This window comes from Methylobacterium sp. E-066 (assembly GCF_022829635.1).
GTDB lineage: Bacteria > Pseudomonadota > Alphaproteobacteria > Rhizobiales > Beijerinckiaceae > Methylobacterium.
In genome coordinates, this window is sequence record NZ_JAKSYO010000206.1 from 56905 (window position 1) to 113620 (window position 56716).

Annotated in this window: 54 protein-coding genes and 1 pseudogene (2 of these 55 running past the window's edge); 26 read left to right on the forward strand and 29 right to left on the reverse strand. The window is 66.4% G+C overall.

Annotation, left to right across the window (positions count from 1 at the left end):
- The 3 genes from MKL20_RS30455 to MKL20_RS30465 all read left to right on the forward strand — a co-directional run.
- Positions 1-714, forward strand: partial view of an amidase gene (locus MKL20_RS30455; RefSeq protein WP_244039827.1) — the 3' portion only. 471 nt of this gene lie to the left of the window's left edge; 714 of the gene's 1185 nt are visible here — the last part of the coding sequence; its start codon lies beyond the left edge, outside the window; its stop codon occupies positions 712-714.
- Positions 715-1113, forward strand: a complete 399-nt coding sequence (gene hpxZ, locus MKL20_RS30460; RefSeq protein WP_244039828.1) for an oxalurate catabolism protein HpxZ — start codon at positions 715-717, stop codon at positions 1111-1113. It begins immediately after the preceding gene.
- A gap of 83 nt (positions 1114-1196) precedes the next feature.
- Positions 1197-2489, forward strand: a complete 1293-nt coding sequence (locus tag MKL20_RS30465; protein WP_244039829.1) for a hydantoinase/carbamoylase family amidase — start codon at positions 1197-1199, stop codon at positions 2487-2489.
- Between the two features lie 15 nt (positions 2490-2504).
- Here MKL20_RS30465 and MKL20_RS30470 read toward each other — a convergent pair whose 3' ends face one another.
- Positions 2505-3824 carry a dihydroorotase gene (locus MKL20_RS30470; RefSeq protein WP_244039830.1) on the reverse strand — a complete coding sequence of 440 codons (1320 nt, stop codon included), beginning with the start codon at positions 3822-3824 and terminating at the stop codon, positions 2505-2507.
- On the reverse strand, positions 3806-4519 hold the full coding sequence (locus tag MKL20_RS30475; protein WP_244039831.1) for an aspartate/glutamate racemase family protein: 714 nt from the start codon (positions 4517-4519) through the stop codon (positions 3806-3808). Before MKL20_RS30475 ends, MKL20_RS30470 begins: the two co-directional genes overlap by 19 nt.
- Before the next feature lie 361 nt (positions 4520-4880).
- On the opposite strand from MKL20_RS30475, the gene MKL20_RS30480 reads away from it, so the two are divergent.
- Positions 4881-6347 carry an amidohydrolase family protein gene (locus MKL20_RS30480; RefSeq protein WP_244039832.1) on the forward strand — a complete coding sequence of 489 codons (1467 nt, stop codon included), beginning with the start codon at positions 4881-4883 and terminating at the stop codon, positions 6345-6347.
- An 18-nt stretch (positions 6348-6365) separates the two neighbouring features.
- Here MKL20_RS30480 and MKL20_RS30485 read toward each other — a convergent pair whose 3' ends face one another.
- Entirely contained in the window at positions 6366-7958 is a 1593-nt protein-coding gene (locus tag MKL20_RS30485; RefSeq protein WP_244039833.1) for an ABC transporter substrate-binding protein, read from the reverse strand.
- Positions 7959-8261: 303 nt separating this feature from the next.
- Positions 8262-9248, reverse strand: a complete 987-nt coding sequence (locus MKL20_RS30490; RefSeq protein WP_244039834.1) for a LysR substrate-binding domain-containing protein — start codon at positions 9246-9248, stop codon at positions 8262-8264.
- Between the two features lie 107 nt (positions 9249-9355).
- Here MKL20_RS30490 and MKL20_RS30495 point away from each other — a divergent pair, with 107 nt between their 5' ends.
- A complete protein-coding gene (locus tag MKL20_RS30495) occupies positions 9356-10690 on the forward strand; it encodes an aspartate aminotransferase family protein (protein ID WP_244039835.1) in 1335 nt (444 codons plus the stop codon).
- 47 nt (positions 10691-10737) lie between these two features.
- Positions 10738-11646, forward strand: a complete 909-nt coding sequence (locus tag MKL20_RS30500; RefSeq protein ID WP_244039836.1) for an amino acid ABC transporter substrate-binding protein — start codon at positions 10738-10740, stop codon at positions 11644-11646.
- Between the two features lie 516 nt (positions 11647-12162).
- Here the strand turns inward: MKL20_RS30500 and MKL20_RS30505 are convergent.
- A complete protein-coding gene (locus tag MKL20_RS30505; protein WP_244039837.1) occupies positions 12163-12759 on the reverse strand; it encodes a recombinase family protein in 597 nt (198 codons plus the stop codon).
- 216 nt (positions 12760-12975) lie between these two features.
- Between MKL20_RS30505 and MKL20_RS30510 the strand changes: the two genes are divergently transcribed.
- From MKL20_RS30510 to MKL20_RS30520, 3 genes are all read left to right on the forward strand, one after another.
- A complete protein-coding gene (locus MKL20_RS30510) occupies positions 12976-13296 on the forward strand; it encodes a TM2 domain-containing protein (RefSeq protein ID WP_244039838.1) in 321 nt (106 codons plus the stop codon).
- Positions 13297-13365: 69 nt separating this feature from the next.
- Positions 13366-14046, forward strand: a complete 681-nt coding sequence (locus MKL20_RS30515; protein ID WP_244039839.1) for an SH3 domain-containing protein — start codon at positions 13366-13368, stop codon at positions 14044-14046.
- 181 nt (positions 14047-14227) lie between these two features.
- Entirely contained in the window at positions 14228-14839 is a 612-nt protein-coding gene (locus tag MKL20_RS30520) for a MerR family transcriptional regulator (RefSeq protein ID WP_244039840.1), read from the forward strand.
- A 123-nt stretch (positions 14840-14962) separates the two neighbouring features.
- Here MKL20_RS30520 and MKL20_RS30525 read toward each other — a convergent pair whose 3' ends face one another.
- The gene (locus MKL20_RS30525) at positions 14963-16135 is read right to left on the reverse strand and encodes an IS701 family transposase (protein WP_244039841.1); all 1173 of its coding nucleotides are present in this window, start codon (positions 16133-16135) and stop codon (positions 14963-14965) included.
- Positions 16136-16654: 519 nt separating this feature from the next.
- Between MKL20_RS30525 and MKL20_RS30530 the strand changes: the two genes are divergently transcribed.
- The 5 genes from MKL20_RS30530 (at position 16655) to MKL20_RS30550 (ending at position 22992) form a co-directional block, all read left to right on the forward strand.
- Entirely contained in the window at positions 16655-17140 is a 486-nt protein-coding gene (locus tag MKL20_RS30530) for a hypothetical protein (RefSeq protein ID WP_244039842.1), read from the forward strand.
- Positions 17141-17277: 137 nt separating this feature from the next.
- On the forward strand, positions 17278-17769 hold the full coding sequence (locus MKL20_RS30535; protein WP_244039843.1) for a hypothetical protein: 492 nt from the start codon (positions 17278-17280) through the stop codon (positions 17767-17769).
- Positions 17770-18602: 833 nt separating this feature from the next.
- Positions 18603-21137 carry a hypothetical protein gene (locus MKL20_RS30540; protein WP_244039844.1) on the forward strand — a complete coding sequence of 845 codons (2535 nt, stop codon included), beginning with the start codon at positions 18603-18605 and terminating at the stop codon, positions 21135-21137.
- Positions 21138-21416: 279 nt separating this feature from the next.
- The gene (locus tag MKL20_RS30545) at positions 21417-21770 is read left to right on the forward strand and encodes a hypothetical protein (RefSeq protein ID WP_244039845.1); all 354 of its coding nucleotides are present in this window, start codon (positions 21417-21419) and stop codon (positions 21768-21770) included.
- Between the two features lie 43 nt (positions 21771-21813).
- Positions 21814-22992: a tyrosine-type recombinase/integrase gene (locus MKL20_RS30550; protein WP_244039846.1), complete on the forward strand. Its 1179-nt coding sequence runs from the start codon at positions 21814-21816 to the stop codon at positions 22990-22992.
- A 174-nt stretch (positions 22993-23166) separates the two neighbouring features.
- Here the strand turns inward: MKL20_RS30550 and MKL20_RS30555 are convergent, their stop codons facing one another.
- The 7 genes from MKL20_RS30555 to MKL20_RS30585 form a co-directional block, all read right to left on the reverse strand.
- Complete coding sequence (locus MKL20_RS30555; protein WP_244039847.1) at positions 23167-23559, reverse strand: hypothetical protein; 393 nt, start codon at positions 23557-23559, stop codon at positions 23167-23169.
- Between the two features lie 695 nt (positions 23560-24254).
- Entirely contained in the window at positions 24255-25283 is a 1029-nt protein-coding gene (locus tag MKL20_RS30560) for an alpha/beta fold hydrolase (RefSeq protein ID WP_244039848.1), read from the reverse strand.
- Positions 25280-26179 carry a fatty acid desaturase gene (locus MKL20_RS30565; RefSeq protein ID WP_244039849.1) on the reverse strand — a complete coding sequence of 300 codons (900 nt, stop codon included), beginning with the start codon at positions 26177-26179 and terminating at the stop codon, positions 25280-25282. The genes MKL20_RS30560 and MKL20_RS30565 overlap by 4 nt, the downstream gene beginning before the upstream one ends.
- Positions 26180-26277: 98 nt before the next feature.
- A complete protein-coding gene (locus MKL20_RS30570) occupies positions 26278-27927 on the reverse strand; it encodes an ABC transporter ATP-binding protein (protein ID WP_244039850.1) in 1650 nt (549 codons plus the stop codon).
- Positions 27924-28760 (reverse strand): ABC transporter permease, encoded by an 837-nt coding sequence (locus tag MKL20_RS30575; protein WP_244039869.1) that lies wholly within the window; start codon positions 28758-28760, stop codon positions 27924-27926. The genes MKL20_RS30570 and MKL20_RS30575 overlap by 4 nt, the downstream gene beginning before the upstream one ends.
- The gene (locus MKL20_RS30580; protein ID WP_244039851.1) at positions 28760-29746 is read right to left on the reverse strand and encodes an ABC transporter permease; all 987 of its coding nucleotides are present in this window, start codon (positions 29744-29746) and stop codon (positions 28760-28762) included. Before MKL20_RS30580 ends, MKL20_RS30575 begins: the two co-directional genes overlap by 1 nt.
- Positions 29743-31326 (reverse strand): ABC transporter substrate-binding protein, encoded by a 1584-nt coding sequence (locus MKL20_RS30585; RefSeq protein ID WP_244039852.1) that lies wholly within the window; start codon positions 31324-31326, stop codon positions 29743-29745. The genes MKL20_RS30580 and MKL20_RS30585 overlap by 4 nt, the downstream gene beginning before the upstream one ends.
- A gap of 348 nt (positions 31327-31674) precedes the next feature.
- On the opposite strand from MKL20_RS30585, the gene MKL20_RS30590 reads away from it, so the two are divergent.
- The 3 genes from MKL20_RS30590 to MKL20_RS30600 all read left to right on the forward strand — a co-directional run bounded on the left by MKL20_RS30590 (position 31675) and on the right by MKL20_RS30600 (position 36522).
- Positions 31675-33237 carry an ABC transporter substrate-binding protein gene (locus tag MKL20_RS30590; protein ID WP_244039853.1) on the forward strand — a complete coding sequence of 521 codons (1563 nt, stop codon included), beginning with the start codon at positions 31675-31677 and terminating at the stop codon, positions 33235-33237.
- A gap of 8 nt (positions 33238-33245) precedes the next feature.
- On the forward strand, positions 33246-34811 hold the full coding sequence (locus MKL20_RS30595) for a GMC family oxidoreductase (protein ID WP_244039870.1): 1566 nt from the start codon (positions 33246-33248) through the stop codon (positions 34809-34811).
- Positions 34812-35304: 493 nt separating this feature from the next.
- Positions 35305-36522: a M23 family metallopeptidase gene (locus tag MKL20_RS30600; protein ID WP_244039854.1), complete on the forward strand. Its 1218-nt coding sequence runs from the start codon at positions 35305-35307 to the stop codon at positions 36520-36522.
- 223 nt (positions 36523-36745) lie between these two features.
- On the opposite strand, the gene MKL20_RS30605 is transcribed toward MKL20_RS30600, so the two are convergent.
- From MKL20_RS30605 to ugpB, 4 genes are read right to left on the reverse strand one after another with little or no spacing between them, the layout of a single operon-like run.
- Positions 36746-37807, reverse strand: a complete 1062-nt coding sequence (locus MKL20_RS30605; RefSeq protein ID WP_244039855.1) for an ABC transporter ATP-binding protein — start codon at positions 37805-37807, stop codon at positions 36746-36748.
- Positions 37807-38643, reverse strand: coding sequence for a sn-glycerol-3-phosphate ABC transporter permease UgpE (gene ugpE / locus MKL20_RS30610; protein WP_244039871.1), 837 nt, complete (start codon positions 38641-38643; stop codon positions 37807-37809). The genes MKL20_RS30605 and ugpE overlap by 1 nt, the downstream gene beginning before the upstream one ends.
- On the reverse strand, positions 38640-39521 hold the full coding sequence (locus MKL20_RS30615) for an ABC transporter permease subunit (protein ID WP_243963640.1): 882 nt from the start codon (positions 39519-39521) through the stop codon (positions 38640-38642). The genes ugpE and MKL20_RS30615 overlap by 4 nt, the downstream gene beginning before the upstream one ends.
- 31 nt (positions 39522-39552) lie before the next feature.
- On the reverse strand, positions 39553-40896 hold the full coding sequence (gene ugpB, locus MKL20_RS30620) for a sn-glycerol-3-phosphate ABC transporter substrate-binding protein UgpB (RefSeq protein ID WP_244039856.1): 1344 nt from the start codon (positions 40894-40896) through the stop codon (positions 39553-39555).
- A gap of 564 nt (positions 40897-41460) precedes the next feature.
- On the opposite strand from ugpB, the pseudogene MKL20_RS30625 reads away from it, so the two are divergent.
- A pseudogene (locus MKL20_RS30625) lies at positions 41461-42218 on the forward strand (IS5 family transposase).
- Positions 42219-42306: 88 nt separating this feature from the next.
- Here the strand turns inward: MKL20_RS30625 and MKL20_RS30630 are convergent.
- Positions 42307-42753: a DMT family transporter gene (locus tag MKL20_RS30630; RefSeq protein WP_244039857.1), complete on the reverse strand. Its 447-nt coding sequence runs from the start codon at positions 42751-42753 to the stop codon at positions 42307-42309.
- A 111-nt stretch (positions 42754-42864) separates the two neighbouring features.
- Positions 42865-43704, reverse strand: coding sequence for an aldo/keto reductase (locus MKL20_RS30635; protein ID WP_243965841.1), 840 nt, complete (start codon positions 43702-43704; stop codon positions 42865-42867).
- 270 nt (positions 43705-43974) lie between these two features.
- On the opposite strand from MKL20_RS30635, the gene MKL20_RS30640 reads away from it, so the two are divergent.
- From MKL20_RS30640 to MKL20_RS30650, 3 genes are read left to right on the forward strand one after another with little or no spacing between them, the layout of a single operon-like run.
- Positions 43975-45048, forward strand: coding sequence for an adenylate/guanylate cyclase domain-containing protein (locus MKL20_RS30640; protein ID WP_243965868.1), 1074 nt, complete (start codon positions 43975-43977; stop codon positions 45046-45048).
- Complete coding sequence (locus tag MKL20_RS30645) at positions 45048-45251, forward strand: hypothetical protein (RefSeq protein WP_243965842.1); 204 nt, start codon at positions 45048-45050, stop codon at positions 45249-45251. Before MKL20_RS30640 ends, MKL20_RS30645 begins: the two co-directional genes overlap by 1 nt.
- Entirely contained in the window at positions 45248-45730 is a 483-nt protein-coding gene (locus tag MKL20_RS30650) for a YaiI/YqxD family protein (protein ID WP_244039858.1), read from the forward strand. The genes MKL20_RS30645 and MKL20_RS30650 overlap by 4 nt, the downstream gene beginning before the upstream one ends.
- Before the next feature lie 93 nt (positions 45731-45823).
- Here the strand turns inward: MKL20_RS30650 and MKL20_RS30655 are convergent, their stop codons facing one another.
- The 8 genes from MKL20_RS30655 to MKL20_RS30690 form a co-directional block, all read right to left on the reverse strand.
- Positions 45824-46372, reverse strand: a complete 549-nt coding sequence (locus MKL20_RS30655) for a formaldehyde-activating enzyme (protein ID WP_243965845.1) — start codon at positions 46370-46372, stop codon at positions 45824-45826.
- Positions 46373-46541: 169 nt separating this feature from the next.
- Positions 46542-46808, reverse strand: coding sequence for a BrnA antitoxin family protein (locus MKL20_RS30660; RefSeq protein WP_243965846.1), 267 nt, complete (start codon positions 46806-46808; stop codon positions 46542-46544).
- Positions 46809-46814: 6 nt separating this feature from the next.
- Positions 46815-47198: a hypothetical protein gene (locus MKL20_RS30665; RefSeq protein WP_243965847.1), complete on the reverse strand. Its 384-nt coding sequence runs from the start codon at positions 47196-47198 to the stop codon at positions 46815-46817.
- A gap of 302 nt (positions 47199-47500) precedes the next feature.
- On the reverse strand, positions 47501-48487 hold the full coding sequence (locus MKL20_RS30670) for an energy transducer TonB (RefSeq protein WP_243965848.1): 987 nt from the start codon (positions 48485-48487) through the stop codon (positions 47501-47503).
- Between the two features lie 4 nt (positions 48488-48491).
- Positions 48492-48965 carry an ExbD/TolR family protein gene (locus tag MKL20_RS30675; protein WP_244039859.1) on the reverse strand — a complete coding sequence of 158 codons (474 nt, stop codon included), beginning with the start codon at positions 48963-48965 and terminating at the stop codon, positions 48492-48494.
- A 147-nt stretch (positions 48966-49112) separates the two neighbouring features.
- On the reverse strand, positions 49113-49808 hold the full coding sequence (locus MKL20_RS30680; RefSeq protein ID WP_243965850.1) for a MotA/TolQ/ExbB proton channel family protein: 696 nt from the start codon (positions 49806-49808) through the stop codon (positions 49113-49115).
- A 124-nt stretch (positions 49809-49932) separates the two neighbouring features.
- Positions 49933-50409 carry a Tat pathway signal protein gene (locus MKL20_RS30685; RefSeq protein ID WP_244039860.1) on the reverse strand — a complete coding sequence of 159 codons (477 nt, stop codon included), beginning with the start codon at positions 50407-50409 and terminating at the stop codon, positions 49933-49935.
- A 68-nt stretch (positions 50410-50477) separates the two neighbouring features.
- Positions 50478-50969 (reverse strand): hypothetical protein, encoded by a 492-nt coding sequence (locus MKL20_RS30690; RefSeq protein WP_244039861.1) that lies wholly within the window; start codon positions 50967-50969, stop codon positions 50478-50480.
- Between the two features lie 427 nt (positions 50970-51396).
- On the opposite strand from MKL20_RS30690, the gene MKL20_RS30695 reads away from it, so the two are divergent.
- Together MKL20_RS30695 and MKL20_RS30700 are read left to right on the forward strand one after the other, a co-directional pair.
- Positions 51397-51825, forward strand: a complete 429-nt coding sequence (locus MKL20_RS30695; protein ID WP_243965853.1) for an Hsp20 family protein — start codon at positions 51397-51399, stop codon at positions 51823-51825.
- 148 nt (positions 51826-51973) lie between these two features.
- Complete coding sequence (locus MKL20_RS30700) at positions 51974-52258, forward strand: DUF1150 family protein (protein ID WP_243965854.1); 285 nt, start codon at positions 51974-51976, stop codon at positions 52256-52258.
- 9 nt (positions 52259-52267) lie between these two features.
- Here MKL20_RS30700 and MKL20_RS30705 read toward each other — a convergent pair whose 3' ends face one another.
- Complete coding sequence (locus MKL20_RS30705) at positions 52268-53035, reverse strand: alpha/beta fold hydrolase (RefSeq protein ID WP_244039862.1); 768 nt, start codon at positions 53033-53035, stop codon at positions 52268-52270.
- A gap of 170 nt (positions 53036-53205) precedes the next feature.
- Between MKL20_RS30705 and MKL20_RS30710 the strand changes: the two genes are divergently transcribed.
- The 3 genes from MKL20_RS30710 (at position 53206) to MKL20_RS30720 (ending at position 56073) form a co-directional block, all read left to right on the forward strand.
- Entirely contained in the window at positions 53206-54429 is a 1224-nt protein-coding gene (locus tag MKL20_RS30710; RefSeq protein ID WP_244039863.1) for a glycosyltransferase family 4 protein, read from the forward strand.
- Positions 54430-54668: 239 nt separating this feature from the next.
- Positions 54669-55190 carry a translation initiation factor IF-3 gene (infC, locus tag MKL20_RS30715; protein WP_243944922.1) on the forward strand — a complete coding sequence of 174 codons (522 nt, stop codon included), beginning with the start codon at positions 54669-54671 and terminating at the stop codon, positions 55188-55190.
- A gap of 97 nt (positions 55191-55287) precedes the next feature.
- Positions 55288-56073, forward strand: a complete 786-nt coding sequence (locus MKL20_RS30720) for a HesA/MoeB/ThiF family protein (protein WP_244039872.1) — start codon at positions 55288-55290, stop codon at positions 56071-56073.
- Here the strand turns inward: MKL20_RS30720 and MKL20_RS30725 are convergent.
- On the reverse strand, positions 56062-56716 hold the 3' portion of the coding sequence (locus MKL20_RS30725; protein WP_244039864.1) for a DUF1186 domain-containing protein. It continues 227 nt past the right edge of the window; 655 of the gene's 882 nt are visible here — the last part of the coding sequence; the start codon falls outside the window, past its right edge; it ends in the stop codon at positions 56062-56064. The two genes, MKL20_RS30720 and MKL20_RS30725, sit on opposite strands and share 12 nt — an antisense overlap.

A 56716-nucleotide genomic window follows, 5' to 3' on the forward strand; every position in this document is an offset into this window, starting at 1 on the left:
ATCGATTTCTCCGGGATCTGCGTCCAGGCGCCGAGCGCCGACACCTGCGGCTGGTTCGCCCGCGATGCGGCCACCTTTGCCCGGGTCGGGGAGGTCCTGTTCGGCGCGTCGATGCCGGATCGGCTACCCGATACGCTGCTGGTGGCCGCGGACGCGCTCGGCTTCGCCGACGAGGCCGTGCAGCAAGCGCTTATGCCGCTCATCGATCGTCTAGCCGCGCTGATCGGCAACCGGCGTGACGTGACGATGGCGCCGCAGGGCCTGTCGGTGTGGCAGCGGGCCCAGCGCGTCCTGCAGAGCAGCGAAGCGTGGCAGACCTTCGAGCCCTGGCTCGACACCTGCAATCCGCGCCTCGCCTTCTCGGTCGCCCGAGCGCTCGTCCAGGGCTCGATGATGACAGAGGGCGAACGCAACGCCGCGATCCTGATGCGCATTGAGGCACGAGCCCGCCTCGCGCGGCTTCTGCCCCCCGGGACCATCCTGTGCCTTCCGACCACGCCGTTCCCGGCTCCCCTGCGCGGGCTGCCGCTCAGCACGCTCAACCCGCTGCGTGAGCGCATAGGCTGCTTGACGAGCCACGGAGGCCTCACCGGCGTCCCGCAGGTGAGTATCCCGGGCGGGCGGGTCGATGGCGCTCCGGTGGGCCTGTCTCTCATCGGCACGCGTGGATCCGACCTCGACCTGATCCGCACCGTTCTCGACTTGGAGGCCTGAATGGACACAACCCTGAACCGCCCCGAGGTCGTGGCTGAAGTCACCGCCCTGTTCGAACGCTACGAGCAGGCGCTGATCGACAAGGATGTCGGAGTGTTGGACGCAACATTCTGGGACAGCCCTCACACGATCCGTTACGCCGTGGGTGAGAATGGCTACGGCTTTGCGGCGATTCATGCCGCGCGCATCGCGGCCGATCCACCGCCTGGAGGCACGAAGGAAGCACGCATCCGGTTGGAGATCCTGACCGTCGGCTCGGACGTGGCCACCGTGAATCTTGAGTTCAAGCCGCGCGGCAAGACCGGTATCGGGCGCCAGAGCCAGACATGGATGCGCCTCCCCGATCTTGGTTGGAAGGTGATCTCTGCACACGTATCGATCATGGCCGCGCAGGCCTGATGACCCGACCACTGGGTCATGATGGCGAGCCCAACGAGACCGCGTGAAGGCCAGGGGCCATTGCGCGGTCAGGGAGAAACCCATTGGAACACGCAACCGTCACCGCCATTAGGGAGGCGGTCAGCGCACAGCGAGGCCGGATCGAGCACCTGCTGGCACAACTCGCCCGGTGCGGCCACGACGATCCCGGGTTTACCCGGCCTTCCTACAGCCCGGAGGAAACAGAAGCCCACGCGCGCGCGACGCACTGTGCGGCCGAGCTGGGTCTCCGGGTCCGGCGGGACGCGGCCGCCAACACCTACATGACGCTGCCCGGCCGGGATCGGACCCGGCCGCCGATTTTGATCGGCTCCCATCTCGACACCGTGTCGCACGGTGGCAACTTCGACGGCGCCGCCGGGGTCGTCGCCGGGCTCGCAGCTGTCGCGGCGATCCAAAGCCTTGGACTGATCCCGGAGCGCGATATCACCGTCATGGCGGTGCGTGCCGAGGAGAGCGTCTGGTTCCAGGTGTCCTATCTCGGAAGCCGAGCGGCGCTCGGCACCCTGCCGGAGGGTGCGCTCGCCATGCCCCGGGCCGATACGGGGCGCGACCTCGCCGATCACATCGCGGCCTCCGGCGGCGATCCCGAGGCTTTACGCGGCGATGCGCCGCCACTCGAACCGTCCGCGATCCACGCCTTCCTTGAGGTGCATATCGAGCAGGCGCCGAGCCTCGTCGAGGCCGGAATTCCGGTCGGTCTCTGCACCGGGATCCCGGGCAACTTCCGTTATCCGGATGCTCGAATCCTCGGCCGCTACGACCATGTCGGCACGCCCCGCCGGTTCCGGCGCGATGCGGCCATGGCGGGCGCGGAGATCGCCCTGGCGCTCGACCAGATCTGGCAGGCCAACGAGGAGGCCGGCCGCCCGATGGCCGTCACGTTCGGCCGGTTCTACACCGACAGTGCAGCCCACGGGCTGACTACAGTCCCGGGCGAGTTCCGGTTCAGCCTGGACGTGCGTGCCTACGCGGCAAACATGCTGGCGGAGATCGAGACGCAGTTCCTGAGGCACGTCGCCACAATCGTGGCACGCCGCAACGTCGAGATCGTGCTCGGCCCGCGCGCCGAGGTGGCGGTCGGAGACGTCTCGCCACGGATCCGCAGCGATCTGGAGGCTGCGGCCACAGCCCTCGGCATCGCCACCATGCCCCTTGGCAGCCCGGCCTCGCACGATGCCGCGGCCTTCGCCAAAGCCGGTGTTCCAATGGCGATGCTGTTCGTGCGCAACGCTAATGGCAGCCATAACCCCGATGAGGCCATGGAGATCGACGACCTCATGGACGCCGTCGCGATCCTCACCGCCTGGCTGGTGGCCGAAACCGGATGCGCTTGATCCGGGCGCCTCGGCTCAGCCGGAGAAGCGCGCCAGGCGCCCGACCGGATCGCCCAAGACCTCGTCATCGCGCATGACGGATCTGCCCCGGACAACGGTGGCGACCGGCCATCCGGTCACGGGTAGTCCCGCAAACGGAGTCCAACCGCAGGGCGACGCGATCCAAGAGTCCTCGATTGTGCGACGCGCCTTCAGATCCACCAGGGTAAAATCCGCGTCGTATCCGACTGAGATTCTCCCCTTGCCGAGCAGGCCGTAGACACGAGCCGGACCGGCCGCCATCAGGTCCACGAGGCGCGCCAGCGACAGGCGCCCGGCTGCGACATGATCGAGCATGACCGGAACCAGGGTCTGAACCCCCGTGAGGCCGGCCGGACAATCGGGCCAGGGCTGCTCCTTGGCTGCCCGGGCATGAGGCGCGTGGTCGCTGCCGATCGTATCGACAGTCCCGTTGCGCACGGCGGCCCAGGCGGCTGCTCGATGCCGCTCGCCGCGGATCGGTGGGTTCATCACCCCAAGCCCGCCGAGCGTATCGTAGCAGTCGGGCGCCACCTGGGTCAGGTGGTTGACCAGAACCTCGACGGTCGCGACGTCGCGGAAATCGCGCAGGTATTCGAGTTCCTCGGCGGTCGAGACGTGGAGGATGTGCGTCGCCCGGCCGGTCCTGCGGGCCAGGGCCATCAGGCGCCGGGTCCCCAGGAAGGCGCATTCCTCGTCGCGCCATTCCATGTGGGTCCGGTACGGCTGCCCCCGGGCGAATAACGGCTTGCGCGCCTGCAACCGGAACTCGTCCTCGCTGTGGAAGGCCATGCGCCGGTGGCCGGCTCGCATGGCCCGCTCGAGATGGGCGTCGTCCTCAATCATCAGCGCCGCCGTGGAGCTGCCCGCAAACACTTTCACGGCGCAGACCCCTGGCTCGCGTTCCAGCGCCGCCAACCTGTCGATGTTGGTCTTGGCGCCCGCCACGTACAGGCCGATATCGCACCAGCTACGACCCGCCACGTAGCCGCGCTTCCACGTCAAGCGCTCGGTATCGGCGATGGGCGGAACCGTGTTGGGCATGTCGAACAGGGTGGCGATCCCGCCGAGGATCGCGGCCCGCGTGCCGGTCTCGATCGTTTCCACGGCTGGGTCGCCGGGATCACGCAGGTGGACGTGGCTGTCGATCAGGCCGGGCAGGACGTGCAGGCCTACCGAGTCGATCACCGTATCCGCGGTCGCGCCGATCGGCGCACCGAGATCCGCGATCCGCCCGGCGCGGACGCCGAGATCGATCCCCTCGGTCCCCCAGGGCGTGACGCAGGTGCCGCCGCGGATCAGGAGGTCGTAGTGCATCGCCGGGTCCTTCCTAAAGAGGCGGTCTCGAGCAGAACGGCCCCGAGGGCTGCCGCCACCGCCTGCTGACAGGGCTCGACGACCGCGCACCCGACCGCGTCCTCGATCGCTCTCCGGTGCGGCGCCATTCCGGCGCAGCCGAGGACGATCACGTCGGCGCCGTCGCGCGCGATCAGCATGCGGGCCGCCGCGATCAGGCGGTCGCGGATCGCCTCGCCGGCCGTCTCGTCCGCCCGCGCCTCCACCGGCCGACTGCCGGCATAGCGTTCGCCGAGGCCCATCTGGCGGACCATCCGGCGCTGGCGCCGCACGCTGCCCTCCGATAGGGCGACGATGCCGAAGCGCTCGCCGAGGGTGAGCGACCGGAGGATGCCCCATTCGGCGATGCCCATCACGGGCCGGCCCCTGGCGACCTCGCGGGCCGTGTGCAGGCCCGGGTCGCTGAAGCAGGCGATCACGAAGGCGTCCGCCCCGTCCGCCGCGATGCGCCGGGCGAGCGGCATCACGACGGAATCGGCGTCCTGCTGGGACGCGATGCTCGCCGGCCCATCGGGCAGGTCCGTCACCGCGATGGCGGGGCCGCCGGCCAAGCGCAGCGGGTCGAGCGCCGCGTCGATGGCGGCGGTCACGGCCTGGGACGAGTTCGGGTTGATGACCAGGATCCGTGCGGGCTCGGTGGTATCGCGCTGGTGCATGCTGCCGTCCTTCCGAACACCGATCGTCACAGCGCATTCAGGCCTCGCCCCGTCGGCAACGGCGTTGCGCGGGCCAATCCCACTTCCAACCTCACCTTGAGGTGCCGGAGCGCAGCGTAGGCCTCGAAGGAGAGCTTCAAGGGTCGCGCGGCCGGCTGGCATCGACCTTCGAGGCTGCAGCCCAGCCTCTCAGGATGCGGGTGTGGTTCGGATTGACCGACCGAGGCCATTCTCGTGCCGCGACGCGGACCGACACGCCGTTGTTCAAAACGGCCTAGCGAAACCCGGGCCGCAAACCCCTCGGTGCAACCGAATAGGCACCGATCTTGCCCGCCCCCTCGACCTGAGGAAGAGGTGATCGATGCACGACGATGCTGCGGACGGGGCTGTGGGCGTCACCCTGGTGACGGGGGCCCGGTGGGTCGTCGCCTGGGACCCGGACAGCGGCGGTCACGTCTACCAGACCGGCGCTGATGTTGTCTTCGCGGACGGCGTCCTCACGCATGTCGGCCCGGGCTATACGGGGCCGCCGCCGGACCGAACCATCGACGCCTCCGGCTGCCTGGTCATGCCAGGGCTCGTCGACATCCACACGCACCTGTTCTCGGAGCCGATGAACAAGGGCATGTGGGACGAGGTCGGCAGCCAGCGCCTCTACAACACCTCGCTCTACGAGTATCTGCCGATCCTGCGGCCCGACGCGGAGGGGACGCGGGCCGCCTACGGGGTGGCGCTCGCCGAACTTGCCCTCTCCGGCGTCACCACCGTCTGCGATCTCGCCCTGCCGAGCGACGGCTGGCTCGACCTTCTCGGTGCCTCAGGCCTTCGGGTCTGCATCGCCCCGATGTTCCGGTCCGGCCGCTGGCTGACCCGGAACGGCCACAGCGTGGAGTACGAATGGGATGAGGCGGCGGGCTATCGCGGCCTGGAGCAGGCGCTCGCCGAGATCACCGCGGCGCAACGGCACGCGAGCGGGCGCCTGTTCGGCATGCTCTGTCCGGCTCAGGTCGACACCTGCACGGCGGCGCTGCTTCGAGATGCCCATGACGAGGCGGTCCGGCGCGACCTGCGTTTCCACACCCACGCGGCGCAGTCCCTGTCAGAGTTCCACGAGATCACCCGCCGCACCGGGATGACGCCAATCGAATGGCTCGACGATCTCGGCGTGCTGACTGAGCGCACCATCGTGGGCCACGGGATCTTTCTGGACGACCATCCCTGGACCCACTGGCACAGCCCCGGCACGGACCTGCGACGCATGGCCCAGCGCGGTGCCACGGTCGCCCATTGTCCGACCGTCTTCGCCCGCCGCGGCATCGCGCTACACGATTTCGGCCGCTATCTGCAGGCCGGCGTCAACATGGGCATCGGCACCGACGTCTACCCGCACAACATGCTCGACGAGATGCGCCTCGTCTCGTACCTCGCCCGGGTCGTGGCCGAGAATCCGCGCGACACCCGGGCGGCGGACGTGTTCCACGCCGCCACCGTGGGAGGCGCCAAGGCGCTCGGGCGCGGCGATATCGGCCGGCTCGCGCCGGGCTGCAAGGCCGATTTCGTGCTCGTCGATTGCGCGCATCCCGCCATGCGACCGTGCCGGGACCCGGTGCAGTCCCTGATGTACTCGGCCGGCGATCGCGCGGTCCGGCAGGTCTTCGTCGGCGGCCGCGAGATCGTCCGCGACGGTCGCGCCCTGTTGGTCGATTACGCCGCCTCCGCCGCCGCCCTGGAGGAGGCGCAGGTCCGGGCACTGGCGCAGATCCGGCAGCTCGACTGGGCGGGCCGCGGCGCCGATGCCATCGCGCCACCGACCTTCCCGGGGTTGTAAGGCGTAGCGGCCCGCCCCTCAGGCAGGCCGCACATTCCAGAATGTTGGGAACCCGTCGAGGATGCCGGTGAGGCTGGAGCGGTAGGCAGTCGGCTGAAGGTACTGGCCCAGAGGGTAGTAGGGCACGTCCTGCATCGCTTGAAGCTGGATGTCCCGGCAGATCGCGGAGCGGGCCGCCTCGTCCGGTGCGGTGAACCATGCGTCACGCAGGGCCTCGATCCGCGGAGTCGTAGCCCAGCCGGCATAACCGGTCTCGCCGGTGCCGCGCAGGGCGATGTAGCCGGCGGGGTTCAGCCAATCCATACCCGACCAGTTGGTCACGAAGGCGCTCCAGCCGCCCTCGGAGACCGGCCCCTTGCGGTTGCGCCGCTGTAGCATTGCGTTGAACTCGACTGCGTAGACCTCGACATTCATGCCGACGCGCTGGAGCAGGTCGGCTGCGACTTGGCCGAGCGCCAGAAGAGGCGCCGAGTTCGACGGCACCATCAGCAGCACGGTCTCTCCGGTATAGCCGGCAGCTTTGAGGTCGGCGCGCACCCTGTTCGGATCGCGTGGCTCCGTGAGCGGCTCGAGCCCGTCGGTCGAGGCCATCGGTGTGTCCGGACAGAAGAATCCGAGGGGTACGTGGAACAGGCTGGGATCATCGGCGCCCACAACTCCTTGCATGCAGGACGTCTGGTCGATCCCACCCCAGAGGGCCCGCCGGATGGCCGGATTGTTGAACGGCGGCTGCAGGTGGTTGACTCGCAACATCGTCACGAAGCCAGTCGAATCGAGGACGCGGGTGGTCACGCTCTTGGCCGCCTTCAAGAGACCCAGCTGATCGTGAGACGCGTATTCCTGCCAGTCGGCCTCGCCGGCGATCAGCGCCGAGGTGGCTGTGGAGGTGTCGCCGATCACGCGCCACTCAACTCGGTCATAATGGACGACCTTCGGCCCGGAGGTCCAAGTGGGCGCGCCGTCCTTGCGTGGCACGTAGCCCTCAAAGCGGGTGTAGATTGTGCGGTCGCCGGGCACACGCTCGTCCGCCTTGAAACGGAACGGCCCGGAGCCGATCAGCTCCGGCACCTGCTGGAACGGGTCGGTGACAGCAAGGCGCTCCGGCATCATGGCGCAGAGAGGCACGGAAGCCTTGCCCAGAGCGATCGGCAGAAGTGGAAACGCGCGCTTGAGCCGAAACCGGATGGTCCGGTCATCGGCCGCCGACAGTTCGTCGGTGGCCTCCATGAGTGAGCCGCCGAACGGGTCGCGCTTGGCCCAGCGCCGCAGGGAGGCAACGCAGTCGCGAGCGAGAACGGAGGTCCCGTCGTGGAAGCGCAGGCCTTCGCGCAGTGTCAGGTCCCAGCGACGCCCATCCTGCTCGACGCGGTGGCCCTCAACCATTTGCGGCGTGGCGCGGTAGTTTCCGTCCATGCCGTAGAGGGTATCGAAGACCATGTAGCCGTGGTTGCGGGTAATGTACGCGAAGGTCGTAACCGGATCGAGTGTGACGAGATCTTGCTGTGGGATGAAGCGTAGGGTCGTGGCGGCCTCGGCACGGACTAGGGCTGGCGCCCCGATCGCATTGGCCACGAAAGCCCCGGCTCCCTGCAACAGTGTACGCCTTTTCATCGGGCAACTCTCACTCTGCTCGGGCGGTCTTCGCTCGACCGCCAGCGCTGATCCGGAACGCACACCGAACCCGTCGCTCCCCGGCTTGCAGGAACGAGGCCGCGGCCTAGTCGGGGGAGAAAGCCCTGCGGAGTTCGATTCATCTATCCGCTTCAGCGACCAGTGCCACTGTGCTGAACGACCGAGTTGGATCGGCACAACAAGTCCGCTTCCGGGAAAGAGCTACGATTTTGCGCATGACCGGGAAGGGCGCAAAGCCGAAGATCTGTTTTCCGACCGGAGACCAAGGTTCGCTTCTGGTGCTTACCCGCCGACCGACGCATCGATTGCCGGAGCGGTAAGATTTTCTGCCGCGATCGCACCCCGCAGCCACGACTCAAACGGGCCAGCCAGTGACCCGCGCTTCACCCCGCGTGGTTTGACGAGGAAGTACGACGTCGTCTCCACCTCGCATGCATGATCCCTGAAGGGAGCGATCAGCCGGCCGTCACGAAGTTCATCCGCCGCCAGGACCTCGCTCTCCAGAACGACGCCGAGGCCAGCAACCGCAGCTTCCACCGCCATCACTGAACGGTCCAGCCACATCTCGTTGCGCGGGCGTAGGTCCCCTTCTCCGACACGTCGCAGGTAGTGCGCCCAAGTCAACGCGTTGACGGAATGGATCAAGGTCGTGGTTGCCAGGTCTCGCAGTGTGTACAGCCCAACCGAATCGGCGAGGGAGGGACTGCACAGCGGGCGCAGCCGCTCGATCAGGAGCGGCTCGACGCGCAGGGTTGTCTGTGGCGGTCGGCCGTAGGTAATGGCGAGATCGAACCGCTCCGTCTCGATGTCGTCGCGATCCGACAACGTCGACAGACGGATCCGCGCCTCGGGGTGGGAACGTAGGAAATCCGGTAGCCTGGGCTGCAACCATTTCGCCGCGAAGCTCGGCCCTGATGCTATGACGAGGGGCTCGCGCTGGGATTGTGGGGCGACCCGTTCCGTCGCACCTGCGATGACGCCGAAGGCGTGTTCGATCTCGGCGGCGTAGGTCCTGCCTGCCTCCGTCAGGAAGGCACGGCCCGCCCGCCGCCTGAACAGCGGCAGGCCGAGAAAATCCTCCAGTTGCTGAACCTGATGGCTGATCGCCGAAGGCGTGACGCCCAGCTCCCCGGCGCCCTTCACGAAACTGCCGTTACGGGCGGCGGCCTCGAACGCCGCGAGCGCCCGCAGCGGCGGCGTCCTGCGTCGCCCCGGATCTGCCGGTGAGCCAGCCTCAGCGGCCGGTGAGTTTTTTGCGTTGGCGCGCATCGGCACCTCGGACCTAACCATGCTTCCGACACCACGCAACGCCGGTGCCGGAACCGAGGCCGCAACGAGCGCCGCTTCGGAGCTGGCCCGATCCCGGCACACTGCCGATGGAGCGGACGATGAGCGGATCCCTTGAGGCGGCTGCGAAGGACCATCTGGTCCGCTACGGCGGCGACACCTTCCCGAATCTCTTCACGAAAGCCAGAGGCACCGTCGTCACCGACAGCCAGGGACGGGAGTACCTGGATTTCACCTCCGGCCAGATGTGCGCCACGATCGGTCACAACCATCCCGCCATCGTCGAGGCGGTTCATCGGGCCGGGGAAAAGGCGTTCCACTTCTTCAGCGGGATGATCCCGGAAGTGGTGGCCGAGCTCGCCCGGGTTCTCGCTCGCGACTGGCTGCCCGGCGACCTCACGAAGACGATCTTCGTCAACACCGGCTCCGAGGCGACCGAGGTCGCCCTGCGCATGGCTAAGATGTACACCGGCGGTTACGAGGTCCTGGCCCTCGGCGGTTCGTGGCACGGCATCACAGGCGGGGCGAGTTCCGTCTCGATGGCCAGCGACCGCAAGGGCTACGGCGTGCCCGCACCCGGCGTGTTCGTCATCCCCGAGCCCAACGCTTACCGCCCCTACTTTCCGGGAATGGATGAGGAGGCGGCGGCGCTCGCCAACCTCGATCTCGCGCTGAAGCTCTACGACATGCAGTCGGCGGGCAAAGGCGCCGCCATCATCGTCGAGCCGGTGATCAGCGCGGGCGGCGTACTGGTGCCGCCGCGTTCGTTCCTGGTCGCCCTGCGGGAGGCTGCCGATGCCCGCGGCATGTTGCTGATCTTCGACGAGGCGCAGACCGCCTTCGGCCGGATCGGCACACGCACCGGCGCCGAGCACTTCGACGTCGTGCCGGACATCATGACGATGTCGAAGACGCTGGGCGGAGGTCTGCCGCTCGCGGCCGTCGCAACCACCGCCACGATCGAGGCGGACATCCACGAGAAGCACTTCACTTACTACACCAGCCACGTCTCCGACCCGCTCACCGCCGAGGTCGGCCTCGCGGTTCTGAAGGTGATCGAGCAGGAAAAGCTCGTCGTCCGGGCCAACGAGATGGGCGCCTATTTGCGCGGTCGGTTCGAAGACCTGCAACAGCGCTACGAGGTGATTGGCGACGTGCGCGGGCTCGGCCTGCTCATCGGGGTCGAACTGGTGACGGACCGCGTCTCACGCAGCCCGGCGCATGCACTCGGCGCACTGACCACGCGCAAGTGCTTCGAGAAAGGCTTGAGCATGAACATCCGTCGCCGGCCTGAGCGAGGCTCGGTCTGGCGGATCGCCCCCCCGCTCACAGTCTCCACCGATGAGATCGATCGGGCCGTCGAGATCCTCGAGGCGGCGCTGCGCGAAAGCCTCGAGGAGACTGCAGCCGGTGGCAACGTCTGAAGGCAAGCGCCTTCAGATTCAATGTCCTCTCTATTGGAGACACCGTCATGACGCCCAAGCTCGCGTGTGCTCTCCGTCCGGCCCTGTCAGCCCTAGCGATCGTCTCCGGCCTCGGAGGAGCGCTCGCCGCAAGCCCGACGCTCGAGAAGATCCGGTCTTCGGGCACGCTAACATTGGGCTATCGAGAGGCGTCGATTCCGTTCTCGTATCTCGGTCCGGATCAGAAGCCCGTTGGCATGTCGCTCGATCTCTGCGCGGCGGTGGCGCAGCGGATCCGAACAGAGCTCAAGCTAACGGAGTTAAAGACCACCTTCGTCGCGGTGAACGCCTCGAACCGGATCCCGCTTCTCCAGAACGGCACGGTGGACATCGAGTGCGGCAGCACGACCAACACCGTCGAGCGGCAGAAGCAGGTCGCCTTCTCCGTCGCGACCTTCGTCAGCCAGCCGCGCTGGCTCACCCTGCGGGCGTCCGGGATCGCAAATGTGAACGGCTTGCGGGGCCGCACCGTGGTGATCACGCAGGGCTCGCTCAACATGCTTCTGGCGCAGAAGCTGAACGCCGCGGACGGTCTCGATCTGACGATCCTGCAGGCGCGCGACCACGCCGAGTCGCTGCTGATGCTGCGCACCGGCCGAGCGGCGGCGTGGTACGAGGACGATGTCCTGCTCGCCGGGGCGCGGGCAACGGCTTTGGATCCGGCAGCGTTGGCGTTCCTGCCGGCATCATCAGGCGTCGACTACTACTACGGGCTCATACTCCCGCGCGACGATCCTGAGTTCAAGGCACTCGTCGATGGAGCCGTGAAAGCTCAGATGGCCTCCGGTACGTTCGCCAAGTTGTACGAGCGGTGGTTCCTCACGCCGATCCCGCCAGCCGGACAAAACCTAGACCTGCCGATGAGCGAAGCGCTGCAGTTCCGCGTCAAGAACCCGAGTGACGCACTGAAACACTGAGTGTGGAAGCCGACCTGATCGGGAAGACGAAAGTGCGGTTGTGGCGCGATCCCGAACCGCTACCTAGCTAGCTCGTATTAACGTCCGCTCCAGAGCTTTCGCCTGGGGCAGCTGAACGGCCGATATGGGCGCAATGCAGAACGTCTGCTCAGGGGCGCGAACCAGCGTCCACAGTCCAATCTGACTATCCGGTTGCCATTACCCCATTGCGCTCGATCCAGAATGGGCTGGTCACGCTTAATGCTATAACCCGACTATAACGAGCTCTGCCTATGACGCCATCGATGACCGATCCTCGCGATGATCTACTCCCGTTGGCAGCGATACGAGCATGGCGAGAATGAGTGCGAGAAAATCGGCTTAATAACGATACTGCTACTTCTCTCCTCGATCATTCGGCATCAGCCCGCGTCGATCAAATCGCAGTTCAAACAATGAGTTAGCCCATTTGGTGCTTGTTCACGGGTACGGGCACAGTGACCCAACTGTCCAATTCGAGCTATCTCGCGCGTGCCGTCAGGGTGTCGGTACCGGCTCGACCACAATCTCTAGGTGGGCCGAGCGAGCCGCCGGAAGGTAGCGATACAGGGTTGAAGCCGTCACCCCGAGCCGCTCAGCGACTGCACTGACCGTCAACGTACCGTCCCGCAACAGCACCCTCGCTACGTCGAGATCGGCAGCGCTCAGCAACTTCGGACGCCCACCGAGCCTTCCACGTGCTCGCGCCGCCAAAAGCCCAGCCATCGTCCGCTCACGGATAATCGACCGCTCGAATTCTGCCAGCGCTCCGAAGATGTGGAATACGAGTTTGCCTCCGGAGGTCGTCGTGTCGATCGCCTCGGTCAGCGAGCGAAGGCCGATCCCACGTAGCTCTAGATCGTCGAACGTAGCGATCAGTTGGCTGAGTGAGCGCGCCACGCGGTCGAGCTTCCACACGACGATTGTATCGCCCGTGGACACTGAAGCCAGCGCTGCCTTCAGCTCCGGCCGGTCTCGCTGAGCCCCCGACGCCTTCTCGACGTACAGCCGATTACATCCAGCGCGCTCCAGCGCATCGACCTGAAGCTCAGGGTTCTGATCCTGCGTCGACACTCGTGCGTAGCCGATCAGCACGTCTCACTCCGTGTCTCACCCGCGGCCCCTTTTCTGGGAGACAGTTTCGAGAGCCAACGGAGGCCGCGTTGCCCTCGACAAATTCCTGGCGGACACCCGTCTCCGAAAAACGCTGGTTTGTCTGAGAGCGGCCAAGCTTGCAGCTGCACAGCCCCTCAGAAGCGGGTCAGCGCGGTTTGGACGGGGAGAAGCGCGATGGGACGGAAGAGTGGGTTCGTGGCATTCATCCTGTGGGGCTGCGGGTTGTTCCTGCTGTGCGGCCTGCACCGGATCTACGTCGGCCGGTTTTGGACGGGGCTGCTGTGGTTCTTCACGCTCGGCTTGTGCGGGGTCGGGCAGCTAATTGACCTTTTTAGGCTCGGCGACATGGTTCGCGTGGCCAACAGCGAGGGCGGTGGCAGCTCCAGGCATTCCGCTCCGGCAAACACGGTCGCCCCAGTTTTCAATGTCACCGTCAACGCCATGCCCGCTGGGATGATGCCGGCAGCGCCTGAGCAGATTGAGGGAAGCACGAGGCGGCTACTTCCTCGCAGGTAGAAAGGGTGTCGGAACCGGTCGCAGGAGTTGGAGGACAGCGTGCAAGGATCCCAGCATAGGCGGGCAGAGATGCTCATCCCACCGCTTGTAATGGCTTCCGCTTTCATCGCAGGTCCAGCATTCGCCACCTCGGATGGTCCAGACCGGTTCGCCGTCCGAGACGTAAGGCCTATTGACACGCTGGCTCTGCGCGCCCAGCCGAACGCCAGCGCACGGAAGATCACCGGGCTTCCGCCGCAGACCCGTGGGCTGCAGAACCTCGGCTGCGTGGACGGAAAGACCGGGCAAGCGCCGGCAGACCCCGGGCCAGCAGGCAATCAGTCTTGGTGCAAGGTCCGGATCGGCAGCCTCGTGGGCTGGGCATTCGCCCGGTTCCTGCGCGAGGACGCCGAGCCTCTGAAGCCCTACAGCGTTTCTAGTGCACCCTCGGGTCCACAGTTTGTTGCAACCTCCACTGCGATTGAGAAGGCCACAGCCGGTGCCGGGCGGTGGAAGGTCGTCACGCAGACGGTCATAAGCAAGTCGACCACGGCTGCGCAGCCGAACGAAGTCACAGTCCGCTCTGAACTCGTCGACTGCCGCCGTGGGCAATCCGAAGTCATCCGCTTGGGCGGTGACGATCCAGGATACGCAACTAAGATCGAGGACGAGCAGAGCCCGACCTATGATCCGGCTCTCGGCATGTTCGAAGAGTACAATCTTTGGGCATTCGCTTGCCGCGGGGCATACCAGCGCTATCGCTGGCGTTGAAATCGCGATCACGCCCTGGCGCATGTCCGAAAAATCGAGGGTTTGCACGATGATGCTCGTTTGGACAATGCCAAGCTTGAGATGTGCGCTGTTTTCCGGAGACGGTTTTACGAGATCGGCTTGTTGAGCTCTTAGTAGGATGGGGGAGGGTCCGCCGCGTCACAGAACGCGGAGGACAGAAATGAGCATCACGATCAAGGAGCTATCGGAACGGGCAGCGGTGAAGATTCCCACGATCCGGTACTATGAGCGGCAGGGACTGCTGCCTGAGCCAGTACGGACGGGAACAGGACAACGGCGCTACGGATCCGTGGACGTTGCCCGCCTACGCTTCGTCCGCTTCGGTCGCGGGCTTGGAATGGAGATCGACGGGATCCGTGCGCTGATCGAGATGGTCGGCGAGGGCAACGGTGAGGAGATCATCGTGGCGGCCGAGGCCATCGCCGAGCGGGCCAAGCGGATCATGGTGTTCTGCGAGGGTCTGCGGTCAGTGTCGGCGGCAATCATCGCCGGGTCGATCGACGAGGCGGGGACGTTCGACCGGCTCATGGCAGGGGAGGAGGCCGAGCTCGAGGAGCTGGCGGGCGCTCCTCCCACGCTGGTCCCGGATGCCGCCGAGACGCCTGAGTGTCAGGAGGCCCCGCACACGGAGACGACTGTGGCCGAGGACGAGGCATCAACGGCAGTCGAGCCAATCTCGGCGGAACCTACGGCGGAGGTCACTACGGAAGGGGCTGAACCCGAGACACTGCTTTCCAAGCCGAAACGTAAAAGGGCCCATGCAAAGTCCTGATGGGCAGGATGGCGGTATCCCCACTGCCCGCTGATGATTGCCCCATGATCGGCCCCTTCGCACATCCGGGCCAATCCGTGGACCGAAGGCAGGAGGTTCATCGCCGGAGCCGTATAGCCCCCGTCAACGTTTGAAAGTCCAGAGTACCGTGAGACACACCATCAAGGCATGCCGGTGCAAACCGACCCAAGATCGACCCTGGTAAGCGGTTAGACCGAACTTGCCCTTGACCCGTTCGATCTCGTCGCGACAAAGCCACCGATTCCTGACTGCATCGGCCAAGCGGGCCGGGACTGTGTTCGGCGGAAGGTTCGACATCCACCAATCCGATTGCCCCCTGCCGTTGACCTGCATCCAAATCCAAACCCTGTCCTGCGCGATCGCGATTTCGTTCGCTTCGCGCAGCATCACGCTTCGCGATACGTCTTCGATCTTAGCCATCACAGGTTCGTACTTGTCTGACCAGCGACATCGCATCATATGCTGGCCCTTTTTGCACTGAATGATGTCGAGAGCAGTCTTTCGTGCAGCGTGGAACTTCACCACCCCGCGCGATCTACCCTGATCGGAGAATGTGTAGTCCCTCTGGTAGAACTCGTCGTGCTGCGAGATCGGGAGCACCCATCTGACTCGCTGCGCCGCAAGCGTTTCCCGGAAACGAACGGTGCCGTAGTGCGATGGAGCGACGACGACGCCGAACCGGACCTTGAGACCACTCAGTCGCTCGATCTCCTGCAAGACTATCTGATCACCCTCATAGGCAGCCTGATCGTCGGCGTCGCTCGGAGCCTCAGGTATCCCCGCCGCCAAGCGCTTGGCCGGATCGTCGATCCACTCACGGGGGAGGACCAGCCGGATAGCGACCGGGACGATCTGTCCCTCTCTGGCGAGCGACAGTGAGATTAGGGCCTGGAAGTTGGCCCGCTTGCCCGTCGCGCCGTCGACCCGCCGCGCCACCCCGACCGACGTCGTTCCTTTTTTCGGCAGCACGACATCCTCCACTACGAGGCAAGCGCGGTCGCCGCCGACGAGTCCGTCAGCCTCCAGCGCGAGCTGATCCCCGAGCGGACCGTCGGCACACGCATCGCCGGTGAGGAACCGTTGCAGCTGCACGCGGCTCTCCGGCCGGGAGGATGCCGCGATGGAGCGGACCGTCTTCCGGCCGCTGCCCCCGCACAGGCCCTCGATGTAGGTGCGAGTTCGCTCCCTCGCTCTGTCGCTCATTTTCGACGCAGCGAGGACGCGATCGAGGCGCGCGTCCTCTGGTGAGCCGTCCCCGCCCTGTTCCTTTGGCATCGCCCGCGCCGCTCCAGGAGTCGACATGCGAACATAGTGAACAACTAGGTCGTCCGTCAATACCCTACTTGACCATCCTGAGCTGGTCTACGAACGCGACACGCCACCCACGAATCCGCAGCGGCTCCATAGGATTAAGTCAGTCTGGCCAGTCGAGATCTTGTGCCGCACTCATGTACACAAATACAGATAGTGTACAATAACGACCACCATACCATTTTATCTTGCTAAAGATCTCCAAATCGAATAAACACAGCCCATCGATGGCTACGGCGAAATAAGACACGCGCCAAAATCGCAGAACCTATTGCATCCAGCTGCACAGACATCATTCCTCGGGCGGTGCTCCGCCGGCCGTAAGCGGCTGCAAGGACCGTATGCGGCGCGCTGACGGCCGACGAATGCAGGGCTTTCGTTCAGCCCCGAGGTCCCTGTGCGTGCGGCGATCGTGGCTTTGACAAGCTCAACCAGCACAAACTGTGCCAAAAATTCAATTTTAATTCGTCAAAGGCTCGTCAAATGATCAAAGAAGATAAGTTGTTCAGCAAATTCGCCGCGATCATTCGCGACGACCACTCTGAAGACGCTGGCTCTATTTGCATCTGGGGTGCACCCAGAGACGTCGATGATTATGATGCCCTTGCACGTGATGCAGGCTTCCCGACACGTCTGTTCACGAAACGCGAGGAGTTTCTCAACGAACTCGGTACGACGACAACTATGTTGGCGGCGGTCATCCTGCGAGATCGTCTATCGCAAACTGTCCAGCGCGCCATCGAGTTCGCTTGCGAACGGTTGAACCCACTTTACGTCATAAGATTACATTCTTATATCACCTTCGAAGAGGACACGAGGCGTATAGGGATCGTCACAGATTACTCGCACCTGATCCAAGCTGAAACTCCTGCAGCACAACGGGTGCTTGAAGCGACACGAGGGGCATTGCGGCGCGCAGGCGAGAGCTGGAAGGCCACGGAGAGCTCACCAGAAGCGGCAGATCAGTAGGGTATTGCGCTAGCAAAGCGGAAAATAGGCTAACGTGCACTCTCATCTGCCAATCCACGCAGTCGGATTCGCGCAATACCTCAGGTTTCGCTCGAATTAATAACTATGATTTTGAGGCTGATACAGGGAAGAACGACATGCATCGACGTTCACCGGCAGAGCCCAATCTGATCGTCTCCAGGGTGATCGGACATCTGATCAGCAGACATCCTCAGATACGAAACTCGCTGCTGGTCTTCGGACCCAAACGAGATTTGCCAAGTTACGTCGCCACCGCGAGCGACTTCGGCATGGAATGTCACATCAGTACAGTCTGCGCAACTTTGCTCGACAAACTGACCTCGCTGCAACATATCATCTTAGTACTGCTCCTCGTCGAGGAAATCCCGAGGGATGTCGCGATCGTCTTGGCGGAAGCCTGCGAATGGATCGACCCATTTTATGTATTGCAAATATACAAACGAGAAAACACCATAATTAGAAACGATGCGCGGCATGAGGTTTATATTCATTCCGCCGCGCCCGTATCCGGATCCCGCGCTGCTGCGCGCGTCTCACTCGCAACCGCGCAGCTATTTCACCCCTCGAATACACAGCTCCCGATCAACTCTTGCGCACCGTTGCACTGAGTTCTGAGCCCCCCGCCACACATCTCATCTCACAGGGCGAAGTCATGCCTACACAATGGTCAAGTAAAGAGTTCGAGCCGCAATATGTATTCAGCGAAACCAATCGGCTCCTATTTCCAGTGCCTTACTTGAGGCACTGCATGATGATGAGGAGCCATTATAGAGGTCCCGCGACGAGCGTCATCGTCTATGGCGATCCGGCGGACGCTGAGAATTACGCTGAGGCGACCCGGATCTTGGGCTTCAAGACCCACAAAGTCACCTCGGAATACGATCTCGTAGAGCGTGTTCGAGCTGATAGAAAAAATATCCTGATGTGCGTCATACTCAAGAACGAGCTATTACACAAAACAGATCTGACGTTATTGTTCGCAAATCTATATTCATTTCCGATGCAAACTCTACGAACATACAGATTAATGCCTGACGATCAGTTCGGTAGCCTAAGTTCCAATGCGCTCTACTATTGGACGAAACCACTGGCCGACACTCGTAGAGCTCGGCGAGGGGCATATCAGATCAGCAAGATGTTTGCAATACACAATGAATTTGCAAAACCTATCAATAAACTCCCGAAGTATTTGCTCGATAGATTGATAGGCAACCATCCTGCTGGATGATCCATCGTCGACATCCCGATCTTCAATCTACATTATCTAATAATCGCTATGAGTAAATCGTCCAGTAATCGCAAGATCACGTGGCATGCGGTCATGCATGAGTTGTCTGGACCTCCGCGGCCGGCAGAGGCCTCGGTAGCTGAGGATATTCTCAAGCCTCCCGTCCAGCACCAGCATCCCGATACGGATCGGCCATGCAGCTTCGAGCTCGGTGTGATCACCGTCGCTTATCCTCAGCCGGAGAGCGATGCGGAGGCCGTCGAGCGATCAACTGAGGACTCCTCCGCTGGATCACTTCCAGCCGAGCGAGCAACCGCGGTCGCATCCGTCGATTCCGAGAGTGGCCTCCAAGCCGCCGACTACGCAGATGTCTTTTTTCGGGCGGCGTTCGACCTGACGCCCAAAGAGGTTGACGCCGCCGAAGAGCACCAAGTTGTCACCTCGGTCGCCCCGTCAGGCGAGCGCTCTACGCCGGCCCATCACGCCCGGCAACTTGCGGCTTCAAACCTTGAAACCGGGTCCCACGCCGCTCAGCTCGCCGCCGTTGAGGCGGACGTTGCTGCGACACAGGCAAAAATTGATCAGTTTGAAGACACTCCGGCGACATTAGGGGCTAAGGATGACGATGAGCCTTGGTTCAGCGAGTGTTACGTAAACGCCGACGATTTCATCGCCGCGTTCCACGAGATCTTTCCTGAATTGCACCCTATTGCTGGGAATGTGCGACGTCACGAGGTTTTTATCCCACCGATCGTTGTTACGAGCGGAATTGCGAAGTCTAACGAAGATCTAGCCCAATCCAGCGAGATCGGTACCCCGGAGGAGGCAGAACGCCGGAGGCGTGGTCCGGCGATCCCGACGCGCGTTGCCGCTGCTTTGCTCAAGTGGGTCGAGAACGACCCGGCCTATCGTACCGCCAGAGCGTTCGCGGAGCAGCAGCGCCTCCGCTACGTCGCCACCATCAACGTGGCCGGACCCGACTCATACAGGATCGCCTCCGCCCGCGATGATTTTCTGGCAAGCGTTGCGCTCGTTGACGACTACTACCTGGCGACATTGCAGGTGCTCGCCCATACGATCCTGCGGTGCGGGCAGTACGGTGCGTTCGCTTGCGGATCGTACTGGTGCCCACATTGCCGAAAGCGATTCGGGGCACGCCTGCTGGACGATACGCAGGCCCAGCTACGGCAACGATACGGCGACGACCTCGAACGAGCGCGGAGTAATCTGCTTTACGGGACAATCCTCTGCGACATCGTCATTCCCACGCCAAACATCGACCGCGATTACGGCTCGGATTTCGCCGCAGACATCGCAAGTCGCGATCACATCGCGCTGGTCAACTTCCTACGCAAATACCAGCTTGACCGCCGTAGCGCGATGTCAGTCCTGCTGGCTAAGCGCGGCCTGAGCTTGGAACTCGTCCTGGATTGGATCGCGGTAGGGAACCGGGACAGGACGATCTACGACCCGAAGAACGCCGTCGCCGACGCTCGCCGGCTCATTGCATTGAACGATCTCATCATCGTGGCGCATGACCGATTCAAGTCCCGGCGCAAACGCCCGGACCTCGAGTCAACCAAGCTGATATCGTGGAGCGACGAGGAGCGGACCGAGGCGTACATGTACCAGCTGCGCAAGGCGCAGAAGCTCAGCCGGAGGGACATCCTCGCGCTTTCAGACGACTTCCAGTTCATCGATCGGGAGTTTCGCGGGATCACAAAGACGAATTATCCTGAACGGCTGAAGTACAAGAGCTCCATTGCGAAGGTGATCCGGCGCGAGCGCAACAAGCTCTATCGCCTATCGAAGAGCCTCCCTGGGGTCTCGCTGATCGGCGTGTTCGAGCTTGAACTCATCGACCTGCGCCACGCGATCGGCGGTAAGCATCAGCACGATGTTAAGGCAAAGACGCTGCGCATTCTGGCGACGCAGGAACGCAAGCCGACAAAGTATCGCAAGACAGACGAGCCAATATCAGCGGAGAGCTACATCCGACGGCACAAGCGGGAATTTAGGAACACCCTTCTCGACGAAGCCCGCAGAAGGATCGCCGCAAACGAAGATTTACCCGAGGATAAGTTCACTGGCATCCAGTACGCCGTGCTCTTGCACATGCACGTCGTGATCGATCTCAACGGAACGCCCCGGGATGATGTCGAGCGGTGGTTCAACGGCAAACCTATGGGTACCCGAAGATTTAAGGGACAATGGCTACTTCCGTATCAGGTGATGATCAAGAGCCTGTACGAGGGTAAGCCCGTCGATGACAGCCTACGTCACATCAGCTTTTACGCGTTTAAAGGGCCAGTAGCATTCAACTACGAGAACACGGCACCGAAACGGGACGAAGAGTTGGCGGAGAGTGATGCTCGCCACTATCCCGAACAGGCGCTCGCTCTCGCTGTGTGGCTCCAGCACAGCATCGGTCACGACAGCCTCAAGATCGAGATCGATTGGCCCGGGGTCGACCGCGAAAAGCGCGGTCCAAAGCCGAAGCGCGAGCAGACCCCGAAGATGACCGAGGAAGAGCTGGAGGAGGCCCTGGCTGAGCTTGGTGTGGAGCTGCCCCGTGATCCAAAGGGTCAGACCGACATCAGCGCCCTGTTTGAGGAAGCAGGAGAGGGCGCTCATGCCACTCTTCCTCCGAAAGCGAGCAGGTCGATGGGGTCAGGTGCTGATGAGGCTCTCGATGCCCCAGACGCCAATTGGACGCGATCAGTTGGAGGTGAGGAAGATGGGATTTAAACGATACTGCTCTCCCTATCGTCGATGAGTGGGCAGGGACCAGGCTCAACCATAGCCTAATAAAAACAAGACGTTAGTTCCGGCGACGTGTCCTGACAGGGCTGTGATCCACGGCTAACTGTCTAATTCGACCCTCCCTCCGCGCCCAGGGAGGCCGGCTGACGAGCGGGCAGAAATTCGACCCCTTTCGCGATGACCTGCGCCTCGCTCCACCCGGAGCGGTAGGGGCCATTCTCCGCCTCAGTGCGCCTGGGCATCGCATCAGCTTCGAGAATCAGCATGCCCATAGACCCAACCCGGATCGACAAAGAGGAGCTGCGCCAGCTTCGGCGCGATATCGCCGAAGCGCACGGCATCCGGCTCTACCTTCAGTACTCCGAGCGGGATGCCGCACGCCTTCTGATCCGGCCTGATGAGCGGCCAGACGGATCTGCCAACGTCTCGACCCTCAAGCGTAAGCGGCGCGCCGGGAACATCCCCCATGTGCCTCTCGGCGACTGCTCCGTCGCTTACCTCGGGATGATGCTCTGCGACTTCCTCGCGTTTGGCGAGCGGTCCGTCCTGCTCTGGGGCAGCGGCGATCCCGACATCATTCCTCCAAATCCAGATGATGGGTCTGCTCCTCAGAGCTGAAATGGGGGAGGGCAGGACCAGGTGACTATGACGGGAGCGTCCGATGGGCCGGTACACCAAGCGTGAGCACGCAGCGGGCAAGTTCTGGCTCGACAAACGTCCGAATAGCCCTGCTTGGTGCATTTGCTGGATGGAAGGCCGGCAGCTGCGGCGCAAGTCGACCGGCACCGATAACCTTGATGCTGCCATTCGGGAGCTTAAGGCACACTATCTCGCCGGAGACACGCCCGACGTTCAGGACGTAACCCGGGTGCCAATCGCAGATATTGTGCTGGCCTATTATCTTCAGCATGGCCAGCACCTGCCCTCCCGCAAGTGGATCACGTACGCAATCAATCATTGGGTTCGGTTCTTTGGTGAGGCGGAGAGTGTCTGGGGTGCGACCCGCCCCGCGCGGATTGAGCGATTCATCGACGACCTTCGGCAACGCGATCTCAAGGCATCCTCGATCAACAACGTGCTGACGGCGGGCAAAGCGGCGCTTAGCCGATCGTGGCGCCGCGGGGAGCTTACACGCCAAGTCCACGTGCCGAGCGTCAAGGTGACGAAGGTACAGCCGAAGGGGCGGCCGCTATCTGCTGAGGAATGCGCCGCTTGGCTCGATGAGTCTGCTCCACATTTCCACGCCCTGCTGCTCATCTGCCTTGCCACCGGGAGTCGACCGGAGGCCGTCAAGCAGCTGCAGTGGACACAGGTCGATTTCGACGACGGCCTGTTGCACCTTAATCCCGAAGAGCGCGAGCAGACGTCAAAGCGTCGCCCAGTCGTGAAAATGCCGCCGCTTCTAATCGCATATCTGCGTCAGCTGCCGCGTGAATCGGATTTCGTGGTCAGCTTCCGGGGGAAGCCAGTCGACCGGTATTACACCGCGCTAGGCGAAAGCCGGCGGCGAGCCGGACTCGATGGTCGAGTGAACCTCTATAGCCCGAGGCACACGGTGGCGCGTTGGATGCGGAAGGAACGTGTACCGTTTGAGGAGCTGTCCGGGCAGCTTGGCCACCGAGTACGTGGGTTCGCCATCACCGAAATTTACGCGGCATACTCGCCGGATTATCAGGCGCTGGCCACTGCGGCGATCGAGCGGCTGCTTCAGACGATCGCGGCGCACAGTCAGTCCTGTCAGTTCCTCATCCAGCGAGGTGCGGGGCCGGCGGGGCACCTGGGCGTATGCGCTTCCCTTCCTCGGACAGTCAGTTTGCATGAAGCCTCCGGTCCGCAGTGATCTTGGCTCGATGGGTTCTACGGCCCCCACTGAGGTCTCATAGACGGCGCTGGCTATCCCTCCAGCAGAGGGGGGAAGACGAGGTCCAAGCTCGACCGCCACAGGGTTCGTTTCACCACCACTCTCGCCGTTCGCGAGCGGTCACCACGGCTATAGGTACCGCCATGGAGGTCATCAGAGCACGATGTCGTATGCGGCGAGCTCGGGCAGCATCGCTTCGACGACGAAGTCCACGAACGCTACCGGCACGTCTAGGTAGAACTCCCTGTCGGAGTAGGCCCCGATGTGGGCGGTCAGTCCTCGTGCGGTGAACCAAGACGCCAAGCGCCGCAGATCAGCTTCAGGAGTATCACTAAGAAACGAGACCTGCGAACGATCCCGGTCAGCATCTCGGTGCCCGGTGTCGCTGCGGCTGAGCTGGAGATCCACGTTGGCCCCGGTCTGCCGCAACCAAACGGCGCGTTCGGTGCGCCGCAGCTCCACGAAACCGAGCTGCTGGACGAACATGTCCACGACGATCTCGAAGTGGCCCGGATTGACGCGATTGGCTACGTGGTTGAACCGCAAGAGCTGGCTCCATCCCCTGGGCGATAGCGTCTCTACGTCGAACACCAGCTGACCGCTTGTCCCATCATGATCGCGCGTGGGGCTACGTGATAGGGGTGCTGCGCTGTGCGATTTAGACTTTAGATAATTACCGCTACGATCCGCGGTGGGTCGGCGATTCGGGGCAGGGCGCATGCGGTTGCGTCTCACCAGTATTCGAAGGTTCGTTCCCCCATACCTGGCGAAGCTTGATCCGTTGCGCAAAACCGGACGTTCCGCTTTGCGCCCATCTCAGTCATTCAGGCAGCTCAGGCCGCTTCTCCATAGCAGACATTCAGCGCGACGGCTGTTTCGCTAAGCGATTCGCATTAGGGCACGCTACGGATCGAGGCGCACCGAGATAGTCCGCAGGCGTGTGCGACCCAGTGCGCGAGTTGGGAAAGTCCGCTCCCAGGCTGACGAGAGGAGCGGCCTATAGCTGGTTTGGGTAGTTTTGGGCCCGTCCGCTTTCGGGAAGCAAAGTCGGGAAACCGAACATTTAATCAATTGGGGCGTAGGACAGCTTCGCGCCCAATGTCGCCGTTTATCCAATCCTCGCAACATCTCAAAAGCGAACGCTGCTGCAAACGTCGTGGGTTGGATCACGTAAACGAAGGTGCTCGGCCCGGGACGGACATGTGTACCTGCCGCTTCGCAAGTATGCGAAGGTCCGGCACTCACATGTCTTCGGATGATCCGAGGAACGCCCGTACCGTGTCGCGGAGAAAAGCCGCATCGGCCGGGTGGGTGGAGGGATTGCCCGCACGGTGGCCCCAAATGCTGGGGATCGGCCGCAGGATGGCATCGCGGAGGTGGGGCAGCTCGGCCGCGTTGTCGGCGACGCGGAAGTAGAGGTCGGTCTCCCCGGGCATCAGCAGCAGCCGGGCCGTGATCGCGCCGAGCGCCCGCGCCAGGTCGCCGTCGAAGCCCGGGTTGCGGCTGATGTCGCCCGCGTCCCAGGTGCAGAGCTGTGCGTAGAGGTCGGCCGCCGGGCGCCGGGCGAAGCGTTCCTCCCAGTCGGTGCGCAGGAAGGTGTCGAGGTCCGGCGCGCCGAGCGTCGTCCGGTGCAGGTCTGCCCGGTAGAAGTCCTGGCTGAGCGCCCAGCCGGCGTAGATGCGCCCGAAGGCCCGCAGCGACGCGGCGGGCTCGGCCGAGAAGCGGCCCGCGCCACGATACTCGGGCGCGGCCTCCAGCACCGCCATGAGCCCCTTCAGGAACACGCGGTTGTGGGTGGCGGTGCGGGCGCTGCCGCAGGTGATCACCGCCCGGGCGACCTGCTCGGGGAACAGGGCCGCCCAATGGTAGGCCTGCTGAGCGCCCATGGACCAGCCGTAGACGGCGTGCAGATGCGCGATCCCCCAGGTCTCGGCGATGAGGCGGCGCTGGGCGTGGACATTGTCCCATGCGGTGACGAGGCCGGGCCAGTCCGGCGTGTTCGATGGGCTCGATGACAGCCCGTTGCCGAACATGTCCGGGATGACGATGAACCACCGCTCCGGATCGAGCACGCCGTCCGGGCCGATCAACCATTCGAGGTCGGGATGCTGGGCCGCGTAGCTCGTCGGATAGAGCACGACGTTGTCGCGCCCAGGCGAGAGCGTCCCGTGCGTCTTCCAGCGCAGATGCGCGCCCGGCAGCACGGCGCCCGACTGAAGTGGCAGGTCCCCGAGTTCGAAGGTTCCGGTAGCCGTCGGCCATCCGGTCACGGGCGCAACGTCCGGACGAAGCCGACATGCCACTTGGCGTAGCCGCGCTGCAGCACGACGAGGCGCTCGCGCATCGCCGCGTGGGCGTCCGGAAGGCGGTGGAACGGGATCGACGGATAGAGGTGGTGCTCGGTGTGGAACGGCATGTTCCACATGAGCAGACGCATCAGGCCGTTGGTCAAGGTCGTGCGGGTGTTGGTCAGGCCGTTGTTGTCCATAGTGCAGAGCGTGTGTTCGGTGAGCAGGTAGAGCCGCAGGAACGGCTGCCCGAGGAGCTGCGGCCCGATCCAGAACACCAGGGGCGCCCACCAGCCGATCAGCACCATACCGAGAACTGAGACGCCGAGCAGGACGGCGCACATCAGTCTGAGCGACCGGATGATGCGCGGCGCGGTGCGCTCCGTGATGAAGGGGTAGGCCGATAGGTCGCCGCGCAGGCCGGCCGCAGCAACTTGGAGGCGGGTGCGCCAGTAGGGCAGCGCCATCACGCGCCAGATATAGGCGTCGAGGGTTGAAGGTGGCAGCAACGCGAGTTCGGGGTCGTGCTCGGGATCCTGCGTGTGGCGGTGATGGGCGAGGTGGAAGGCCGTGTAGAAGTGCCAGTTCAGGAGCGACGGGCAAGCGACTAGCCAGCCGACGACGGCGTTGGCCCGGCGCGAGCGGAACGCGGTCAGGTGGATGGTCTCGTGGATCGGCGCGAACAGCGCCGATTGCACGATGCCGAGCAGCATCATGGCGGGCAGCAGCGTCCACGATCCGGAGCGCCAGACCAGCCAGCCGGAGCCGGCCAACATCAGGACATGCGCCCCAAGGCGCATCGCACCGCGCAGGTCCGAGCGCTGCGACAGCGCCTTTACCTCCGCGCCCGTCAGAATCCGTCCGCTCGCCGAAGCCATGGATCTCCCCGAAAGTTGCACGCGCCTCGAAAAACACACGGCCGCTGCATCATCCGTGCCGGTGCCGCGGGCCTTCGTCGCCGAACCGGCGGACGCACTCAGGCGGTCAGCGCCTCGGGCGCCGATGCGTCGAGACCGCCGAACAGGCGACGGCCGGGCATCGCGGCCACGAGGCCGCGGGTGTATGGGTGATCGGGCGCCGCGAAGATCCCAGCGGCCGGTCCCGTCTCAACGATCCGGCCCCGCTGCATCACCGCGACCCGGTCGGCGATCCGGGCGGCGATGCGCAGGTCGTGGGTGATGAACAGCATCGCGAGATTGTACTCGGCACGGAGCTCCGCCAACAAGTCGAGCACGCGGGCCTGGACGGAGACGTCGAGCGCCGAGACGGCCTCGTCTGCCACGAGGACGCGCGGCTTGAGCGCCAGCGCCCGGGCGATGCAGATGCGCTGGCGCTGGCCGCCGGAGAACTCGTGCGGGAAGCGGTCGGCGGCGCCGGCTTTCAGGCCGACCCGCTCAAGCAGCGCCCGCGCCTCGGCGACGGCCTCGGCCTTCGGTACGCCGTAGGCCATCGGGCCGCGGGCGATCGCCTCGCCGACCCTCTGGCGCGGGTTCAGCGCCGCGAACGGATCCTGGAACACGATCTGGATGCGGCGGCGTGCGACCCGGAGCGCCTCGCCCCGCAGGGCCAGGAGATCCTGCCCCTCGAAGCGGACCCGGCCCGCATCCGGCTCGGCCAGACGCAGGATCATCTGCCCGAGGGTCGACTTGCCCGATCCCGACTCGCCCACTACCGCCACCGTCTCGCCGGCCGAAAGCGTGAGGGAGATCCCGTCCGCGGCGACCACGCGGCGGGCCTGACGGAACCACCCTTGCCGCGTGATGAAGGTCTTGGAGAGTGCCTCTATCTCGAGCAGCGGCGGCAATGCCGCCGTCGTCCTGCGCGCCGGGCGGCCGCTGCCATGCGGCACCGCGGCGATCAGGGCCCGGGTGTAGGGGTCGCGGGGCGCGGTCAGGAGCGCTTCGGCGCTGCCCTGCTCGACGACCCGGCCGTCGCGCATCACCACGACGCGGTCGGCCATCTCGGCGACCACGCCGAAATCGTGCGTAATCAGCAGGACGCCCATCTGCCGCTCGCTCTGGAGGCGGCGGATCAGCGTGAGGATTTGAGCCTGCGTGGTCACGTCGAGGGCGGTGGTCGGCTCGTCGGCCACCAGCAGCGCCGGATTGTTGGCCATGGCGATGGCGATCATCACCCGCTGGCGCTGGCCACCCGACAGCGCGAACGGAAAGCTGGCCCGGATCCGCGCCGGGTCCGGCAGGCCGACATCCTGGATCAGCGCGCCGACCCGCGCTCCGACCGCGGCGCGCGGCGTTTCCGGCGCATGGGCCCGTATGGCCTCGGCAATCTGCTCGCCGATACGCTTCAGCGGGTTCAGCGCGCTGAGCGGCTCTTGAAAGATCATCGCGGCGTCGCGTCCGCGGATGGCGCGCATCTCCGCCTCGGACGCGGTGGCGATGTCGCGCCCGCGCAGCGTGACGCCGCCGCCGGCCACCGTCACCCCCGGCGGCAGCAGGCCCAGGATCGCATGGGCGATCATCGACTTGCCCGACCCCGACTCGCCCACGAGGCAGACGATCTCGTTGGCGCCTACCGTGATCGAGACGTCGCTCACCGCCTGGGCCCGGTCGGCGCCCCGCGGCAGGCTGATGGAGAGGTCCGTGATCGTGAGGACCGGCTGGCTCATGCGCCGCTCCGCCGGGCAAGCCGCGGGTTAAGCGCGTCGTTGAGCGCCTCGCCGACGAGGTTGATGGCGAGCACCGTCACCAGGATCGCAGCACCGGGGAAGACGCTCGTCCACCAGGCCTGCCGGATGACCGTGCGGGCGGCACCGACCATGTATCCCCAGGACATCAGGTTCGGATCGCCCAGACCGAGGAAGCTCAGCGCGCTCTCGATCAGGATCGCGGTGGCGACCGTGAGCGAGCCGGTGACGATGATCGGCGCCAGGGCGTTCGGCAGGATGTGGCGCAGGACCAGGGCCGCGGGGCGCTCGCCCTGGCAGGCGGCGGCCCGCACGAAGTCCCGGTTCTTCAGCCGCAGGAACTCGCCGCGGGTCAGGCGTGCCAGCGGCGGCCAGCTGATCGCCGCGATCGCCAGGATCTCGTGGGCGAGCGACGGCCCCAGGGTCGCGACCAGCAGCACCGCCAGGATGAAGCCGGGGATCGTCTGGAACAGCTCGGCGATCCGCATCAGTACGCCGTCAACGAGGCCGCCGAACCATCCGGCCGTCGCACCGATCACCACGCCGACCAGCAGAGCCGTGAGCGTCGAGGCGAGGCCGATCGCCAGCGAGACCCGGGCGCCGTGAGCGAGGCCCGCGGCGATGTCCCGGCCCATCGTGTCGGAGCCGAGGGGCAGATCCGGGCTCAGCGGCGGCTCGAATGGGGCGCCGACCATTTCCCAGGGATCGACCGGGATGAGGAGCGGCGCGAAGATCGCGACCGCGACCACCGCAACGAGGAGCACGAGGCCGATCATCCCGCCGGGGTTGCGCAGGAACGCCCGGACGACCCCCATCACGTGGCCTTCGCGGAGGCGGTGATCCGCGGATCGATGAGCCGCGAGAGTAGGTCGGTCAGCATGTTGATGAGGATCACGAGCACGGACATCACGAGGAAGATCCCGAGCAGGACCGGATAGTCGCGCTGGCTGAGGGCCTCGAACACCAGCCGGCCGAGCCCCGGCCAGGCGAACACCGTCTCGACCACCACCGAGCCGCCGACCAGTGCGCCGGCCTGCATGCCGGCCACCGTCACTACCGGCAGGATCGCGTTGCGGATCATGTGGTCGCGGATCACGCGGCCGCGGGTGAGGCCCTTGGCCCGGGCGGTCTTCACGAAGTCCTGGGCGGCGACCTCGACGATCGAGGTCCGCATCAGGCGGGCGTAGACTGCCAGATAGACCGCGGCGAGCGACAGGACCGGCAGGATCAGGTGCGCCAGCACGTCGCCGACCTGCCCCAGCGGCGAGAACGTCGTGCCGACGCTGCGGTAGCCGAAGGCCGGCAGCCATTCGAGCTGGACCGAGAAGACCAGCACCAGCATCAGGCCAAGCCAGAAGACCGGCATGGCGTAGAGCACCAGCGCCACCAGGCCGATCAGGGTGTCGGACCACCGGCCCGCCCGCACCCCCGAGAGGGTGCCGAGCAGGATCCCGGATCCAAGCGCCAGGGCGAAGGCCGTGCCGGTGAGCAGCAGGGTCGCGGGCAGCCGCTCCAGCACAAGGCCGAGCACCGGGCGCTGCTGCCGGTAGGAATAGCCGAGATCGAGCCGCAGGACCCGGCCCAGATACGTCGCGAGCTGCACGGGGTAGGGCTTGTCGAGGCCGTATTCCGCCCGGAGCTGTCGGAGGAGCGTCTCGTCCGAGGCGCCGGACTGGCCGGCGATGACCTGGGCCGGATCGCCGGGCGCCGCGTGGACGAGGGCGAAGTTCACGCTGGCGATGACCAGGATCACCGCCAGCGTCCGCGCGATCCAGGCGGCCAGGGCGGCCATCGTCCTCATGCGCGATAGGCCCGGGCGAAGGTGTCGTTCACGCCGCTGCCCGTGACGACGAGATCCTTAATGCGCTTGTCGGTGAAGGTCGGGAAGTCGAGCTCGGTGAGCCATGCAACTGCCGCGTCCTCGACCAGGATCTTCTGGACCCGGCTGTAGAGCGTCTGCCGGGTGGCGTCGTCCGGCGCCACGGCAGCCTCCTCGAACAGCCGGTCGACTTCCGGGTTGCTGTATCCGGAGGTGTTAGAGAACAGGATGCCCTTGCGGATGTTCGTGGAGATGTAGGAGCGCGAGACGCCGAGAGCGGGATCCCCGTACTGGTAGGTCCAGGGCGCTGAGATCTCGAACTCCCAGTTACCGCATCGCGCCGCCCAGCCGCCGACGTCGATGCCTTCCAGTACGATGTCGATCCCGACCTTGCCGAGGGACTGGCGCACGTACTCGGCCACCCGCTGCCACAGCTCGCCGTAGGGCGGCACCAGGTATTTCAGGCTCACCCGCTTGCCGTCCGCGCCGGACTTCAGCCCCATCTCGTCGAGGAGCGCCGTCGCCTTCGCGGGGGCGTACTCGTAGGTCTTCACGTCCGGCTCGTAGAACCGCGTCTTCGAGGAGACCGGGCCGGTGGCGACCTTGCCGAGGCCGAAGAAGACGCGCTTGCGCAGGGCCTCCCGGTCGATGGCGTAGAGCACTGCCTGCCGGAAGCGCCGGTCGTTCATCGGCGCGATACGCGTGTTCATCTCCAGCCAGAGATGGGGGGCATAGAACTCGTAGCCCTTCGTGGTCATGTCGAGGTTCGGGAGCGCCTTGAGGCGCGGCACGTCGAAGGCCTCGACGTCGTTCCACTGCGTCAGCTGGATCGTGCCGCTCTCCAGGGCGACGGCCCGGGAGGCTGCGTCCGGGATGACGCGGTAGTAGATCTCGTCGAGATAGGGTTCACCTTTGCGGTAATAGCCCTCGTGGCGCACGAGGTGGATGTGGGATCCCTTGACCCATTCCTTCAGCTTGAACGGGCCGGTGCCGATCGCCCGGGCGTTGTTCGGGTTCTGCCGCAGATCGGTGTTCTCGTAGAGCGCCTTGGGGATGATTGGCGCGGTCGTGGCGTCGAAGGCGTGCAGGAACGGCGCGAACGGCTCCTTCAGCCTGAACACCACGGTGAGCGGGTCCGGCGCTTCAGCGGACGCAAGACGCGAGAACGTGCCGCGCGCCCTCGCATGAGCCTCCATCAGCGCCTTCGTGACCGAGAACACCACGTCCTCCGAGGTCATCGGCGACCCGTCGTGAAAGGTGATCCCGGGAAACAGCTTGAACGTGTAGGTCAGGCCATCCGGGCTGCGCTCCCAGCTCTGGGCCATGCCGGACTTCGGCGTCAGATCGAAATCGTAGGTGAGCAGGCTCTCGTAGATCTTGCCGCAGACCGTGAGCGTCGGGGCCTGCTGATTGAGCGCCGAGACTAGGATCGGCGGCTCGGGCTGGATCACGGTGTTGAGGACGCCGCCGCGGGTCTGGCCTGCGGCGCGCGTGATGCCGAAGGGGATCGGCCCCGCCGCACCTGCGGCGAGCACGAGCTTGGCGAAATCGCGTCGATTCATCCGGGACCTTTTCAAGCGGCTCGGAGCGCCCCCCGGGGCGATCCGGCAATCCCCACGGCGAACTGGGACCGTTCCAGGCGAATGCATCGAACAGGCCACTTGTGATGGTGGAGATGCGGCAACGCACCGGGCGCGGGTGATGACGCCGTGCCGTGCTGTCGAGGGCAGCACGGTGCGCCCACCGGATCGGATGGATGACGCATACTGGTATCCGGCTTGCTTGGAGCGCTCGCCGCCGAACTGGATACTGGTTCGGCGGCGAGCGCGTTGCATCAAGGGCTTTGAGCAGTCCCGAGTGCAACGCGATCGGGAACGGCCCCAGCCGGCTCGGACACAGGGTGAATACGCATGAGACGGTTCTGGCTTCCCGGGCTGATTGCAGCCGCGGGGGCGCTCCTGGCGCCGGCACCGGCCGGTGCGGAAACGACGGTGCGGGCAGTACTCGAAGCCGAGATCGTCACCCTCGATCCCTATTTCACCACGGCCTATATCACCCGGACCTTCGGCTTCATGGTCTACGACACGCTGTTCGCGCCGGACGCGAAGGGCGTGTTCAAACCGCAGATGGTCGACACGTGGTCGGTGTCGGACGATCGCCTGACCTGGCGCTTCACCTTGCGCGACGGCCTGCGCTTCCATGATGGCACCCCCGTCCGGGCCGCCGACTGCGTCGCCTCGCTCAAGCGCTGGGCAGCCCGCAGCGCGCTCGGCGGCCGGCTCATGGACGTGGCGGCGGGGCTCGAATCCGTGGACGACAGGACCTTCGTGCTGACGTTGCGGGAGCCCTACGGCCTCGTGCTCGATACGCTCGGCACCACGTCGAGCCCGACGCCCTTCATCATGCCCGCCCGGCTCGCCGCGACGCCGCCCACGACGCAGCTCTCGGAGGTCATGGGGTCGGGTCCCTTCGTCTACGACCGCGCTGCGCACATCACCGGCGACCACATGCTGTTGCGCAAGAACGCCGATTATCGGCCGCGTCCAGAGCCGGCGGACTTCCTGGCCGGCGGCAAGGTCGTGAAGGTCGACGCCCTCGACATCCGCATCATCCCGGATGGTGCGACCGCCGTCGGCGCCCTCGGCGTGGGCGAGATCGATCTCATGCAGTACGCGCCGTTCGATCTGATCGAACAGATCGAGCGCAACAAGAGCTTGGCGGTGATGAACTTCACCGGCCCGCACAGGTTCACGGGGCATTACCGCATCAATACGGCGGCCAAGCCCTTCGATGACCCGGCGATCCGGCGCGTGCTGCTGAGCCTCGTGGATCAGCGCGAGGTCCTGGACGGGTTCGGCCTGGATCCACGCTTCTCGCAGACCTGCGACGCCTTCTTCATCTGCGGCTCCCCCTACGAGACGCATACCGGGACCGAGCTCCTCCGCGATCCGTCGGCGGCGGCGGCCCGAGCCGCCCTGAAGGCGACAGCCTACACGGGCGAGCCCGTGATCGTGATGGCGGCCAACGATCTCGAGGCGGCGCGCGTCTCCTCAACGATCCTGGCCGACCGGCTGAAACAGGCCGGCTTCACCGTGGATCTCCAAGTCATGGATTGGGCGGCCCTGCTCGCGCGTCGCACCAAGAAGGCCGGGTGGAACGTCTTCGGTATTCACGCCCTCGGCCTCGACCTCAGCTCCCCGCTGACGAATTCGGCGATCAACTTCAATTGCAAGGATGCGGCGAGTTCCGGGTTCATGTGCGACCGGCGCATGGTCGGGCTGTTCGATCGGTTCTCCCGTGAGCCTGATCCGGACAAGCGGCGTGACATCGCTGGCGAGATTCAGTCCGTCATCTACGGCGAAGGCCTAGTCGTGCCCTTCGGCCAATTCGCGCAGCCCGCAGCCTACCGGACCACGCTCACCGGCCTGATCCCGTCCGCCATCCCGCTGTTCTGGAACGTCGAGAAGAAATGAGCGCAGCCCTGTACGATGTGGTCGTCGTCGGCGCCGGCTCCGCGGGGGCCGCGCTCGCCGCACGCCTCTCGGAAGATCCGAAGCGACGCGTGCTCCTGCTGGAGGCGGGGCGCGACTGGCGCACCGGCGAGGCCCCGCCGGCCTTGCGCTCAGCCAACATCGTGCCGTTCATGTACGACCCGGACCACCAGGCGGACTGGCAGTGGCCCGGGCTGATGAGCCGGCGAACCCGCGTGCAGGAGCCCCGCTTCTATTGGCGCGGGCGTGCGCTCGGCGGCAGCTCGACGGTGAACGCACAGATCGCAATCCGCGGCGTCCCGGCGGCCTTCGATGCCTGGGCGGAACAGGGCTGCACCGGCTGGTCGGCCAGCGACGTGCTGCCGCTCTTCGACCAGATCGAAGACGACGCCGAGTTCGGCACGGAAGCCGGCATCCGCCGTGGCGGTCCGCTCCCGGTCTACCGTGCGCCGCCGGAGGCCTGGGGCGCGGTGGATCTCGGGCTGCGGGACGCAGCGCTCGCTGTTGGCTATCCCTGGAAGGCGAATCTCAACGCTCCGGTGGGCGAAGGCGTCTCGTGCAATCCGATCAACAGTCGCGATGGGCACCGTATCACCACAAACGACGCCTATCTCGAGCCGGCACGCGGGCGGTCCAATCTCGAGATCCGCGGCGGCGCCCTCGTCGATCGCGTCCTGTTCGAAGGACGTCGCGCTGTCGGTCTCCGCGTCCGCTTCGGGACGGGGCCCTGGACCGAGATTCACGGCCAAGAAATCGTCCTGTGCGCTGGCGCCATCCATAGCCCGGCCATCCTGATGCGATCCGGGATCGGTCCGGCCGCGCAACTTCACGCCCTCGGCATCCCCGTCCTTCAGGCACACGAGGCGGTTGGCGGCCATTTCATGGATCACCCGATCCTGCGGGCGACGATGGACCTGCGGCCCGACCACCGGGCGTTCGGTCCGGACGCGCGGCACACCAACTGCTGCGTGACGTATTCCAGCGGTCTTGCGGGCGGCGGCGAGCGCGACATGATCCTCGTCGCTTACAATCACCGGGGCCTGACGGGTCCGGTGCCGACCCCGCAAGGGGCCGTCGGCGTCGGGCTGTACGACGCGTTCTCGCGCGGTTCGCTGAACCTCACGTCGGCCGATCCCGAGGTCAATCCGGTCATCGAGGAGAACATGCTGGACGATCCGCGCGATTGCCTGCGCATGCGCGATGCGGTGCGACGCCTCGCGCGCCTGATGGCACAGCCGGCTCTGGCCGACCTCGCCACGGCGATCCGGTTCGGAGAAAGCCCGCTCGCGATCGGCGAGGCCGCGCGCCTCCCGGATTCCGAACTCGATGCTCTGATGCTCGCCGAAGCCGGCGATATTCAGCACGCGGCCGGCACCTGCCGCATGAGCGGATGGCAGGACGCATCCGGCGTCGTCGACCCGGATCTCAAGGTTCGCGCGATTGGCGGACTGCGCGTCTGCGACGCGTCCATCATGCCCAGTGATTGCCGGGCCAACCTGCATTTCACCTGCGTTATGATCGGTGAACATCTCGCACGGAGCATGGCTAAGCAATAATCTGTAGATTTTCTATGTGCCGCACCTTGTTGTTCACTGCAGTGCATCGCCCACTGGGGAGAGCCTGTAAGGCTTACGATCCGCTGCGGTCATGGCGATGCATGGGGATCATTGCATCACCATGACCTCATTAAACCGCTTCGTGGGCCTCTCGAACGTCGAACAAGGGCTGCTTCTTCAACATGGTACACCGAAAGCAGCCGGTCTCTTTTCGGCCAGATCAGGACGTCAGCATCCGCGCACGCTCGCGTCGCGAGAACGGCGACTGGTCCGATGTAATGCGCGATCTCGCCCGGCAGACATTCACCACGGCCGAAGGTCGGGACCGATGGCGGTTGCGCCCTCGCGCATCAACGTCGTGCCCGCGCGGCTTCAGATTTCCAACACATTGGCTCGAAATGACCGGTATCAGTAAAACCGTTTCGACTTCTATTCTTGCTCCCAAACGGTCGGTGCGGCGCGCCGAGCGATTGTCTCAGCCCGGAGGATCTGCATGCGCGCCCTGACTCTCGTCCGCGCTGCAGCCATCCTCGCGCCTCTGTTCTGCGGAGCGGTGCGGGCGGCCGAAACTGGACAATCGAGCGCCTCCACGGTGCCCGTCATGACGCCGCTCATTGCCGATGTCCTGACAGCGCCACGCGTCGTGCCGATGTCGGACGGCCGCAATCACCTCGTCTACGAACTCCGCCTCTCGAACGTGCTGGATGGACGGTTCGACCTCAAGCGGCTGGTCGTGCTTGACGCCGGCTCACAACGGCCGCTCCTGGCGCTCGATCGGGAAGCGATCGGTCAGCGGTCGTCCCTCGGTGGCCGTCGGGGAAACGCGACGGCGTCGCTCGGGGCTTATCAGTTCGGGATCGTCTTCCTTCACATCATCCTGCGGGCGGACGAGCGTATTCCCGAGGCCCTCGTCCACGAGATCGAAGGGTTCGCCGAGCCGCTGAAAGCCGATCTGTCGATGCAGATTGCGAGAACGCCGGTCATCGATCGATCCTTGCCTGTCCTGGCGGCACCGCTACACGGCGGTGGCTACATTGTCGGGGATGGCTGCTGCGATTCGATTCGGCATGTCCGAGCCCTCCTGCCGCTCAACGGGGCCTTACGCTTGGCACAGCGCTACGCAATCGATTGGGAAAGGATCGATGACGAGGACCGGATCGTGCGCGGCGATCTGAAGGACGTGAGAAGCTACCGCATCTACGGTGAGCCCGTTTTGGCCGTGGCAGACGGCACGGTGGCTGGCTCGCGCAACGACTTACCCGACCAAGTACCGGGTGCGCTGCCGTCGAATCTGCCGATCGGCGAAGCGGACGGCAACTTCATCGTCATGGACCTCGGTGGTGGAGCGTTCGTTCTCTACGCCCATCTCAAGCCCGGAAGTGTCGGCCCGGGCGTCGGCGATCATGTCAGGCGCGGCGACCTCCTCGGCGATGTCGGCAACAGCGGCAACAGCCAAGCGCCACATCTGCACTTGCATGTCATGGACAGTCCGAACGCACTTCTCGCAGACGGGCTGCCCTACGTGTTCGAGGCCTTCACCAATCCCGCTGCAGTCGATGCAGGGACCGCTGACTTTGATCACGCCGAGGCGACCGGCTCCCCGCTTCGCTTGGCGCGGAAGACCCGACCGTCGGCCGTCCGCGACGTCCTGCCGCTCGACCTCTCCATCGTCGATTGGCCGGCGCCACCGTCGAAGCCAAGCAAGCCGTAGCGATCATGCGCTCAGGAGGCGGACTGCGTCGCTCGCAGCGCGGTCCGCATGGCAGTCCGAGGCAACCTGGATGGCACCCGACGCGCGGAAGGGCCACGAGCGGTCGCTCGGTGGCGGGATCGTGCCCATCACAGCCGTTCAGCTGGCCGCAGCGAAAGCTCGTAAGCAGACGATGGATCGCGTCGGGGTGTATCGTCACGCACGATGGGGGATCGCCTGACCCTCAGGCCTCCATCCGCAGCCCTGTTGCTTGGTCGAAGATGTGGAGATGCGGAGCGGGGAACGATGCTCGGATTGCGTCGCTCACCGGAGTGCCATTCGCGATCTTGACTGTCAGCGCCGCTTCGCCCGGACGTCCGGCATGCACCAGCATCTCGGACCCGAGGAGTTCTACGACCTCGACCGGCCATGTCGTGCCCGCCGCGTCGAGCAGGACGTGTTCCGGGCGAATGCCCAGAACAACGGGGAAACCATCGGGACGGTCGAACCGCCGGGATCCGAGGTCGATGTCCGCGCCCGCGACCGTCACCATCGTGCCGTTCCGCCCGAGCTTGCCGGGTAGCAAGTTCATCGCTGGCGAGCCGATGAAGCCCGCCACGTAGGTGTCGGCGGGGCGCTCGAAGACCTCCGTCGGCGTCGCCAATTGTACCGGGACGCCTTTGTGCATCACCAGCAACCGGTCGCCCAGCGTCATCGCCTCGACCTGATCGTGCGTGACGTAAAGGCTCGTCACCTTCAGCCGGCGCTGGAGGCGGCGGATCTCGCCGCGCATCTGCACCCGGAGCTTGGCGTCGAGATTCGACAGTGGCTCGTCGAACAGGAAGAGCTTCGGATCGCGGACGATGGCGCGACCCATGGCGACCCGCTGACGCTGGCCGCCGGACAACTGACGCGGCTTGCGCTCGAGCAGCGCTTCCAGGCCCAGCAGAGCCGAGGCCGCATCGACCTTCGCCCGGATCTCGGCGCGGGGCAGGCCGCGGATCTTCAGCCCGTAGGCCATGTTCTCGAACACGCTCATGTGCGGGTACAGGGCGTAGTTCTGGAACACCATGGCGATGTCGCGCGCCGACGGATCGAGATCGGTGACGTCGCGCCCGTCGATCAGGACGCGCCCGGTGGTGGGCGTCTCCAGACCGGCCACGATGCGCAGCAGGGTGGATTTTCCGCAGCCCGACGCGCCAACGATCACCAGCATCTCGCCGTCCGCCAGAGCGAGGTCGACCCCCTTCAGGATCTCGTTGCTGCCGAAGCTCTTGCGCAGGCCGTCGAGTTTCAGGCCCGCCATCACTTATCGCCCTCCGTCAGGCCTTTCACGAACCAGCGCTGCATGAGGAGCACCACCGCCACGGGGGGGATCAGCGCCAGCACCGCCGTCGCCATGACTTTGTTCCATTCGGTCGCAGTGTCGACGCCGATCATTTTGACGATGCTGATGACCACAGTGTCGAGCTTGGGATCGGTCGCGACGAGCAGCGGCCACAGGTACTGGTTCCACCCATAGACGAACAGAATCACGAACAACGCCGCGATGTTGGCGCCCGAGACCGGGATCAGGATGTCCCGCAGGAAGCGTAGGGGCCCGGCCCCGTCGATCCGCGCTGCTTCCACGAGTTCGTCCGGAACGGCGAGGAAGGTCTGCCGAAACAGCAGCGTCGCGGTTGCGGAGGCGATGAGGGGAATCGTTAGGCCCGTGAAGCTGTTGATCAGATCGAGGGAGGACATGACCTGGAAGGTGGGGATCAGCCGCACCTCGACCGGCAGCATCAGGGTCAGGAAGATCAACCAGAAGGCCGCCATGCGGAAGGGGAAGCGGAAGAAGGTGACGGCATAGGCCGAGGGCAGCGACAGGGCTATCTTGCCGAACGCGATGGCGAACGCCATCCCGGCCGAGACCAGCAGGGCGCGCCAGACCGGCCCAGCCCCCGCCGACCCGTTCACCAGCACGTCGTGATAGACCCCGAGACCGGAGAGGTTCGGGATCAGCGAGACCTCGCCCCGGGCGATCGCGGCCGAATCCTGTGTCGAGCCGGCGATCGCGATCCAGATCGGCAGGGCGAAGAGCAGGATCGCCAGGATCAGGACGGCGTGGGGGATGAGATTCAACGTTCTCCGGCGCATCAGGTGACGGCTTTCCGCCCGAGGAACCGGAATTGCAGGGCGCAGAGGACGATGACGCCGGCCATCAGCACCACGGATTGCGCCGAGGACGAGCCGACATTCGCGTTGACGACGCCGTCGAGATAGACCTTGAGGACGAGCGTCTGTGTCGACTGGCCCGGCCCGCCGCCGTTCACCGCGTAGACCGTCGCGAAGGTGTCGAAGGCCGCGTAGACGAGATCGACGACGAGCAGGAAATAGACCGTCGGCATCAGCAGCGGTAGGACGATGGTGCGGAACCGGCGCAAGCCCCGGGCACCGTCGATGCGGGCCGCCTCGATGATCGTTTTCGGGATCGCCTGGAGGCCCGCCAGGAAGAAGATGAAGTTGTAGCTGATCTGCTTCCAGGCGGCGGCCAGGATCACCAGCGCCATGGCCTGCGTGCCGTCGAGCTTGTAGTCCCAGGCGATCCCGATCCGGTTCAGCCACGCGCCGACGAGGCCGATCTGCGGGTGGAACATCAGCACCCACAGCACCGCCGCCATGGCGGGCGCTACCGCGTAGGGCCAGATCAGCATCGTGCGATAGAAGGTGCGGCCCCGGATCTCGGTATCCGCCAGGACCGCGAGCACCAGCGCCACACCCATCGAGACGGCGGTCACGCAGGCGCAGAATACGACCGTCCGCCCGATCGCCGCGAGGTAGAGCGGATCTGCGAACAGGTCAGTGAAGTTGTCGAGCCCGACAAACTCGGTGCTGGTGCCGAAGGCGTCCTCGCGCTCCAGGCTCGACCGGATCGCCTGGACGGCCGGCCACAGGAAGAAGACCACCGTCAGCACCAGCTGCGGCAAGATCAGCAGGGCCGGCAGCAGCCGGCCCGGGAACAGCGTCCGTCGTTCCATGCGTGGAGAGCCTTCCGCCGGTCCGCCGCGTTCACCCGCGCGTGGATTTCTGGAAGTCGCGCAGCACCCGGTTGCCGCGCGCGGCGGCGCTGTCCATGGCGGCTTGCGCGGTCTGCTGGCCCTGGAGCGCCTTCTCGATCTCCTCGTAGAGGATCGCGCGGATCTCCGGCAGGCGGCCGAGGCGCAGGCCGCGTGAGTTCGGGGTCAATTCCCCGCGCGAGAGCTGCCGCGCCGGCACGTCGGTGCCAGGGTTCTTGTCGAAATAGCCCGCCTGCTTGGTGGCCTCGTAGCCCGCGAGCGTCACTGGGACGTAGCCGGTGTTCTGGGCATAGAGCGCGACCTGCTCGGGCTTCGCGATAAAGGCATAGAAGGCCGCGACGCCCTTGTACTCGGCCTTGGTGCGCTTCGGCGCCGTCATCGCCCACAGGCTGGCGCCGCCGATGATGGAGTTGTTCGGCCGCGGGTTCAGGGCCGGCTCGGTCGGCAGGAAGGCCTCGGCGTAGCGGAACTTGGCGTTCTTAACGATGTCGGCGCGGCCCGACGACGAACCGAACCCGATCGCCGCCTGGCCGGAGTAGAAGATCGCATCCGGCGCGCCGTCGCGGCCAGTATACTTGAAGGCACCGTCCTTCGACAGGTCTAGGAAGCGCTGGAGCTGGTCGACGAAGGGCTTGGTATTGATGAGCAGTTCCGCGCCGAGGCCATCATAGCCATCGTTCTCAGTGGCGTAAGCGAGGTTCTGGATCGCGGCATATTCCTCGAACTGAATCCAGGTCATCCAGGCCGACGTGCTCGCGATCGGCGTGGGCGCCTTCGACGCGAGGGTGCGGGCCGCCTTCGCGTAGTCATCGTAGGTGGCCGGCGGGATGTCAGGATCGAGCCCCGCCTTCTCGAAGGCGTCGCGATTGTACCACATGACTGCCGTCGAGGAGTTGAACGGCATCGAGGCGAGCTTGCCGTCCGGCAGGCTGTAATAGCCGCGCACGCCGGGGATGTAGGCCTTGGGATCGAGACCGAACCCGGTCTCCTCCGCGAGCTTCCAGGCCTGCTTGATGGCGGGGCCCGCCTGCAGCATCGTGCCCGTGCCGACCTCGAAGATCTGGACGATGTGCGGCGCCTTGCCGGCGCGGTAGGCGGCGATCGCCGCCGTCAGCGTCTCAGGGTAGGTGCCCTTGAACACCGCCTCCAGCGTGACCTCGGATTGGCTCGCATTGAAGTCGCGCGTCAGCCTGTTGACCTCCTCGCCGTTCGCGCCCGACATCGCGTGCCAGAGCACGATGGACGTCCTGTCCCCATCCAAAGCAGAGGCGGGCGAGCGAAGCGCAGTCCATGCGGCGAGACCGCCGACGCCGGCCAACAGGACGCGACGATCCATCCAAAATCCTCCCTGCGGCGGGATCGACGCGCCCGTTGACATCAGGCTTGAGACGAGTTCCCGCGAAAGCACCCGGTCCGAGGACACGATGCTCGTCCGCCAATGATGCACGGACCCGACTGCGGAATAAAGCAGCTAGCGAGAGGACGCTATGCCCAGACATTCGCTTTGAATAGAAAACTCCATTCCCTCAATCCGACAGCGTCGCCATGCCGATCCAGTCAAACATGATCAATTTGGCGGCTAACGGACACGAGCAGCCTCGTCTCGTCGTGCCGTGCCATCTCGGTATTCCAGGCCAGGGACCGCGCTCTCGCCATGCCACACGCCGGTCACGCAGCTCACCCGTTTGAACGATACCGGTCCGAACACGCGATCATCGCATCGGTGCCGGACCGAAGCCAACTCTTGCCGAGCCCGCCGACGTCCGCTTCTGCCAACGTCACTCTGAAAAGCGGGCCGACAACTTTCGGCCAGATTAAGCCATCGCACTAGGTCGTGAACCCATAACGGGTGGCACGGTTTGGTCGGGGCATCGTTGGTTCTCCGAATGGAGGACCGAGGATGGCGCGGTTTGACCTGACGGATGTAGAGTGGGCGGTGATCGAGCCGGTTCTGCCGACGGACGTACGCGGCAAGGATCGGGTGGACGACCGACGGGTGCTGAACGGGATCTTCTGGCGGCTGCGCACGGGTGCGCCGTGGGCCGACATCCCGGCGCGTTACGGGCCCTACACGACCTGCGGCAACCGCTTCCGGCGCTGGCGCAAGCGCGGCATTTGGGATCGGCTTCTGGCTGCTGTGTCGAAGGCTTACGAGGGCGATCTGCAGATGATCGACGCCACCAGCGTGCGGGTTCACCAGCATGCAGCCTGCGCCAAAAAAAAGACGGCGGATCCGGTGGCATGGGTCGCTCACGGGGCGGCCTGACCAGCAAGATCCACGCGCTGGTGGATGCCGAGGGCCGTCCCGTGGCGCTGAAGATCACGCCCGGTCAGGCGCATGACGGGCGCTCGGCGACCGACATGCTGGGCGGGCTGGGTGAAGGCCAGGTCCTGCTGGGTGACCGGGCCTACGACAGCGATGCGCTGCGAGCCCGGATGTCCGAGCAGGGGGCTTGGGCGAACGTGAAGCCGATGCCCAACCGCAAGCAGGTCTTGGCCTTCAGCCCGTTCCTGTACAAGTACCGCAACCTGGTCGAACGCTTCTTCAGCAAGATCAAGCACTTCCGCGCCGTCGCCACCCGCTACGACAAGGATCCCGACAACTTTCTTGCCAGCGTCAAACTCGCCGCCCTCCGGGTCTGGCTGCGAACTTTATGAGTCCGCGACCTAGAGCGCGCGCAGCCGAAGTGGATACCGGTTCGGCGTCAGCGAGCGCGTCAAATCAAGGACTTAGAGCCGGTCTCGGTCAGCGCCGGATCAGGACGACGCCGCCGATCAGGAGCGCGACGCCCACTGCGCGTGGCAGGTCGATCGGCCGCTGCGCGAGGCCGATCCAGCCGTAGTGGTCGAAGATCACCGAGGCCAGCATCTGGCCGGTGACCAGGAGCGCCAAGAAAGTTCCGGCCCCGAGCTGCGGGACGAGGACGATCCCGAGGCCGATGAAGATCGCCCCGAACAGCCCGCCGCTCCACGCCCACCACGGAATCCGCGCCAGCACGCCGGCGGACGGGATCGGGTCGCGGGCTGCGAGGGCGACGACGACCATGCAGGCCACCCCGACCGTGAAGCTTACGACGCCCGACAACGCGGCCGAGTTGAGGGCCGTGCGCAGATTCGCGTTCAGCGCCTGCTGGATGACGATGCTGACACCGGCCGCGAGGGCGAGAGCCGAGGGGAAGAGCAGCTTCAGCATGTGGGGCGGGCACTTTCGGACGGCGCTGGCGTAACGGCCGCGGTTCGGAGGCGGTACCGCGATTCCTCGGCCCTCGCCAACCTGCCACGCTGTGCCGATCTTCTCCGCCCCTTACAGCATCGGCAGCATCCGCGGCCGCTTCCCCCGGGGGAAATGCGCGTCGATCATGGCGAGCTCGGCCGGGCCGAGATGCAGGTCGGCGGCGCCGGCATTCTCGATCGCCCGGGCCGGGCGACCGGTCTTGGGGATCGTGAAGGTGCCGGGCAGCCGGGTCAGGAAGGCCAGGGCCACCGCGTAGGGCGTCGTGCCGTGGGCTCGGGCGATGCCGTCCAGGACGCGGCCGCCGGCGCTGGCCGGGTCGGGGAAATCGCCGCTGCCGAACGGCGAATAACCGACCATCGCCACGCCGTGCGTCTCGCACCAGGGCAGCACCGCGTGCTCGATCGCCCGCTCGTTGAGATGGTACAGCACCTGGTTGCAGGCGATCCGGTCCGGCCCGGCGATGGCGAGCACCCGGTCGAGGTCGTCGACGTCGAAGTTGCTCAGGCCCCAGGACAGGATCTTGCCGGCTCGGCGCAGGTCCTCGAATCCCGCGATCGTCTCGGCCAGGGGATGCTGCCCGGGCCAATGCAGCAGGTAGCTGTCGAGCCGGTCGGTCTTCAACCGCTTCAGCGAGGCCTCGCAGGCCCGCACGACGCCCCGGCGCGTGGCGTTGCCCGGGACCACCTTCGAGACGAGAAAAACCTCCTCGCGGCAATCCGCGATGGCCTCGGCCACGATCGCCTCGGCGTCGCCGTACATCTCGGCCGTGTCGATATGGGTCATGCCGGCATCGATGCCGGCCCGCAGGGCACGCACCGCGTCGGCCCGGTCCGAGCCGTCGATGTGCCACGTGCCCTGGCCGATGACCGGCACCGAGACGCGCGTCGCCCCAAAGCTCCTGGCGTGCATGGCAGCGCTCCCTTCCCGGCCGGGTGGGGTCTCGTTCTCGATCGTCGGCCCGCCCGCTTGGGCCGAGCCGGCGTCCCCACCCCGCTGCGCCTTACTCGCGCCATCTTGGGGGGATGAGCAATGGGCCGTCGCCGCTCCGGTGTTGAACTTTAGGCCAGTGTCTCACGCCGCGCTCAACGAGGCCCCCAGGGGGCCTGCCAGGTCATCTGCGAGGGCCTGGAGCGCGCCATGCGCGGCGGCCGCCCGATCGACCCTGTGGGAGACGCGCTGATGCTGCCGGCCCACCGGATGTTCTGGGCGCTGATCCTACTCGCCGCCGCCGGCGCGGGGCTGCTCTACAACATCATCTTCGCGGACGGCGCCACGCCGCTCGCCGGCTTCACCTACGGCCTGTGCACGGGGGCGACGGTTCTCGCGTTCGATCGCGGCCTCATCCTGGCGGGGCTGCAGGCGCGGATCCGGCGCCTGCCGGCCTGGCTCTACGTCTTCGCGGCGGAACTCGCCTACGTGCTGATGATCGTGTCGGGCAACGCCCTCGGCGGCCTGATCGTCTGGACCTTCGGCCTCACCGGCGACGAACTCGCCGTGGCGACCCGGACGAACGCCCGCGTCCTCGCCTACGCCCTGGCGGTGGCGGGCCTGCTGGTCTTCGTGATCCGCATGCGCGACCTCGTCGGCGGCGAGATCTTCGTGAACTTCATGATCGGCCGCTACCACAAGCCGGTGGCCGAGGAGCGGATCTTCCTGTTCCTGGACGTGGTCGGCTCCACCGCCTTCGCGGAGACCCATGGTGACCTGCGCGCCCAGGAATATCTGAGCGCGGTCTTCGCCACCCTGGCCGAGCCTGTGCGCCGCAACGGCGGCTCGGTGGACGATTATATCGGCGACCTCGCGATGGTGACCTGGCCGATGAGCCGAGGCCTGAAGGACGCGCGCTGCGTCACCTGCGTGTTCGACGTCATCGACCGGATCGAGGCCGAGGAGGCCGCCTGGACCGCCCGGTTCGGCACGGTGCCGAAGCTGCGCGCCGCGCTGCATGGCGGCTCGGTGGTCACTGCCGAAGTCGGCGTCGACCGCCACAAGATCGCGTATTTCGGCGATGCCGTGAACGTCACCTCGCGGATCGAGGCCCTGTGCCGGCCGCTCGGGGTCGGAATCCTGATCTCGCAGGATCTCCTCAGCCGGCTGCCGTCCCTGCCAGCCGGCGTGCGGGCGCGTTCGCTGGGGGCGCATGCGCTGCGCGGCCGCGGCGCGCCGCTCGCGGTGGCGACGCTGGAGCGCGGTGCTGCGTCCGATACGACGCTGACCGAGCAGCCGCCGCGCCGGCTCGCAGGGGCGCGCTGATGGCATCCGCCGGGACCGGGCCCTGGACTGCCCTGACCGTCCTCAAGCTCGTGCTGCGCTTCTTGCCGCCGTTGCTCGGGCTGTTCGTCATCGGCCGCGCGGTGGTGCTGTCGATCGGCGGCGATATCGAGCGCTGGCAGTTCGCCCTCGGGGCGCTCCTGATCCTGGCGGGCTTCACCTCGAAACTGGTGCCCCGGCGATGAGCGCGGAGGAGGGCCGGCCGCCGATCTATCTCGACGCCGATGCCTGCCCGGTGAAGGACGAGACCTACCGGGTCGCGGCGCGCTACGGCCTCACCGTCCACGTCGTCGCCAACAGCGTGCTGAACCTACCGCGCGAGCCCTGGATCGTGCGCGTCGTCGTCGGCTCGGCGCTGGACGCCGCCGACGACTGGATCGCCGAGCGGGCCGGCCGTGGCAGCATCGTGCTCACCGCCGACGTGCCGCTGGCCGCCCGCTGCGTGAAAGCCGGCGCCACCGTGCTAGCCTTCACCGGCAAGCCGTTCAGCGAGGCCTCGATCGGCATGGCGCTGGCGACCCGCGACCTGATGCAGTCCCTGCGCGAGGCCGGAACGATCACGGGCGGCCCGGCGCCGTTCTCCCGCGCCGATCGCTCCTCGTTCCTGTCAGCCCTCGACCGGGCGGTGAACCGGATCTTGCGGGAGCGGCCGGTGCGTGGGTGACGGGATGGTTGGGGGGCGTATGACGAGGGCGAAAACAAGAATGGCCCGAGCTTTCGCCCGAGCCATTCTTGGTCGATGGCCGGATCGCGAAAATCAGATCTTACCTTCGAGGCCCATCGTATAATATTTGTGCACGATCTTGTCCTGGTTCTCCAGGAGCCAGTCGATCGACGGCTCGTTGGTCATGGCCTTGCGGATCGCCTCGGTCATGCCCTTGCGCTGGATCTCGAACAGCGCCTTGTGGTCGACCGTCTCGGCCTGGATCACGCCGGGGCTTAGCCAGACCGAGCAGATGATGCCGAGGTCGTTGGCCTTCTCCTTCGGGATATAGCCCGCCCGCACGGCATCGAGGACGCCGTTGGCGATGGCGAACTGCACCGTGCCCATCAGGATCGAGGTGTACTTGCTCTCGGTCACGCTCACCTTGGACACGCAGAGCGTGACCGGGCGGACCATGATGTCGGTGTTGAGCAGCGCGAAGACGCGGCTGTGGCCGACGACCTGGTCGCCGGTCAGGGTCGCGATCGCGGTGCCGACCGGCCCGTCGAGCTCGCCGATGATGACCTCCGGCTCGGCCGCCGTGTTGGGCGGCCCGCCCGCCACGAGGGCTTCGCCGGCACGGAGGATGATGCGTTCACTCATGACAAGATTCTCCACAGGATGCGCACGGAAGCACGATCCCGAACGTCGGGTCGGATCCGTCGGGATCAGGCGCGGTCGCGCGATCTCAAGATGCGGGTCTCAGTTCGACGCGCGTGCGCCCGTGACGGGGCCGACCCGGCGCCGCGGGCGACCACCGCGTGGGCCGGCCTCAATCCTCAGAAGCCGGCACCAGCGCCTTCAGCGCCTCGTTGACGCGGTCCTGCCAGCCGGGGCCGTCCTTCTGGAAATGAGCCAGCACGGCACTGTCGAGGCGCAGGGTGACCATCTCCCGCGCGCCCGGAACAGCCGCGGGGCGCGGCGCTGCGGGCGGGGCCGCCGGGGCGGCGGCGGGCTTGGCAGTCGTGGCGGCCTTGAAGGCCGCCTCGGCTGCGGTGCGCGGATCGGTGAATCGGCGGCGGTTGCGATCGTCGGCCATCGGCCCTCAGTCCTTCGCGGCAGCTTTCTTCGGCGCCGCCTTCTTGGCGGTTCCTTTGCCGGCACTCTTGGCGGCGATCTTGGCCGCCGCCTTGGCTGCCTTCTCGTCCGCCTTGGCCTGCGCGTCGGCGGCCTTGGTCTGGGCCTCCGCGGCCTTGGTCTCGGCCTCGGCGGCTTCCTTGGCCAGGCGCAGGGAGCGCAGCTTCAGAGTCCGCTCGTCGATCGCCTTGATCGACGCGTGATGCTCGGCCATCGCCTGCGCGCCCTCGCGGGCCATGCGCTCGGCACGCTCGGCCCGTTCCGCACGGTTGTCGGCCCGGGTCTTGGCTTCCGCTTCCGCGTCGCGGATGTCCTCGGCCTCGTCGAGGTCGGTCTCAGTCTCGTCGCTCATCCTGTGCCTTTCGCCCCGGTCCAGCGGCACCGCCGCCTGCGCATCGCGCGCCGGAACGGTCTCTGGAGCGGGTCCGGCCTGTTCGAGGGGTGGAGGGCAAGGCCGGACGATCCGCCCCGCCGCGCCGTCCTGGGACGACTGTTCGAGGCCGTGATCACCACCGCATTAGCACGCGCGCAGGCCGGATGGCGAATCCGGCCTGTTGATCGTGCAGGACAGGCGAGCGTATTCGTCTTGCGTCGCGAGGCGCTTGTTCAATCGAGACCGGCGCCTCTGCCGCGCCAAGCGTTGTCTATTGGCACTCAACGCACGCGATAGTTGAGCGGGATCGTGATCGAAAGGCTCGGTTGCGTCACGCCGGCCGGCGCCGCCGGCATGCCGCCCCGCACCGCCGCCAGCGCCGCGCTGTCGATCTGGCCGACGCCGCTCGACCGGGCGAGGCCCGCGCCGCTCACCGCCCCAGAGCGCGACACGGTGAACCGGACCATGGCGGTGCCCCCGGCGGTACCGGCGGCGGCGCCCGGGTTCATCCGGCCGTGGATCGCCGCGCTGATCGCCCCGGTCCATTGACGCAGCGCGCTCGGATCGCTGCCCGCCGCGGCCCGGCCGGCGGCGTTCTGGCGCGCTGCGGAAGCCGAATTGCGTGCCTCGGCGCCCTGCTGCGCCTTGGCTTGCTTCGCCTTGGCTTCGCGGGCGGCCTTCAGCTTCGCTTCGCGGATTTCCTCGAGACGCTCCTCGCGCTTCTGCTCGCGCAGCTTCTCTTCGCGGATCTTGCGCAGCTTCGCCTCGCGCTCGGCCTTGATCTTCGCCGGATCCGGCGTCGGCTTCGGCGGCTCCTCGGTCTTGGCGACCTCGGTCGGGGGCGGTGCCAGAGGCTCGGCCGCCTCGGAGGACGAGGTTATGACGCCGCTCTGGGCCTCCACCGGCACGGCCTCCTGCGGCGGCTCGGTGATGGCCTGGGTCTCGTCGGGCTTGACCTCGGTCATCTCGGGCGGCGGCGGCTGCACGGCCTCGTCGGGCGGCAGCTCCACGGGCTTGGTCTCCGGGGGCGCCTCCTGGCTCATCTGCTGCTCGGCCGGCGCCTCGGTCGCCGCGTCGGTCATCACCGGCGCCAGATCGATCGAGATCTGCTGCTCGCCGGGGGGCGCCGGCGGCGTCAGCCGGTAGAACATCACCGCCGCGAGCACGAGCGCGTGCAGCACGAACGCGACCAGGAAGGCGAGGAGCAGCCCCGAGGGGCCGCGCTCGCCGGGGCCCGCCGGCAGATCCGTCGAAGTCAGCGTGCTCATCGATTCAGCGGGCGGTCTCTGCGGGGGCGGCCGGGGCCGCCGCGGCGGGGCCGCCCGGCGCCTGCGCGATCAGCGACACCTTGGTGAAGCCCGCCTGACCGACGAGGCCCATCACCTGCATGATCTTGCCGTAGGGCACGTCCCGGTCGCCCCGCACCAGGATGACCTGGTCCTTGTCGGCGCCGGCCATCTCGCGCAGGCGTGGCACGAGGCTGTCCATGGTGAACACCTCCTTGGCGATCGACGGGTTGCCGTCCTTGTCGACCGTGACCTCCTGGGGCTTCTTCGACTGCGCCACCTTGGCAGCGGCAGTCTTGGGCAGCTGCACCGGCACGCCGGTGGTCATCAGCGGCGCCGCGACCATGAAAATGATCAGCAGGACGAGCATGACGTCCACCATCGGGGTGACGTTGATCTCGGACATCGGCATGTCGTCGAGGTCGTCATCGTCGCTTGCGCGGGGCGATGCCATCGCCATGGCGGCGTCTCCGGTTGGTTGCGGTCGGCCCGGTGCGGGCCATGGTTTCAAGCGCTCGCGGCCGGATCGGTATCGGCGAGCACGTCAGATCGAAGGTTTGGAGCCCGGCCCCGTCGCGACGCGACGGGCAACGGTGCCGGTGGGCGCCTACTCGGCCGCCGCGCGGTGCTGCCCGGCCCCCGTCCGCTCGCGGGCGAGGCGGTCGCCCAGCAACGCGATGTAGGCGTTGAAGGAACTCTGGATGCCGCCGATATCGCCCGCCAGCTTGTTGTAGGCCATCACGGCCGGGATCGCGACGACGAGGCCGATGGCGGTCGCGAACAACGCCTCCGCGATGCCTGGGGCGACGACGGCGAGCGAGGTGTCCTGGCTCCGCGCGATCGACGAGAACGAGTTCATGATGCCCCAGACCGTGCCGAACAGGCCGACGAACGGGGCGGTGGAGCCGGAGGTCGCCAGCAGCGACAGACCCGTGCGCAGGCGCTTCACCTCAAGCCCGAGCGCGCCGCGCATGGCCCGCTCGATCCGCTCGCGCCGCTCGGCCCGGGTCTCGGTGGGATCCTGGTCGCGCCACGCGTCGATGGCGGCCTTCACGACGTGGCCGGTCAGCCCCTTGTGCTGGCCGTCGAGGCTGCCGCCCGAGCGCACCAGCGTCTCGAACGCCTTCGCTTGGCGCCGGGCGGCCGAGAGCCGGATGATCTTCTCGAACACAACCGTCCAGCACGCGATCGACGCGATGACCAGCAGGATCATCACGCCCTTCACGATCGGGTCGGCCTGCAGGAACAGGCCGAGGAACGAGAAGTCGTGGGCGACCTCGGTCGGGGCTTGTGTCGGGTCCATCGCGGGCTCCTGGTGTCATGCGGCCCAGGGCCGCCGTCTCGTCGAGGTGCGGCGAAAGCCGCTGACCGCCCGGCAGCTCTCGCCGCCGGGCGGTGTGGTCTCTGGGGCCTTCAGGCCGCCCGTATCAGCGGTCGAAGGCGGGTCCGGCCTTGGTCTCGGTCTCGGTCCGGTCCAGGCAGGCCTCGCGGGCGGCCTCGCCGCCGTCGCAGGCCAGGACGTCGTTCAGCAGGACACGGCCGACCTTGGCGCAGGCGATGCCCGGGAAGTCGAAGATCTTCACGGTGGTCTTGCGGGCCGGCAGAGGCCCGAGTTCGACCGCCACCCGCTTCTGGGCGACCCCGTCCGGATCGAAGGCGAACAGGTCGACCTTGTAGGATTTGAGGCCGGTCCCCTTGGCATTGTCGACCACCAGGGTCACCCGGCAGGCCTCGCCCGCGGTCTCGAGCTTGTTGAGCTGGAGCTTGAGCGGCGTCTTCTCGGCCGCGGCGTCCTGCGCCAGCGCCGAGACGACCAGGAGCGCCGAGAGCGCGAGGCAGGCCACCATATCGAGGGCGATCCGCCCGATCCGGCGGCGGTACAAGGGGACGCTCAAGGCAACCACCAAACCGATTTCCTCTTCTCTCAGATCCGGCCGGAGCCGAAGCACGCCGCCGCAGCGGCCGACGCAGTTCAGTGAAGTACGACCCTGCGCGGGCAAGTCGTAGGCGACAGGCGTTCGGCCGCCGCATCGAGGGTGGCGACGGCGGCCCGCACTGCCGCGACCAGGCGGGGCGCGGCGTCGCGCCCGGTGATCTCGGCCGCGGCCTCTTCGAGATCGGCCCAGAGCCGACGTCGTCCCCGGCCGATCAGCGCGACCAGGGCGCATTCGTGGCCGGTGACGCGGCAGCAGCTCGCCGGCATGAACGACCAATCGTCCTCGCGCTCCGCCCGGAGTGCCCGAACGATCGCGACTACGCTGGCGACGAAGCGGCATCCCTCGGCCGGGCCGAGCAACTGCTCGGCACCGTCGAAAGCGGCATTCCAGCAGGCGACATCGCTGGTCATGTACCCGGCAGCGACGAATCGGGCCACCGACAGCGCCAGGATGTCGGCTTCGTCGCCGCACACGTCGACGACGCGCTGCATCGCCGCATGACTTGCCGGGGTCGAAGGCACGCTCATCGGGGCTCCGGTGCGTCCCGCTAGGTTCGGGAATAGTTGATGAGAACCCGTCCAAAGCCGGACGATCACCAGCCGCGGCAGTAGCCACGACGGCTGCCGCAATCAAGACCCGGCGAGAAAATCAGAGCAGTTCCAAACTGTTAGACGAGAGCTTGACTGTCGACGGACTTGCTTAAACATCCCGGCGGTATATGCCGAAACCTCCCGCCCGCCGCATCGGTTCGAGGGGGCCAATCGTGTTTGGGAAGCGAAATTAACCCGTTCCCTTGATGGGGTTGGGGGCCTCGGCCATATCTCCGTCTTACCGGCGGCGTTTCGACCGGGGGAGCGCTGTCTTGCACGGGCTCCATGGCGTCGAGGTGCTCGGAGATCCGGGGCTGCGGCTAGTCCCAGGGTCGGAGGCCTCGCTGTGAGGATGACGGCCGCAATGACTCGACCCTCGCCCTTCGGGCATCCGTTCCTGCTCGGCTTCGACGAGATCGAGCAGGCCCTCGATCGGGTCGCCAAGGGCGCCAACGACGGCTATCCCCCCTACAACATCGAGCGGCTTCCTCGCACCGAGCGGGAGCCGGAACGCCTGCGCATCACGCTGGCGGTGGCCGGCTTCACCCAGGAGCAGCTCGACGTGATGCTGGAGGACAGCCAACTCGTGGTCCGCGGCCGGCAGGTCGAGGAGCGCGAGCGGCACTTCCTGCACCGCGGCATTGCGGCGCGGCAGTTCCAGCGCACCTTCCTCTTGGCCGACGGCATGGAGGTTTTGGGGGCGGATCTCGCCAACGGCCTGCTCTCGATCGATCTCGTCCGGCCCGAGCCCGACCGGATCGTGCGCAAGATCGATATCGGCGCCCGAGGCTAGAGCGGTCCCGATTTCAAGGTCGGTCTGGACCCTGCGCGACGATGCCATAGGTCGATTGATTGGGCGCCGGACATCCCCACATCAGGATGGAACCGCCGGTGCCTCCGGGACCGGAGGTAGACGCTCTGCCACCCCAGGAGGGCAAGACATGACGAACCTGAACGTATCTCCCCTGACCCCCGCCGACCTCGACCCGACCGAGTTCAACCCGGCCGATCTCGCCGCCCTCGGCGAGGGCCATATCGCCTATGTCCGCCCGATCCGGTCCGACGAGGTGCGCCGTCTGTTCCCGCAGGCGCCGGAACTGATGCCCGGCCTCGACCTGTTCGCCCTGCTCTCGGCGAGCGGCGAGCCGATCATGCTGGCGGATTCCCGCGACGTGGTGTTGGCCAATGCGGTCGCCCAGGATCTCCACGCCGTCAGCCTGCACTGATCCTTGTGGTCAGGCGATTCCCGCCACCGCCGCCACGAGCCGCGCGATATCCTGCGGCCGTGACAGGCGGTGGTCGCCATCGGCGATCAGCGTGAGAACGGTGCCCTCGGCCGGGAGCCGGCCGACCGTCTTGAGGGCGTGGGCGTAGGGCACATCCGGGTCGCGCATGCCCTGGAGGATGTGGACCGGGCAGGCCGGATCGAAGGGGCCTTCGAGCAATCTGTTGCGGCGGCCGTCCTCGATCAGCGCGAGGGTGATCGGGTCGGGCTCGGGCGCATAATCGCTCGGCCGTTGAAGGATCCCATCGCGCATCAGCGCGACACGTGCCAGCTCATCGAGCTGCGACCAGATCAGATCCTCTGTGAAATCCAGGGCCGGAGCGACCAGCACGAGCCCTGCGGTCTTTTGACCGCGCGCGGCCCGAGCCTGCGCGACCAGGCAGGCGATCCAACCGCCCATCGACGAGCCGACCAGGATCGGCGGCTCCGTGACGTAGCGCGCTAGCACCGCCTGTGCGTCTTCGAGCCAGGACGAGATGGTGCAATCGGCGAACGTGCCACCGGACGCGCCGTGGCCGGCATAGTCGAACCGGACCATGGCACGCCGCTGTTCGGCCGCCCAGGCGTCGAGGGCGGTCGCCTTGGTGGCGGTCATGTCGGAGCGGAATCCCCCGAGCCAGACCACCGGCGGCCCGGCGCCCTCGCGTACCCGTACGGCGATCCGCCGCGCGGCGGCTCCTTCGCCGACGGTGATGAAATCCGGCCCTGTATCGGTCATCGATCTCTCCGCTAGGCCTCTATCGAACTTGGCGAAGTCCTTCCCTGACCGGGTCGGCTTCAACCTCCGTTTACCGGACCGTAAAGCGCGACCGCGATGCTGGGGCAATGGGTACGAGCATGTTGGAGATGCCGGCGGGAGGCTTGCGCTTCCTCGCCGACCGAGCGCGGATGGGTGATGTGACGCGCAGCCTGTCGAGCTTCCCCGCCGAAATCGATGTTCTCGCGGGCGCCCGGGTGCTTCAGATCATCCCGGAACTCGATGCCGGCGGCGCCGAGCGGACCACGGTCGACGTGGCCGCCGCCCTCGCGGCGGTAGGAGCCCGAGCGCTGGTCGCCACCGAGGGTGGGCGCCTGATCGGCGAGCTCCAGGCCAAGGGCGGCCACTGGCTGCGCTTCCCGGCCGCCTCGAAGAACCCGGCCCGCATGGCGCTCAACGTCGTGCGGCTGATGGCCCTGTGCCGGCGCGAGGGCGTGCAGATCGTCCACGCCCGGTCGCGGGCGCCGGCCTGGGTGGCGCTCGGCGCCGCCCGCCGCCTCGGCCTGCCCTTCGTGACCACCTATCACGGCAGCTATTCCGGCCGCACCGGCGTGAAGGTGCTGTACAATTCGGTGATGGCCCGGGGCGACGTGGTGATCGCCAATTCGCGCTACACCGCCGACCTGATCCACCAGCTCCATGCCGAGCAGGCCGGCGACCGCGTCCGAGTGATCCATCGGGGCACGGACCTCGCGGTATTCAATCCGGTGGCGGTCGGCGCCGGTCGGGTCGAGGCCTTGCGCCGGGCCTGGAACGTCGCGCCGCACGAGCGGGTGATCCTGCTGGCCGCCCGGCTCACCGCCTGGAAAGGGCACCGCGTGCTGATCGACGCCGCCGCGCAGATGCGCGACCGGGGCGTCCCGGACCTCGCGGTGGTGCTCGCCGGCGATCCGCAGGGACGAGCCTCCTACGAGCGCGAACTCGATGCCTTGATCGCCGCCCGCGGCCTCGGCGGCATCGTCCGCCGGGTCGGCCATTGCACCGACATGCCGGCGGCGTTTCGGGCGGCTTCCGTGGTCGCCGTTCCGTCCGTAGAGCCCGAGGCGTTCGGCCGCTCGGCCGTGGAGGCCCAGGCGCTCGGCACGCCCGTGGTCGTGTCCGATCTCGGCGCCGTCCCCGAAACGGTTCTGGCGCCGCCGGACGTTGCGGCCAGCCAGCGGACCGGGTGGCGCGTGCCGCCCGGCGACGCGGGCGCGCTCGCTGCCGCCCTGACCGAAGCTTTGTCGCTCGGGGCCAGCGCGCGCGATGCGCTGGTCCGGCGCGGGCGCGCCCATGTCGAGGCGAACTTCTCGCTGGAGCGCATGGCCGGCGATACGCTGGCGGTCTACGCGCAGCTGCTCGGCCGAAACTCCTGATCGCTGTGCGCGCCCCAGGGGACTGATGCCCGGGACGTGAGTCGGCGTTTCAACGCGCGGCCGATTATTTCGCGCCTCGCCCCGACACCCCGTTGACTCTGGCCGGGCTTCCTCCAACGTAGTATGTCCGGAAGAGACCGGAGCGGCTGGCGGTCAGGAGATCCTGGGAACGGGTGATCCGATCCGCCGTTTCGTCGTTGCAGCAGGAGACCGAAGCCATTCGTAGACCGATGAGAGCCATGCCGGCCCCGCAGAAGGACGGGCCGCGCGCCAACCGCGACATCCGCGGGGTGCGGGAAGTGCAGCTGATCGACGATACCGGGCAGAACCGCGGCGTCGTTCCCTTCTTCGACGCGCTGACCCTCGCTGAGGAAGCCGGCCTCGATCTCGTGGAGATCGCGCCGAACTCGGTGCCGCCCGTCTGCAAGCTGCTCGATTACGGGCGCTTCCGCTTCAACGAGCAGAAGAAGCAGAACGAGGCGCGCAAGCGGCAGAAGACCGTCGAGGTCAAGGAGATCAAGCTCCGCCCCGGCATCGACAAGCACGATTACGACACCAAGATGAAGTCGGTGCACCGCTTCTTCGAGGAGGGCGACAAGGTCAAGGTGACCCTGCGCTTCCGCGGTCGTGAGATGGCTCACCAGGATATCGGCCTGCGCCTCCTGGAGCGCGTGAAGACCGAGACCGCCGAGATCGCCAAGGTGGAAAGCGAGCCGATGCTCGAAGGCCGCCAGATGATCATGATTCTGGCGCCGCGCTGATCCACTTGCGAATCGTTGTTCACGCCGCCTCCTGACCGGGGCGGCGTTCGCGTTTGTGACGCTTCCGTCGCGGCGCGCGGACGACTATCTCCTGCCCATGGCCCTGGCTCCCGACGAGATCGAACGCTACGCCCGCCACCTCGTCCTGGCCGAGGTCGGCGGCCCCGGACAGGCCCGCCTCAAGGCGGCCCGGGTGCTGGTCATCGGGGCCGGGGGGCTCGGCGCACCGCTGATCCAGTACCTCGCGGCAGCCGGTATCGGCACGATCGGTATCGTCGACGACGACATCGTCTCGCTCTCGAACCTCCAGCGCCAGGTGATCCACGGCACCCCGGATCTCGGCCGGCCCAAGGTCGAGAGCGCGGCCGACGCGGTGGCGCGGCTCAACCCGCACGTCGCGGTGGTCCCGCACCCGTTCCGCATCGCGCCGGACAACGCCGTCGACCTGATCGCCGGCTACGACCTCGTCGCCGACGGATCCGACAACTTCGCCACGCGCTACGCGGTCTCGGATGCCTGCTTCCACGCACGGCGCCCGCTGGTGACGGCGGCGCTCGGCCGGTTCGACGGCACGCTCACCACCATCCGGGCGGACGAGACCGGTCCCGACGGCAAGCCGAACCCGACCTATCGCTGCCTGTTCCCGAACCCGCCGCCGCCAGGCAGCGTGCCGGCCTGCGCCGAGGCCGGGGTGCTCGGGGCGCTGGCCGGGGTAATGGGCTCGCTGATGGCCATGGAGGTGATCCGCGCCGTGGCGGATTTCGGCGAGCCGCTGGTCGGGCGCTTGCTGATGGTCGATGCCCGCTCGATGCGGTTCGAGACGCTGAGCTACGGCTGGGATCCGGACAACCCGCTCAGCGGCGCCGGCACGTCAGCCGAGTAGGGCGCCCGGCGGCATCCAGGGGCCGTCGGCTTCCGCCTTGCCGAGGCAGCACTTCTTGAATTTTTTGCCCGAGCCGCAGGGGCAAGGGTCGTTGCGCCCGACATCCTTGAACGGGTTGCGCTGCGGCTCGCCCGCGCCCTCCGCGGTCCAGTCGAGGGCTTCCACCGGATCCTCGAGATAGCCGTACTGGTAGGGGCCGAGCCGGTCCCGGTCGTCGGGCTTGGTCTCGGCCTTGCGCAGCGCCTCCTTGAACCAGTCGGCGTCGCTGATCTCGTCGGTGATCCGCCCGTCGGCACGGGCTGCCGCGGCGCGGGGGGCGAGGTCGCGGAAGCCGAGATGCGCGATCGATTCCTCCCAGCCGACCCAGGCCGGCCCCTCCTCGACGGCCGCCTTCGCGTCGTCGAACCGGACCAGCAGGGCGTGCATCGCGTCGCGGTCGATCCGCCCCTCCAAGGTCAGGAAGGTGCAAGCCGACAGCAGCGCCATGCGGGTGAGATCGTCGACGGTGCTGTCGAGGATCAGGCGGAACAGCGGCTGGTGATCCCCGTCGAACAGGCTCGCCACGACCTTGGACAGGGTCGCCGTCACGGCGTCGCCCAAGATCGCGTCGAGCGTCTCCTCGTCCTGCCGGAGCAGCGTGAGG

Coding starts and splice junctions, on each gene's coding strand:
- hpxZ (WP_244039828.1), top strand. CDS start 715: ATGGACACAACCCTGAACCGCCCCGAGGTCGTGGCTGAAGTCACCGCC.
- MKL20_RS30470 (WP_244039830.1), bottom strand. CDS start 3,824: ATGCACTACGACCTCCTGATCCGCGGCGGCACCTGCGTCACGCCCTGG.
- MKL20_RS30475 (WP_244039831.1), bottom strand. CDS start 4,519: ATGCACCAGCGCGATACCACCGAGCCCGCACGGATCCTGGTCATCAAC.
- MKL20_RS30480 (WP_244039832.1), top strand. CDS start 4,881: ATGCACGACGATGCTGCGGACGGGGCTGTGGGCGTCACCCTGGTGACG.
- MKL20_RS30485 (WP_244039833.1), bottom strand. CDS start 7,958: ATGAAAAGGCGTACACTGTTGCAGGGAGCCGGGGCTTTCGTGGCCAAT.
- MKL20_RS30490 (WP_244039834.1), bottom strand. CDS start 9,248: ATGCGCGCCAACGCAAAAAACTCACCGGCCGCTGAGGCTGGCTCACCG.
- MKL20_RS30495 (WP_244039835.1), top strand. CDS start 9,356: ATGGAGCGGACGATGAGCGGATCCCTTGAGGCGGCTGCGAAGGACCAT.
- MKL20_RS30500 (WP_244039836.1), top strand. CDS start 10,738: ATGACGCCCAAGCTCGCGTGTGCTCTCCGTCCGGCCCTGTCAGCCCTA.
- MKL20_RS30515 (WP_244039839.1), top strand. CDS start 13,366: ATGCTCATCCCACCGCTTGTAATGGCTTCCGCTTTCATCGCAGGTCCA.
- MKL20_RS30520 (WP_244039840.1), top strand. CDS start 14,228: ATGAGCATCACGATCAAGGAGCTATCGGAACGGGCAGCGGTGAAGATT.
- MKL20_RS30525 (WP_244039841.1), bottom strand. CDS start 16,135: ATGCCAAAGGAACAGGGCGGGGACGGCTCACCAGAGGACGCGCGCCTC.
- MKL20_RS30530 (WP_244039842.1), top strand. CDS start 16,655: ATGATCAAAGAAGATAAGTTGTTCAGCAAATTCGCCGCGATCATTCGC.
- MKL20_RS30535 (WP_244039843.1), top strand. CDS start 17,278: ATGCATCGACGTTCACCGGCAGAGCCCAATCTGATCGTCTCCAGGGTG.
- MKL20_RS30545 (WP_244039845.1), top strand. CDS start 21,417: ATGCCCATAGACCCAACCCGGATCGACAAAGAGGAGCTGCGCCAGCTT.
- MKL20_RS30550 (WP_244039846.1), top strand. CDS start 21,814: ATGGGCCGGTACACCAAGCGTGAGCACGCAGCGGGCAAGTTCTGGCTC.
- MKL20_RS30565 (WP_244039849.1), bottom strand. CDS start 26,179: ATGGCTTCGGCGAGCGGACGGATTCTGACGGGCGCGGAGGTAAAGGCG.
- MKL20_RS30570 (WP_244039850.1), bottom strand. CDS start 27,927: ATGAGCCAGCCGGTCCTCACGATCACGGACCTCTCCATCAGCCTGCCG.
- MKL20_RS30575 (WP_244039869.1), bottom strand. CDS start 28,760: ATGGGGGTCGTCCGGGCGTTCCTGCGCAACCCCGGCGGGATGATCGGC.
- MKL20_RS30580 (WP_244039851.1), bottom strand. CDS start 29,746: ATGAGGACGATGGCCGCCCTGGCCGCCTGGATCGCGCGGACGCTGGCG.
- MKL20_RS30585 (WP_244039852.1), bottom strand. CDS start 31,326: ATGAATCGACGCGATTTCGCCAAGCTCGTGCTCGCCGCAGGTGCGGCG.
- MKL20_RS30590 (WP_244039853.1), top strand. CDS start 31,675: ATGAGACGGTTCTGGCTTCCCGGGCTGATTGCAGCCGCGGGGGCGCTC.
- MKL20_RS30600 (WP_244039854.1), top strand. CDS start 35,305: ATGCGCGCCCTGACTCTCGTCCGCGCTGCAGCCATCCTCGCGCCTCTG.
- MKL20_RS30605 (WP_244039855.1), bottom strand. CDS start 37,807: ATGGCGGGCCTGAAACTCGACGGCCTGCGCAAGAGCTTCGGCAGCAAC.
- MKL20_RS30615 (WP_243963640.1), bottom strand. CDS start 39,521: ATGGAACGACGGACGCTGTTCCCGGGCCGGCTGCTGCCGGCCCTGCTG.
- ugpB (WP_244039856.1), bottom strand. CDS start 40,896: ATGGATCGTCGCGTCCTGTTGGCCGGCGTCGGCGGTCTCGCCGCATGG.
- MKL20_RS30630 (WP_244039857.1), bottom strand. CDS start 42,753: ATGCTGAAGCTGCTCTTCCCCTCGGCTCTCGCCCTCGCGGCCGGTGTC.
- MKL20_RS30635 (WP_243965841.1), bottom strand. CDS start 43,704: ATGCACGCCAGGAGCTTTGGGGCGACGCGCGTCTCGGTGCCGGTCATC.
- MKL20_RS30640 (WP_243965868.1), top strand. CDS start 43,975: ATGCTGCCGGCCCACCGGATGTTCTGGGCGCTGATCCTACTCGCCGCC.
- MKL20_RS30645 (WP_243965842.1), top strand. CDS start 45,048: ATGGCATCCGCCGGGACCGGGCCCTGGACTGCCCTGACCGTCCTCAAG.
- MKL20_RS30650 (WP_244039858.1), top strand. CDS start 45,248: ATGAGCGCGGAGGAGGGCCGGCCGCCGATCTATCTCGACGCCGATGCC.
- MKL20_RS30655 (WP_243965845.1), bottom strand. CDS start 46,372: ATGAGTGAACGCATCATCCTCCGTGCCGGCGAAGCCCTCGTGGCGGGC.
- MKL20_RS30660 (WP_243965846.1), bottom strand. CDS start 46,808: ATGGCCGACGATCGCAACCGCCGCCGATTCACCGATCCGCGCACCGCA.
- MKL20_RS30665 (WP_243965847.1), bottom strand. CDS start 47,198: ATGAGCGACGAGACTGAGACCGACCTCGACGAGGCCGAGGACATCCGC.
- MKL20_RS30670 (WP_243965848.1), bottom strand. CDS start 48,487: ATGAGCACGCTGACTTCGACGGATCTGCCGGCGGGCCCCGGCGAGCGC.
- MKL20_RS30675 (WP_244039859.1), bottom strand. CDS start 48,965: ATGGCGATGGCATCGCCCCGCGCAAGCGACGATGACGACCTCGACGAC.
- MKL20_RS30680 (WP_243965850.1), bottom strand. CDS start 49,808: ATGGACCCGACACAAGCCCCGACCGAGGTCGCCCACGACTTCTCGTTC.
- MKL20_RS30690 (WP_244039861.1), bottom strand. CDS start 50,969: ATGAGCGTGCCTTCGACCCCGGCAAGTCATGCGGCGATGCAGCGCGTC.
- MKL20_RS30695 (WP_243965853.1), top strand. CDS start 51,397: ATGACTCGACCCTCGCCCTTCGGGCATCCGTTCCTGCTCGGCTTCGAC.
- MKL20_RS30700 (WP_243965854.1), top strand. CDS start 51,974: ATGACGAACCTGAACGTATCTCCCCTGACCCCCGCCGACCTCGACCCG.
- MKL20_RS30705 (WP_244039862.1), bottom strand. CDS start 53,035: ATGACCGATACAGGGCCGGATTTCATCACCGTCGGCGAAGGAGCCGCC.
- MKL20_RS30710 (WP_244039863.1), top strand. CDS start 53,206: ATGGGTGATGTGACGCGCAGCCTGTCGAGCTTCCCCGCCGAAATCGAT.
- infC (WP_243944922.1), top strand. CDS start 54,669: ATGCCGGCCCCGCAGAAGGACGGGCCGCGCGCCAACCGCGACATCCGC.
- MKL20_RS30720 (WP_244039872.1), top strand. CDS start 55,288: ATGGCCCTGGCTCCCGACGAGATCGAACGCTACGCCCGCCACCTCGTC.